This is a genomic window from Algoriphagus aquimarinus (assembly GCF_007997215.1).
Classification (GTDB): Bacteria; Bacteroidota; Bacteroidia; order Cytophagales; family Cyclobacteriaceae; genus Algoriphagus; species Algoriphagus aquimarinus_A.
This window is the reverse complement of the sequence record NZ_VORW01000015.1, coordinates 1-57,671: the sequence shown is the minus strand read 5'-3', so window position 1 is coordinate 57,671 and position 57,671 is coordinate 1. Positions and strand designations below refer to the sequence as shown.

Below are 57,671 nucleotides of genomic sequence, written 5' to 3'. Positions count from 1 at the left end.
ACAAGAGATTGATTAAAAAGTAAAATTCTAATTCTTAAACGCCAAAGCCTCTTCTTATTATAAGGAGAGGCTTTCTTGTGGAGCTAGCTTAAAAGTATTTTAAACCGATCTGTATAATTCAATTATAGATTAGCGTTTTTTTTTAATAAATTGAAGCTGAACAACACCCAAAATAAAATCATAAAATGAATAAAGAACCATCAAGAAGAAGCTTCATTAAAAAAACAGCAATTGCAGGCACCGCTGCCTTGGTACTCCCTACCATCATTCCAGCGTCAGCATTTGGAGCAAATGACAGAATTAATGCTGCTGTATTGGGAATCAATGGTAGAGGTAAAAGTCATATTCAAGGCTTTATGGCGCAAAAGGATGTAGAGATTACCACACTTTGCGATCCAGACATGAACCTTCTGACCCCTGCGCAAAAAGCTTTCAAAGAGAAATACGGCAAAGATGTAGCAATTGAGCAAGATCTAAGAAAGGTATTTGACAATAAGGATATAGATGTTGTAAGTCTTGCTACCCCAAATCACTGGCATGCTTTGGCTACCATTTGGGCTTGCCAGGCAGGCAAAGATGTCTATGTAGAGAAACCGGGATCTCATAATATCTCTGAAGGCCGCAAGATGATAGAAGCGGCAAATAAGTACGACCGTATCGTGCAGCATGGAGTTCAATTGAGAAGCTCTCCGGCAGTTCAGCAAGCGATAAAATTGATGCGGGAAGGCTACATTGGTAGAGTTTATATGGCACGTGGTCTTGTGTTTAGAATGCGTGGAGACATTGGCGACAAAGGTGTTTCTCCAGTTCCTGAAGGATTGGACTATGACTTATGGACTGGCCCTGCACCTAAAAGACCCTTTACACGTAACCTAGTGCATTATAACTGGCATTGGAACTGGGACTATGGCAATGGAGATGTTGGCAACCAAGGAATCCATGAAACGGATCTTTGTATGTGGGGACTGGATGTAGGTTTCCCGACAAAAATCACTTCTATGGGCGGTAAGTTCCTTTGGGATGACAGCAAGGAAGTGCCTGAGGTGCTTACTTCTATCTATAATTATCCAGAAGAAAATAAGATTATACAATTTGAAGTTCGCCCATGGTACACCAATTCAGAAGGCGGTGCTTCGGTAGGAAATATCTTCTATGGCGACAAGGGATATCTTGTTGTCGATGGATATGATAAATTCCAGACTTTCCTTGGTGAAAAGGGAACTCCAGGTATATCAGGAGATGATGGAGCAGCAGCTTCGTCGGGTATGGACAGAGGAGCAGGCGGTACAGATGGACACTTTGCCAACTTCATAGATGCAGTTCGAAAGCATGACAAGTCAATCTTGAACGGACCTGTGGAAACAGCACACCTCGCTTCAGGTTTGGCTCACTTGGGAAATATTTCATATAGACTGGGACGAGTTTTAGATTTTGATCCAAAATCCGAGACTTTTGTCAATGATCCTGAAGCAGATAAAATGTTAACCCGCGACTATAGACCAGGATTTGAAGTGCCAGATCAGGTTTAGAATAGAGAGTAATAGAAATTGGGGTTAAACAATAGCTCCAAAAATCTTAAGAGTAAAAGGCAGTGACCGTACTTGATGTAATCCTGTAGAATCAGGAGAATTCATAGTATGATCACTGCTTTAATTTTATAGGGATTAGCCGATCCGTAGATTTACTTCGAACCTAAAGTAGTTAGCGGTTGTTAGTTTTGCCTGTCCTAAAGTTTACCTTATAGGCGAATAGTTTCTGGGATAAATCAACCTGCCAATTTCCAACAAACATTCAAAGCCCACTTGACGAGACCTGCGAAAGTCTTAATTTGGCCTCAGCAGAGCGCTTATAACCAGTAATCAATACGCACATGGAGGGCCAAATCTAATGGGAGTTTCGAAAACATGAGTGCAAGAGTGTATTACAATTCATTCTGGCATTATTGAAGTAAATAAATTAATAAATAATCAGTCTATTATCGATGAAGATTACCAAGGATAACAAAATGCTAAACTTCGTTACAGAGGTTTTGGAAAATATGCCATCTGCCTGGCTGAATCTAACCACACATAGACTGGATATTTATGATGAGTCATTGGCCAAAACACAATTTTTAGAGGAGTTTGACATCTTATTCAATGACAGCGAAGCTTCTGAAGTAATTCCACTCAGAACATCACTTAGTGAATTGCCAACTGCTTATGATTATATCCGACTAGGGCATCCTTTATCCTGTGTGCTAGAATGGGTAATAGCGAACTTAAACCAAGTAAAAGCAGAAAATATAATCAGTTTTTCTTCCAGGACAGCTCCTGTTTTGGCCGTTCTAAGAAAGAACTTGTTTGCCAATAAGAATACTCAAATCAATTATTCCGGTGACTTACCAGCTTGTTTTGATGCAGAAGTACTCAGGAATGTTTATGGGTATAAGTTCGAATTAAATCATGTTGAAAAAGCTTCAACCGTATCCGAGTTTGACGGAAGTTCTATTTTTATATCAGAGAGCAAGGAAATTGGTCATTTTGACCTCACTCAAAACATAGACTTTTATATCAATCTTCCCCCTTCCCTTGGAAGTGTTTTACTCGTAAATGGTGAAGAGAATGAAAGTTATATCTCAGAAATCCAGCATGTAAGGAGAAGAGAGACTATCGCCATGACACCGGCTAATTGCCTTGAAGCTTTAAAGTCTCTAGTAGGGCAGTCTTCTGAATCCCCTCAGAAAAGTCCTGAAAGCAATGGAGATGTGAAGGCTAATAAAACTTTGGTCTTAGAGTCAATAGCGACAATTACAGGTTCAAATACAAAGGCACTTGTTGGCTCTAGCGGACTATCCATTCAATATGCGATTATGATGGGGCTTGTGCATGATGCACAAGAAAATCATAAAGGGAAGGCTATCAAATTTGTGGTTCCTCCGAATTGTTATGGTGGTACAAATGATCAAGCAAGACGGGTAGCTGCTTGCTTGGATAATGTAGAAGTGGTGGACTTACCTGTGGATGGAGGGAACGACATGAATCGAAGTATTGATATCATACTCGATAAAATTGCCGGAGAGGATGCTATCCCATACATCATCGCTGAAATCCCAACCAATCCTAGAGTGGAAGTGCCTGATCTTATACAATTGAAGGCAGTTTTGAGTAAAGTGCGTAAAACCAATAGTGGTGAAGTTGCGACAGATCCAGTATTTATTTTGGATCAAACCTTTTGTCCGAATGTCCTCTTTTTGGGAGAAGGACAAATACTCTCCACTGTTAGAACCATTTCATTTGCCAGCGGCTCGAAATTCCCAAGTGGCGGGCTATGTACCGCTGGGTACTGCGTAGGTAATACCAAAACAAAGGAGTTGATGGAGAAAATAGAACTACATCTAAACCTTTGTGACAATGAGGCTACAGCTCTGCAGTATGAAATATTAGCTAAACAATTGCCATCAATGAACCAGAGAATTATTGATGCTTACCAAAATACCCGTGAATTTGTGAACTTCATCCACGAAGTTTTGCCAGACGCGAAAATCAATTTTGTTTCAGAAGAATTGGCAAAACAAGGATTTACTCCTTCTGTGTTTTCATTGGATCTTCCAACTAAGGGGGATTCAGATGAAGAAAAGGAATCCTATAAAAGAGCATTGAATCATAAGTTGATCAACTTAATGATTACCCAAATCCCTAATGAGAGTAAGTATTGTGTGAGTTATGGGCAGTTGAAAGGCTGTTATTGGACTATACCTGCCACTTCTACTCAAGGAACAACTAAGGAAGGGGACAAGGATTACATAGCTAGGGTAGCACTTTCTGCTAACATGGATCTTGAACTTCATAAAAAAGTCTTTTTAGATTTTGTAGAATCTATTTAAGCAAATGGGGAGGCGATAAGAGCCTCCCTTTTTTTATGATCGAGTCGATTTTTAGAGTTCAATACATTCAAAATTTCCTTGCTGTGCGATATCGCTGTAAGCAAAAATTGGTGCTGTTTTTAGATCTTGTAAATAAGTTTATGCTCACTCTATCATCTAGATTACCAATTCTTTTTATTCTCTACGTCTATTAAGAGTAATGAATAGGTTATGCTATCGAATTTTTGTAAAAATAGTGTGCTATAGCGCACTATTTTGCATGAAAAGGTTTCTTTATAGTTAATATTTTTATTAAAGTGCATTTTACTGCTCTTTTGTGGCTTTTTTTAAAGTAATTCCTATTTTTGGTTTAAATAAAGTATTATGATGCACTTTCCAGAAATGATAAAATACTTAAAAGTTCGTAGAGAGATGTTGCAGGTTACCCAAGAAATGCTTGCAGAACTAGCTGGAGTAAGCCTAAGGACCCTAAAACAGTTTGAAAGTGGAAGAGGTAATCCCACATTGCAAACCCTAAGTAAATTAGCTGATGCGCTAGGTTTGGAACTTACGTTTAAAGTAAAAACGCTCAGCGTTAATAAATGAGACAAGCAAAGGTTATTTATAAAGACGAAGAGGCTGGATTGCTCACTCAATTAGAAGATGGTTCATTTGTGTTTAGGTACCATGATGCATGGATTAATGACACAAACAAACCTCCTGTAAGTCTTACATTTCCTAAAAATCAACAAGAATACCAATCGGAATTTTTGTTTCCATTTTTCTATAATATGCTTCCGGAAGGGGCCAATAAGCAACTTGTGTGTCATGCTTTGCGAATAGATAAAGCAGATCATTTTGGTATTTTACTTAATACAGCGACCCATGATACGATAGGTGCGGTTAGAGTGATTAAACTAGACAATGTATGAGCATGCCTGAAATCCATTTTTGCCCTGGAACATTAAAAGAAGGAAATCATACTTACTCCTCAACTGCCTTAAAACGTATTTTTTATGGGAAAAAGGTAAGTCATATACTTCCCTATGAATCACCATCCTCAAGCGAGGTCACAGATGAACTGTTTGATGAAAATCGGAAAAGAATGTCTATCTCGGGAGTCCAGGAGAAGTTTTCGGTACTGTTAGACAAAAACAAATTGCGATTAACCAATGAAGGTGAACAGGGGCAATACATCCTAAAACCGAAACCAAATGCCGGTAAAAACCCTGAGTATATGCCTGCTAACGAACATTTAACCATGCAAATAGCAAGGCAGGTTTTTAATTTAGAAACTGCTGAAAATGCACTCATATTTTTTAATAATGGAGAACCAGCTTATATCACCAAGCGATTTGATGTAAAAGATGACGGGACTAAAAGGGCACAGGAAGATTTTGCCTCATTAGCTCAAAGAACACCTCAGACTCATGGTGAAGATTATAAATACCTGGGGAGTTACTCTGAATTATTCGAATTGTTGAAGAAATATGTACCCGCCTATGATGTGGAAGCTCCTAAGCTACTTAAACTCATATTGTTCAATTACCTGTTTTCCAATGGAGATGCACATTTTAAAAACTTCTCATTGATACAAACTGAATTAGGTGATTTTAAAATGAGTCCGGCCTATGACCTACTGAACAGTCGCATTCATATTGGAGATAAAGACTTTGCGCTAGATGAGGGACTGCTACCTCTAGCTTTGGCAAAAGGAAAGGTGCATGAACAGTTTTATCTCTTGGCTGATTTGTCCAAGGTAAACCCTAAAATTAGTGACGGTGTTTTTTCCCAGTTGTCTTCCGGAAAAGATGAAGTGTTGCGTTTAATCGGCCAATCTTATTTGTCGGATAAATTGAAAAATAATTATGAACAGGCTTACCTGACTCGATTGAAGAAATTAAGTAGAGAATAATCCTGGGCTAAAGAGGATATACAACCCACTAAGTTCCCCGAAGTTAAAACGAAGAGTCAAACATAAAGTGAAAGGCTTCTCGTTAGCCAAGTTTTTGAGTTAAAAGAAACAACCTCGATGTTCAAATTACTCTACTGGCTTGTGAAATAGGCTATCCTAAAAGTCGAATTCTTTTGAGAAGGATTTGGATACAAAAAATGACGAAGTTGACATCGGACAGTGATGCAAACTCAGGCGCTTGAGAAGTTATATTTTTGGAATAGTAGACTTACCATCGTGTTAAAGTTATTGATTTTCGGGATTGATTTTACGTTTTCTTCTTTGGGATTCTCCCTGTAGTTCGATGCGATGTGCGTCTTGCACAATTCTGTCTAAAATAGCATTTGCCAGCGTGTGATCTCCTATGATTTCATACCATGTACTTACCGGTAACTAGCAGGTAATGATGGCTGATTGGCAAGGAAGAAAAAATACCGATATTTCTCTTTTCCACTTGGGTGAAATCGATTTTTAAAAAATTCACCTATTAACAGGATGTATTTCTCACTTTTCACCTTAGAATTATTTCCATAGCTCCCCACCCTAATAACATTATTTAACAAATTAGTTTGCTGCTTTTATTCAAATCATTACTATAATCGTACTAGTAAAATAGTCACTAGTACTAGTAATTAAGTATTTGCCAATTTTTTGTTGAATGGCACTACTTGATAGAAGGAATTTTTGATTTGTTTAAAAGATAACTATTCGAAGTGGAGAGAAGTGAAGGGGCATATACTATTAGAATTTGAGGCTTAAGAGTACTATTTAAAAAGGTCGAATAAGGGTTGCAACAAGTAAAAGTCGCTCATCTTCAACTTTTTTAGCTGGATTGAAAATCTATGCAAATAATCCTGAGCCTGCCATCTCACCCTACCAATTCAATCTGTTAAGATGAATTGGTAGTGATTAGTGGGGTAATTTTTAGTTAAGGAAATTATTGTTAAAAATATAAACTGAAAAAAAATGAAATTCCTCATTTCATACCTTCTTTTGGCTGCCATCACTTTTGCTTCGCATGCCCAATCCAAACTTACTATTCGGGGAGTGGTGAAAGACACCACGAATATACCGCTCGACTACACCTCAGTGCTACTTCTTAGCCCAAAAGACTCGGCCTTGGTGGCATACACGCTGACTAATAAAGACGGAGAGTATCAATTCAAAAACGTAGAAAAGCAACCGCTGCTCATCAAAGCTACCTATATGGGGTACCTCCCCATCCAGAAAGAACTGGTTCTTCCCGAAACAGGTGACTTGGAAGTCGATGAGATTCAGTTGATGCCCATCTTACAGGAACTCTATGAGGTGGTGGTGAAAGCCGCCAAAGCACCGTTGATGATGCGTGGAGACACGCTTGAGTACGATGCAAGCAAATTTAAAGTACCCCCTGGAGCGACCCTGGAAGAATTGCTCCGCAAGCTGCCCGGAATAGAAATCGACAAGGATGGAAATATAGTTGCACAAGGGCAACAAGTACAGAAAGTAACTGTGGATGGAAGGCGTTTTTTTGGAGGAAACACCAAAATGGCCACGCAAAACTTGAATGCAGAGTCAATAAGCAAGCTTCAGCTATACGATGACAAGTCAGAACAGTCCAAGCTCACAGGTGTGGAAGATGGAGTGAAGGAAAAAACCTTAAATGTTGAACTGAAGGAGGAAGCTAAAAAGGGAGGTTTTGGCAAGCTTTCAGCTGCAGGGGGTACAGACGGAAGATGGTCCTCAAATGCTTCTTTCAATAAATTTGACAAAGTCAATCAATTTTCGATCATCGGCTATGGCAATAATATCAACCAATCCGGTCTGAGCTGGGATGACCTACAGGAGTTTAAAGGGAGCAGTGCATTTCAATTTGGTGACACCGGCGACTTTGGTTTTAATGGAAGTGGTGGGATGAATTATATTTCCTTTTCAGGAGGGTCCAATGATGAATCTTTCGAAATCCCCTTCAACAATCTCAACTCTGGCTATTCCAACAACCAAGCCATCGGCATAAATTATAATTACCTGAAGGACAAGAAGGATTTCAGTAGCAATTACTTCTATAGCCGCAGTGATCAAACGATAGAGAGCTTCAATAGCAGAACAAACTTCCTGCAGGACAATACATCCTTCACTTCCACTGACCAAAGCTTACAAAATAACATGGCAGGTCACCATCGGGTAAACCTTCGTTTTCAAAACGAATTAGACAGCGCCAACACCATCACCATTAACGCAAAAGGAAGGATAAGTTCACTTACTACAGCCTTGGCCAGCCATCAGGAGCTGATTCGCAGTAGCACAGAGCAAAGCCAAATGGATAGGAACAACCAATCGGATAAATGGTCAGGGGCCTTTCAGGGCACTGCAATATATAGGCATAAATTCAAAAAAAACGGACGAAACTTTGCTGCCAGTCTCAGTGATACTTATAGTAAGGCAGACCAAAATGGTATACAAAAATCCGTTGTAGATCTCATGAACTCAACAGACCCAAATACCTATTTCCGAAACTTGGATCAATTGAACCAGGCACTGAATGGCTCTAACCAGATCAAGTCAAGCCTACTCTTTGTCGAACCCATCAAAAAAATATTTTTCTGGGAGACTTTCTACAATTTCAGCCAATCAAAAAGCGAAACAAACCGAAAAGTATTCGATGTGGAGGCAAGTGATACCCAAGAGCTAAATCCAGATCTTAGTAGGTTTTTTGATAACACAATCACCTACAACAGGTTCGGTTCCAGCATCCGATATGCTAACAAAGGCTCTAATTTAAGCGTGGGTTTAGCCGCCTCCAACTACCGATTGAACGGGCAGTTTTCAGTGGTAGAAGCTAGTGAGATATTAGGCCGAGTGGATAAGAACTACCTCAATTTCACTCCTAATGTGTCTTACTACAAAACAATGAAAGGCAACAAGCGTATCAACGCAAGCTATGCTATGGGCGTCACTCCGCCAAATATCGCAGACCTACAGCCATTCAAGGACATATCAAATCCATTGTATATACGGGAAGGAAATCCTGATCTACAGCCCGAAGTATCCCATTCTTTCAATACAGGATACGATATGTATGATCCTGCCACGTTTATAAATTTGCGGTTTTCATTCAATTCAACATTCTATCAGAATCAAGTCGTTCAAAACCAAACCATAGACCCAGAAACCTTTGTCACTACGTATAAGGCAGGAAATGTTTCCGGGGGACAGCGTTATTACCCATACCTAGGTTTTGGATTTCCTATCGTAAAAACCAAGGCTACCGCGTATTTTTCAGCAAATCCGTCCTATTCTAAAAGTCTCTCCCTAATCAACTCAATCGAGACAGAGACCAAAACTTATAGCAATAACTTTGGGGTGAATTTAAATCTGACCCCATTAGAATGGTTCAGCCTATATACCGGGTCATCCTTCCGACTTAGCAAAACCAAATACGAACAAAACCCCGCCCAAAACCAGGACATAATAAATTGGAGTGCATATAGTAATATGAACATCAAATTCCCAAAAGATTTTTACCTAGATGTGAAATTCAACTATAATCGATATGAAAACGAAAGTTTTGGATTTGATCAGAAAGTACCTATCCTCAATGCATTCGTCTATAAACTACTCGGCGAGGCTAAAAAATGGGAAGTCAGGCTTTCCGCTTACGACATCTTCAAGCAAAATCAAACCATCAGCCAGTTTGCGGGCCAAAACTATGTTTCCACTGGAAGGATTGAAACGCTATCAAGATATTTCCTACTCGGAGTGACCTACAATATGCGGGGAGTAGAAGTGAAAAAATATAGATAGCATAGTACGTTGTAAAGGGGGAAGTTCTATAGTCGCAAAGTCACCGAGAGGCAAGTCTATTACATGGGATATAGGCTGCTTCCCCCATTAACCGTTTCGGCATGATCAATAGTCGTCGTGATAGAATTAAAACATACATTTCAAGAAATACAAACCACCTAGTTTACCAATAAAAAAAGCCGTTGATTCCTCCCTATTCACCAAGGTGTATGTAGTTAAAAAGACAGGTTTCACTGTTGGTATATTTTGCAAATCCATTCCGCATATTCTGATTCAGCCAATTCTTAAATCATCAAAACAATGAAATTAAAATACCTAAAGACCCTTATCCTAATATTAATTTCCACAGGACTAAAAGCCCAAAATGTAGTGGGCGAGGTAGAATACCGATACCGCATTTTCTATGATAAAATCTATTCCAACCTGCCCCACATTACCCAACAGGAAAAGGACAGAATTCTACTCACTTGGAGTAATCCTGAAGGCTACAGCACCCGAATGAAACTTCAGTTTTGGCCAGAAAAAAGTCTCTACACTTTCGGTGAACCCTATGAAGTGCGTAGCTACTCTTGGCAAGTGGAAGACTATTTCATTGAAAATAATTTTGAAGACCAGACCTATCTGAAATACATGGATCAAATGGGCAAAACTTATATCGTTCGCGACAGCCTAAATACTCCAAAATGGAGGGTAATGAACGAAATACGGGATATTCTGGGACACATGTGTATGAAAGCTGTGTCCGAAGACAGTATTAAAGGCCAAAAGATCACTGCTTGGTTTGCCTCAGATATTCCCGTTCCTATGGGTCCAGAGGAACAATTCGGGCTTCCAGGTTTGATTTTGGCTTATGATATCAACGACGGGATGCTAATCGTGGAAGCCGAGAAAATCACTTTTGGAGAACCGGAAGAAATCATCACCCTGCCAAAAAAACTAAAAGGGAGAGAAGTGTCGGGCACTAAATATCAGGACATAGTCCGAGAGTTTATCCAATCTTCCATCGAAAGCAGGGGAGCTTGGATGTGGGAAATAAGATATTGAGAAGGTTGTAGAAAGTACAAAGGCGGAAAGTAAGAAGGTGGAAAATTGCCTGGAGATGTACAATCCACATGAAACTGTAAAAGTAAATCTGATTATCTGAAATGTTGCCAGTAACCACAATCCCTCTGCTCATTCAGCCAGAAGCCCCTTGCCCGAACTGCAGGCGGGGGTGACTGAAACGGCCTAAATGTCCCGATGGCTACCAGGAGAATCTACAACCTCTATTTAATGTATTAATTCTGAACTTATAGGGCACAAAAAAAGCCTTTGAAATTATTCAAAGGCTTTAATGTCGGGGTGGCAGGATTCGAACCTAAGCTTGTAAGTTACTGATATATAGTTGTTTATGTTTTCTATTTTTCTTTAGGTCACCGAATAAGGCATAATTATTTTTAAGTGATCTAATTGATTAATTTTTAGTAAGTTAATGATTTTATTTACGATTTGTGAGAAATAATGTCAAAAAAAGACGGGATCAATTTGATTTATTGGACTTCTCTAAACTGTTATATTTAGTTATATATTTTTCCACCCTTCTTATTCGGTTTTATTTTTGTCATCTAATTAAGATTGGTGTTCTGGGCTTATTTTATGTCTCGCCTGGTGGAGCTGGCGATACAGAAGTCGAACCATTTTGAGGATGATTTGGAGCTTTTGGGGAGGCTTTTCAATTACCTGTAAGTGATTAAATTTGGAATTATATAAATAAATTCCTGAGCTGTATACTACTTTTCAAGATCCTCAGAATCTATTTCCCCATAATTCTCTCCAGCGCATTCTTCAATTCACGTAATTCTTCCTCAGGTTCAGAGAAATTGCGGGGGGGGGGGGGATAGATGGATTCCGTTTTCGGATAATAATTTCAGTATATCCATCTCATAAATTTCTCCCATCAAAGCAAGATGTGCAACAGTTGGCTGGGATTTGTTACTTTCTATGTTAGAAAGTGTTTTTTGTGAAATGCCCAGAAGCTCGCCTACCTCATGTTGGCTTAGTCTTTTAGATTCTCTGGCTTTTTTCAATTGATGGCCTATTTTCATGCCTTAAAAGGTTAATTGGGTTAGTAAAAAGTTACTGAAAATTAGTAAATACGGTATAGTCTTTTAAAAACTTAATTCTCAAATTTATTGAATCATTTTAAACATCAAAATTTTAGTTGAAATTTTTATTGCTAGTCAATGGATAACTGTTTGGTCATTTGCAAGAGATTACTGGAAACGCTTAAGGTGCCTTATACTGGCAAATTCCTGAAAGAAAAAATCCTCACCCATCCCCAGTATCCGAGCTTACTGTCTATATCGGATACCCTAGAGGAATATGGGGTGGAATCTATAGCAGTCAAGCTTGGTCCAGATCGATTGGATGACTTCCCTCTGCCAGGTATAGTGCAGATATCGATGGTTAATGGCAGTTTCTTTAGTGCGATCACTGCTGTTTCTGAAAATTCAGTTTCCCTATTTGATGAAAAAGGAAAGCAAAAGGGCGTATCCCGGTTGGATTTTTTGAAGAGTTGGACAGGTGTGAGTTTACTGGTAGAAGCAAGGGAAGATGCAGCCGAACCGGAAATCAATCAAAAGATCCGGGATCAACAGATCATTAAAGGTGTGGCAATGATTGGGGTGGTCAGTTTTTTGGGTTGGCTGGGGCTTGGCCTAGTTGAGCATGAAGCTTCAGGATTGTTTCTATCCTATTTTATGCTCAAGTTACTGGGACTGTCAATATCAAGCATCTTGCTCTGGTATCAACACGACAAAGAAAACCCTGCCCTTCAGAAATTCTGCTCGGGAGGGAAAAGTGTGGATTGCAATTCTGTTCTGGATTCAAAGACTTTTCAGCTAGTGGATGGGCGGATCAATCCCAGTCTGATGGCATTCGCTTACTTCTTTGCAGGAATAGGACTGCTGGTAAGCTCAGATTTATCCTCCATGACATTCCTTGCCTGGATAAGTTTGGCGACCATTCCGGTGGTTCTATACTCCTTTTATTATCAGTCTATGGTTATTAAGAAGTGGTGCAGGTTCTGTTTGTTGATTCAAGGGGTATTGATATTGGAAGCCTTGACTATATTGGGAGGAGAATTTTGGGGAGGTGGCATATCTATTTCTGCGGTAAGTTTATTTGTGTTTCTGTTCACTGGAGTGATTTTGGGAGGAATTCTGATCAAACCGTTGCTTGGCTTTAAAGATGAAATCTTTAAAGCCAAAAGAGAGCTGGCCAAACTTAAAAGCAATAAGGAGCTGTTTGAAGCGGTACTATCCAGATCCAGGAAAATCCAGAATAAGCCAGAAGGCCTAGGGATTTTGCTAAAAGGGGAAAAATTGAAATACCAAGTCATCAAAGTCTGTAACCCTTATTGTGGGCCTTGCTCGGAGGTACATCCTATCTTGGAAAGTCTGTTTGACAGAGGAAATATTGACCTTCAGATTCTTTTCACCCCGGGGAGAGGCGATGAACAAAAAGAAAAAACGATAAGACATCTCTTAGCTGTGGACGGGAAAGGTAATTCTGGATATATCCGCGAAGCTTTGGATTTTTGGCATGGGGCCAAGAAAAAGGACTATGTACAATTTGCTACTCAATACCCGATAAACGGAGAATTGAATCTTCAGGAAGAAAAGGTAAAACTGATGGAAGATTGGTGTGAAAGAGAAAATATTGCCTATACCCCAACACTATTTATAGACGGCTATGAATTACCGAAGGAGTATAAGGTGGAAGATTTGAAATATTTATTAGACTAAACATTATTCAAATCTCTTCTATAAAAAAAATTCAATCGCGATGAATAGTCAGATCCTTTGGCTGACTTTAATGTCCGAAGAAACACAAAAAAACAAATACAAAAATGAAAAAGTTAAGTTTAGGAAAATTGAAGCTTGCTTCAGTGGAAGTGCTTCAAAGAAGTCAAATGGTCAACATTTATGGAGGTTCTGGATCTGTACCAGATTGTATTGATATGAAATGTGGTTCAGATTACCCAACTGCAGTATGCTGCGGAGGAACATCTTGTGATAGTATCACAAATGGATATTGTAAGCCTAATCCTATTGGATAAAAATTCATGAAGCCACAGTAATTGTGGCTTCATTTAATTCCTTCATAAGAAACCCTAATGAAATATTTTATTATTTTAATTTTACTATTATCTGCGTGTACGGCAAGAGAAATTGAAGTCGAAAATCCATCAGTGTCTTATTCGTTAGATACTGTGAGAATCAATTCTAAGAATGAAATTTTGGATCTGTGGGGATTTGCTTCATTTTCTGATTTAGATTTTGAAAAAAAATCAATTTTTTCTTATAATTCTTTTAACCATTCATTGGATCAAATAGATCTTGAAAAGTTAGAATTTATAAAAAGGATAGCATTTGAAAAAGAAGGCCCAAATGGAACTGGCGAAATTTTCACTGGATTCAATGTATTGAAAGATGATCGTATCTTTATCAAATCATATGAGAAATCAGCAATTTTTGATGATAATGGAATCTTAATTAAAAAAGTAGATTGGAGAAATTCAATAGATTCTATTGGGGAAAAATATGGAGATTATCCTAGGATACAAGTTATTGTAGAATCAGAAGATTTACTTGTTTTTGGTCTTTCATACGATTATAAAAATGTTGAAGTTAATCTTGATGTTTTGTCTATAAAAGAAAATAAAGTAGACAGATTAGACCTCAATTCAAAAAAATCATATGGCGATTTAAGCATTAGGAGTGATCAGTCCGGTACTATTATTGATCCTAGTGTAGAACTTACTCATCAAAATAATAAGATTATTATAAGTTATGAATTTTCAAATGAGATCATATATTATGATTATAAAGCTAAAGCCTTGAAATTTGTAGATTATAAGCCTACACTGACTCCCAAAAGTGTAAATCCCCCAAATATTAGTGTCGGTTCAATGGAACAAATAAAGAAAGAAATTAAACATTTCAAAGAACAAGTTAGGTATTATCGTCCAGTGTGGGATATTGAAAGTAAGCAGTATTTTCGTTTGTCGACGAAAACAATTTTTTCGGAGGAAAATAAAGAATTATCGAATGCTACTCATATTGAAACTCAAGAAATTAAGGTTTTTCTAACTGTTTTCGACTCTGAATTTAAGCTCCTTTCTGAGCTTGAAATAGAAGAATTTTCAGACTTTGATAATGATTATTTCACTAAAGATGGGAAGCTTTGGTTACTCCTTAATTTGGACGATGAAATGGGATTTGTCAGAATAAGTTTAAATAATGTTACTAGTAAGACAAATTAGGTTTCTTAAAAATTAAAAAATAATTTTTGCAACACAATTTCCCCTTCTATAAGCAACCCGACTCTAAAGACTGTGGGCCTACCTGTCTACGGATCATTTCGAAGCACTATGGCAGGCTGATCTCTCTGAAGGAAATCCGCAACCTTTCAGAGACTACGCGGTCAGGCAGCAATTTGCTCAAGCTGAGCGATGCGGCAGAGGCCATTGGGTTTAAAACCATTGGGGCTAAGTTGGATTTTAAGAGATTGGAGCAGACTCAAATGCCCCTGATTGTGCACTGGGACAAGAATCACTTTGTGGTAGTTTATAAGATCAAAACTGGTAAGGTCTATCTTTCAGATCCAGGGTATGGATTGGGAATAATGCTAATGAAGAAAGTAAGGAAGGAATTACCTTGCTTCTTGAGCCAACTCCTAAGTTTAAAAAATTAAAGTGGAAACATTCGGATAAGAGGTCGCTTGGGTTTCTCTTTCAATACCTTTTCAAGTATAAAAGTCTGATCACCCAGCTTGGCATTGGTTTGCTGGTGGGCAGTTTACTCCAGCTGATTTTTCCTTTCCTAACCCAAAGTATCGTTGATATCGGGATTCAAAACCAGGATATTGGGTTTATTTATCTAATCTTGATTGCTCAGGTAATGTTGTTTTTTGGACGAACGAGTGTAGAGGTGTTCCGAAGTTGGATTTTGCTCCACCTCAGTACCCGTGTAAATATTTCACTTGTTTCAGATTTTTTTATCAAGCTGATGAACTTGCCTATTTCATTTTTCGATACCCGGATGACAGGTGATATCATGCAGCGGATCGGAGATCATAGAAGGATAGAAAACCTGTTAACCGGTACGGCATTGAACACTTTTTTTTCTTTTTTTAACCTTTTTGTTTTCGGTGCAGTATTGATTTATTATAGCCCCATGATCTTCCTCATATTTATGGGAGGAAGTGTGGTTTATATCCTATGGATTCTCTACTTTCTAAAGCGAAGAAAAGAGCTTGATTACATGCGGTTTGCGCAGCTCAGCCAGGAGCAAAGTACAGTCATAGAGCTGATCAATGGCATGCAGGAGATCAAGTTACACAATGCTGAAACCCAAAAACGTTGGAAATGGGAGTTTGTACAGGCCAGTCTTTTCCAAGTATCAATTAAAACACTCGCACTGGAACAGACCCAGGGAGTAGGATCTTCGGTAATCAATGAGCTGAAAAACATATTTGTCACCTTTGCCTCAGCGATCCTGGTGATAGAAGGGCAGCTTACACTGGGGATGATGCTTTCTCTCCAGTATATCATCGGACAACTGAATGGTCCAATTATGGGGATAGTCACTTTTGCCCGTACCTATCAGGATGCCAAGATCAGTTTGGAGAGGCTAAACGAGATCCATGATAAGGAAGACGAGGAAAGGAGAGACGGGCAGCTGGTCTATAATATTGCACCCGGAGAGAATATAAAGGTGAACAATCTCAGCTTCCGATATATGGGAGCTGAGGAAAATGTTCTTAAAAAACTTAATCTGACTGTTCCTTCGAAAAAAATTACTGCAATAGTAGGAGCTAGTGGATGCGGGAAAACCACCCTAATGAAACTCCTGCTAAAATTTTACGAGCCAGAAAAAGGAGAAATACATTATGGAAGACATGACTTTAAATTCATATCACCCCGTAGTTGGAGAGACCATTGCGGAGTTGTAATGCAGGATGGATATGTGTTCAATGATACCATCGCTGCAAATATTGCAGTTGGGGAAGAAGTGGTTGATTTTGATCGACTGGTGATTGCTTCACAGACTGCCAATATTTATGACTTTATACAATCCCTTCCCCTAAGATTCAATACTAAAATCGGAAATGAGGGTGTTGGAATCAGTACCGGGCAAAAGCAACGTTTATTTATCGCCCGTGCAGTTTATAAAAATCCGGAGATTCTCTTTTTTGACGAAGCAACCTCTGCCTTAGATGCCAAAAATGAACGGATCGTTATGGAAAACCTGAACCGTTTTATGAAAGAGAAAACGGTATTCATCATCGCTCACCGGCTCAGTACGGTAAGAAATGCGGATCAGATCATTGTAATGGATGAGGGTAAGATTATGGAGACCGGAACCCATGAACAGTTGGTTTTCCAGAAAGGAGTGTATTACGATTTGGTGAAAAATCAATTGGAGTTGGAAAAAATTAAAAAAAACTAGGCATGCCTGAAAATCCCCACCCTATTGATAATCTACAGCTCAGATCCGAGGAGGTTCAGGAGATTATTACAACTCCTCCTGCCTGGCTGATCCGGTGGGGGATCACACTGGTATTTATTATTACCTGTGGGGTGATTTTTTTGTCCTTTTTTATCAAATATCCGGATTTTATTATGTCCAGGGTGATGGTTACCACGGTAGAACCAACGGAAAAGATGATAGCTAGAACTTCCGGACAGATAGATAGGCTTTGGGTGAACAACGGCGAAAAAGTGCAGGCAGGTCAGCCATTGGCCAGTATAAAAAGTACTTCTGAGTTGAACAGTGTACTGATGCTGAAAAAGTTGCTGGATGAGATTCCCTTTGGGAAAGACAATGGGTTTTTCTTTCCTATAGATTCTCTTTCAGATGTGGTCTTGGGAGAAATAGAACTTGCATTTGTGGAGTTTGAAAGATCCTACATGGAATTCAAGTTGCTTGAAACGCTTCAGCCATCCCTAGTTCAGTTGGAAGGGAACCGACAATCTATTCAGGAAATCCATGAACGGCTGAATAGCCAATTGGCCCAAAAGGAGATCCTGGAAAGAAAGGTTAGTCTGGTAGAGACAGATTTTAAACGAAACAAGATACTCTATGAAGGCGGCGTAATTGCAGCCAAAGACTTTGAGAGCCGGGAAATGGAATATCTCCAAGTGCAGGAACAGGTCAATGGAATGATTATTTCGATTTCCCAACTTCAAGAAGCTTTGGTGAATGCGGGACAAACGCTTAAAAGTACACAAGTGACCAAAGAGCAGGATGAATCCAGGGCACTAATTAATCTGATCCAGTCCTTTCATGGTTTGAAACGCGCTGTAAGAGAATGGGAGCGTAATTATGTGTTGGTTTCCTCTACCGATGGTGAGGTTAGCTTCCAGGGAGTATGGGGTGAGCATCAATTTGTCCAAGCAGGTGAGCATGTCTTTTCTATACTACCTGATCAAAGGTCAGAACTCTTGGGTAAAATGATTGTCTCTTCGCAAAATACGGGTAAAATCATAATGGGACAGCGGATATTGATCAAGTTGGATAATTTTCCTTTTCAGCAATTCGGAACCCTTAGAGGGGAAGTAGGAAGTATATCGGTTTCTCCTGATGAGGAAGGGAATTATTTGGTCTATAGTACTCTTCCTTATGGAACAAAAACTTCATATGGAAAGGAGATTCAGCTAAAGCAAGAACTATTGGGTACAGCGGAGATCATTACAGAAGACTTGAGTGTGGCTGAAAGGCTTTTTTTCAAGCTAAAATCGATAAACGAGTATTAATTAATTTATGGAGCGTTTAATATAAGAGCTATGGAACAGGCATTGGAAAGACTTCAGAAAATCAACAGGTATCTATTGGGAAATGTCAAAGAGGAACATGGGGTGGGGCTGCTGAATGGAAAGTTGGGTTTGAGTATTTACTTCTATCACTTGGCAAGGAAGAGCGAAGACCAAGAGTTTCTGAAGATAGCGGACAGTCTGTTAGGAGAGATTTTTGAAAAGTTAAGTGAAGCCAAACTTCCTACAGATTTTGAAAATGGCCTGGCCGGTATTGCATGGGGTATCAGTTATTTGGTCAATTTAGATTTTGTGGAAGCGGATCTTGATGATACTTTGGGCGAGCTGGATGATAGGATTTATAAGTATTTGGAAGATCAAAAAACCAATCTACCGGCAAATTTACAGAATGGGATCATCGGCTACCTTGTATATTGTTTTGACCGATTGGAAAGTTCATTGAAATCAGGCCATCAGTCAAATACCTATATTTTTCAAAAACTTTCTGCTGGACTCCTTAATCAACTGGGACAATTGATTGAGGAAGAAAAGTTACAAGACAGAGAGCCGCAACTATTCAACATCTTTTGGGATCTGCCCCTTGTACTGATCGTGTTGGCAAAGGCGAAAAGATTAGAGGTGAATTCCTATAAGGTGGATCGGATTCTTGATTTCCTGCTTCCAAACTTACTTTCTCTTTTTCCGTGTCTTCAAAGCAATAGATTGTTTCTGTTGCTGGGTATCGAATCAGTGTTAGAGGAGATCGATAATGCAGCTTTAAAGAAGCATGCTGAGTTTTTGAAAAACTCCATTGATATGGAAGTAATCTTCAACTCTGAGTCTAAAAATCTTAATATACAAGTTATTAATGGGGTTAGCGGTTTGAGGCTATTAGGGAAAAAAATTGGTGAGATTACCGGAGATAATTCTTTTCTTCCTTCAGATAAGCTGATTTTCGAGAAATTCAATGAGTCAGTATGCTGGGGAGAAGCTGATTTTTACAGCCCATTTAAGAAAAACATTGGGCTGGTTTCTGGATTGTCAGGAATTGGTTGGACTTTACTGGAGAGCCTGGAATTCGAAAAAAAATCTAATAGCTTAAAAGTTTGAGACTATGGATAGAATGAACTTAAGGGATTTTACATTTTTGGTTCCTCTACGGATTGACACGGTCAACCGTTTGGAGAATACATTGGTTACCATTGATTATATACTCTCTAATTTTGAAACTCAGGTAAGCATATTAGAGGCTTCGGGAAGAAATAGCGGATTGCTGAATAAGTTATTGCCTCAGAGGGTAAACTATTTATTCGTCGAAGATATGGATACGATCTTTCATCGGACCAGATACATCAATCAGTTGGTCAGGTCTGTTGATACTGAATATATCATTGTGTGGGATACGGATGTCCTCATTCCCGTTGACCAGCTTAATAAGTCCATCGAGCTATTGAGAAAAAGGGAAGTTGATTTTATCACACCTTTTAAGGATAAATTTTTGGACACTTCTGAGGTTCTGCGGGAGCTCTTTATCCAGTCCCGGGACATGGGCGTTCTGGAAATGCATCAGGGTAAGATGAAGGCATTGTATAATCCAAATCCCGTAGGTGGAGCTTTCCTGGCTCATAGGGAAACCTATATAGCTGCTGGAATGGAAAATGAAAAATTCTATGGATGGGGACGGGAAGATGGAGATCGGGTGAACCGTTGGAAGATATTGGGTCACAGACATCAACATATAGAAGGAGTATTGTATCACCTTACACATGAACGGGGAGTGAATAGTGCTTTCCATAGTCCAAATCAAGACAGTCGAAAAATGATTGAACTAAACAGATCTCTTGCTATGTCAAAGGAGGAATTGCAGGAAGAAGTTAATAATTGGAAGTGATTTTAAATTGGATTAATTAATTCTTATGATTCAGGAGAAGTGATATGAGCTATTGCACATTTAAATGAATCCAAGCTTCATCCCTTTATGTTTTAGGGTTTATCCGTATTTTAGTGGAAAACATAAATCCTATTTGGTATAAATCTAGAAATACTATCCTGCTAAGATCCTTTAAATGTTCAATTAAAAGTTCTCCAACTGAGATCTGTACTATTCACCTTCATAATTTGGTCATCTTTCCATTTCAACATCTTTGAGAGAAAACAATTCTCTTGCTTCTGATTTTTGAGGTCAAAAGTTATTGGTTTTTCTCAAAATTTACTTTAGTATGTAAGCTTTCTACAGAAGAAGAATCCATACCATTTATCAGAGTCACATTTACTTTACTTTTTCCCAATTAACAATGGGAAATCAGAAGTCTATAGGAAGTGTCAATACCATTTTGCATATATCCTTAATGAATAAAGTCATCACTTTTTTTTGTGCAAATTTAAATGCCCAGACAGTCTTTATTGTTGCTTTCTATATTCGAAAGTGTTTTTTGTGAAATGCCCAGAAGCTCGCCTACCTCATGTTGGCTTAGTCTTTTAGATTCTCTGGCTTTTTTCAATTGATGGCCTATTTTCATGCCTTAAAAGGTTAATTGGGTTAGTAAAAAGTTACTGAAAATTAGTAAATACGGTATAGTCTTTTAAAAACTTAATTCTCAAATTTATTAAATCATTTTAAACATCAAAATTTTAGTTGAAATTTTTATTGCTAGTCAATGGATAACTGTTTTGTCATTTGCAAGAGATTACTGGAAACACTTAAGGTGCCTTATACTGGCAAATACCTTAAAGAAAAAATTTTCACCCATCCCCAATATCCCAGCTTACTTGGCATATCAGACACCTTAGATGAGTATGGAGTGGAATCTATGGCAGTCAAGCTGGGCTCGGATCGGTTGGATGACTTTCCTCTGCCGGGAATAGTGCAGGTATCACTCACAAATGGCAGCTATTTTAATGTGATCACGGCTGTTTCTGAAAATTTAGTTTCCTTATTTGATGAAGAGGGAAAGCAAAGGGACGTATCCCGGCTGGATTTCTTAAAGAGTTGGACAGGGGTTAGTCTATTGGTAGAGGCTGGGGAAGATGCGGCAGAACCAGAAATCAACCAAAAGATTCGGGATCAGAGTATCATCCAAGGTATAGCAATAATTTGTGGAGTTGGCCTTTTGTTTTGGCTTGGACTTAGGGTAATTGAAAGTGGGATTTCAGGATTACACCTATTCTATTTTGTTCTTAAACTATTAGGATTGTCCATTTCGGCTGTCCTACTATGGTACCAGCAGGACAAGGAAAATCCTAACCTTCAAAAGTTCTGCTCGGGAGGGAAAAGTGCAGATTGCAATTCGGTACTGGATTCAAAAGCTTTCCAATGGTTTGATGGAAGACTCAACCCAAGTCTTCTTGCTTTTGCATATTATTTTGCTGGGGCTGTTTTGTTTACAGGCTTTGCTTTCTCGGCCATTTCACTCCTTGCCTGGCTAAGTGTAGTAACTATTCCTGTAGTGATTTACTCATTATATTATCAGGCAATGGTGATCAAGAAATGGTGCAGATTCTGTCTGATAATATTAGGAGTATTAATAATGGAGAGTATGATTGTATTTGGGGGATCATTTTGGTCTGGAGGGATTGATGTTAGTTTAGTTTTTCTATTTCTTTTTCTTTTTACAGGAATGATCTTGGGAGGTATTATGATCAAGCCGATACTTGGGCAGCAGGATGAAATCTACAAGTCCAAAAGAGAACTTGCCAAGCTCAAAAGCAATAAGGAGTTATTTGAATTGTTCCTTTTACGGTCCAAAAAGATTAAAAACGTTCCTCTGGGAATAGGGATATTACTAAATGGAAAGACAGCTAAACACCAAATCATCAAAGTATGCAATCCTTATTGCGGCCCATGTGCTCATATTCATCCGAAATTGGAAAGCCTTTTTGATAGAGGGAATATAGATCTTCAGATCATTTTTACATCAGGGAACGGGGATGAGCAAAAAGAAAAAACGATCCGCCATTTACTGGCTATAGAAAGTAAAGGGAATTCAAACTTTACCCGTCATGCATTGGACGACTGGTACGGAGCTGAGAAACAGGAATATGAGAGATTTGCGGCTAACTATCCAATGAATGGAGAGCTTAAGCTTCAGGACAAAAAGGTAAAGCTTATGGAGGATTGGTGTAACAATGAACAGATTTCCTACACTCCCACTTTGTTTATTAATGGATATGAGCTGCCGAAGGAGTATAGTGTGGAGGATTTAAAGTACTTACTTGATTAAAAAAAAATCCAGTATTTCAATATTGGTAGTTTTAAGAGATTCAATCGCGATGAATGGGCATATTCCCAGGTGCTCTGACTGGTCTGGGAAATGAAATCCAGTTTTTAACATTTAAATAAATGAAACTATGAAAAAGTTAAGCTTAGGAAAATTAAGATTGCTTTCTGATGAAGTACTAGACAGAAGTCAATTGGGTAGTATTTATGGTGGATCAGGTTGTGGATCAGATGAATCACCATATTGTTTGCAATGTGATCAATGGACATGGACCCATTCAATACCGGTTAACGATTGCTCTCGAGGTACTGCCAAATTTTATTGTGGGTCAGAAGAGGGGGATTTAGATAAATCAAGATGCGTTGCAGGTCCATGTAATACATAATAATATTAAGGTGCTAAGTTTTTAGCACCTTACTTTCTTTTGAATATCTTCAATATTTATCATTTAATTCAAATAATATACAAGTTTGGTGAGTTATTCTTAAACCTGAAAATTCTATTTTGATTATCGGTATATTTTGTAAAAGTTTGATAATCAATATCATTTGAATTGCACGAATTTTATTAGCCAATATCTACTTGTAAAATAAAAATATTTTAATGTAATTAAATAGCTCTATTTCTATTAGATAAAATTAATCTTAATATAAAACGAAATATGAATAATAAACTATTATTAAAATTTAATTTAAATCTTATTGTTTTTATAGGGTTGATCTTTTTAACAACTAATATATGTATTTCTCAAATTACTTTAAAGAAGATTGGAGAACTTAAAGTTAATTCATTAGATCCCGTGAAAATTATTGATTTTGATTCAAATTCCAAGAAATATTTGGGATATAAAAATTCGAGTGAATTAATTGTAATTATAATTGATAGTGAAGGAAATATTGTGTCCGAAAAAAATCTTAAAGGAGAGGGGCCTAGCCAATTCACTTCAGAAATTAGTTCGATGGGATTTTCAGACTCTGGTCAGATCTTAATCCAAACTCCTAATGAATTATTGACTTATGATTTAAACCTTGAATTTAAAGATAGAGTTAAGTATGGATCAACTAATCCGTTTACGATTTATAGTCCGACTAATATTTTATATTTTAAAAAAAATAGTGATGCATATTTTGTGACTCACCCAACGGGATTTAGTTGGTCGATTTCAATTAATGATTTTTCAAAAAGTAATTTGCTAGAAATTTATAATGTAGCCACAAAAAATAGTTTTGAGATTCTTAAAGTATCTGATAGATCAATTTTCAATAAATTGGACAACTCACTGGGTCAGTCATATTACCCAATTTTTTCATATGATAATTTTAATAAAAACATATTATTTACATCGTCTTTCGATAATGAAATTTCAGTTATTGATGTTGATAATTTTAAAATTAAATCAACTATTCAAGTTAATCATGGTTCATTTGATCTTTTGGATGACGCTAAAATTACCAGTAGTGATTTAGAGTCTGTAAATAGGAAGGGGATATATTCCACTAATTTGAGGTTGTTGAAAACAGAAGATTATGTAGTCCTTGAATATCTTACTGAAATCCCTGAACATATTTTTAGAGCAAAGCTTGAAGAGTCAAAATCTTACAAGCATTATATGGATGGAGAATATCATAAATTAATATTCTTTCATGAAGGAAATCAAATTTCTCGTGATATTTCTTTGCCTAAATTTGGAAAGCTCACTGCTGTGCTTCCGGGAAATAAGGTTTTATTCAGAATTGAGAATCCAGATATTGAAGAGGATTTTATTCTTTTTCATATATATCAAATTAATTAATTTGAATTTGTGTGCGTTCTTTTGATACTTTGGAACTATTAAATATTAGTAGAAATCAATATTCATTTTATATACTTCCCACTATATGAAATTTTCATTTTTTCATCTGAAAGTTTTGTTTATACATTTCAAGATGGTATTGAAGTATTTCTTGTATGAATTAAAGTATAATAATTTTGTAGTTTAATGTTGCCAAGGAGTTAATTCATATAAATAAAATTATCTTGGCTAATTAAGGTGAATCCATTATTCCCAATAAATTCTTGAAAACAACCTTTCCATTTTATAAACAACCTGATTCCAAAGATTGTGGACCAACTTGCCTTAGGATTATTGCCAAGCACTATGGCAAGCTTATATCCCTGCAAGAGATCAGGAGTCTTTCTGAAACTACCCGGTCTGGAAGTAATCTGCTAAAACTTAGTGATGCGGCTGAAGCAATTGGGCTTAAGACCATCGGTGCGAAATTGGATTTTAAAAAACTGGAACAGGCTCAGCTACCTTTGATAGTACACTGGGACAAGAACCACTTTGTGGTAGTTTATCTGATAAATAGGGGAAAGGTCTATCTTTCTGATCCGGCGTATGGATTGATACATCTTTCAAAAGAAGAGTTTATCTCGCGCTGGATTGGTAACAATGCTTCAGACGATAGTAAGGAAGGAATTACGTTGCTACTTGAACCAACCCCTCAATTCAAAAAACTGAAGTGGGAAGGTAAGGAAAAACGCTCACTGGGTTTCCTTTTCCAGTATCTGTTCAAATATAAAAGTCTCATCATACAACTGGCTATTGGTTTACTGGTAGGTAGTTTGCTTCAATTAATATTTCCATTTTTGACCCAGAGTATCGTTGATGTTGGGATTCAAAACCAGGATATAGGATTTATCTACCTGGTATTGATAGCACAGGTGATGTTGTTTTTTGGACGGACTAGTGTTGAAGTTTTTAGGAGTTGGATTCTGCTCCACCTCAGTACCCGAATCAATATTTCCCTGGTATCCGATTTTTTTATCAAGCTGATGAACCTACCAATCTCCTTCTTTGATACGCGGATGACAGGGGATATCATGCAGCGGATCGGAGACCATAGGAGGATAGAGAACTTGCTTACCGGTTCGGCGTTGAACACCTTCTTCTCTTTTTTTAACCTTTTTGTATTCGGTGCGGTATTGATTTATTATAGCCCTATGATCTTCTTAATATTTATGGGAGGAAGTGTAGTCTATATCCTTTGGATACTTTATTTCCTAAAAAGGAGAAAAGAGCTGGATTACATGCGGTTTGCCCAGCTCAGTCAAGAGCAAAGTACGGTGATCGAGCTGATCAATGGAATGCAGGAGATCAAGCTTCACAATGCCGAAACCCAAAAACGCTGGAAGTGGGAGTTTGTACAAGCCAGTCTTTTCAATGTTTCCATCAAGACACTCGTTTTGGAGCAGACCCAAGGGGTGGGATCTTCGGTGATCAATGAGCTGAAAAACATTTTTGTGACCTTTGCCTCTGCACTTTTGGTGATAGAGGGCCAGCTTACTTTAGGCATGATGCTGTCTCTCCAGTATATCATCGGCCAGTTGAATGGCCCGATTATGGGCATCGTGAGCTTTGTGCGCACCTATCAGGATGCAAAGATCAGCCTGGAACGACTCAACGAGATCCACGACAAGGAAGATGAGGAAAGCCAAGATAGGCAACTAGTCTATGAGATTATACCCGGAGAGGATTTAAGTGTTGATAAGCTCAGTTTCCGGTATTTGGGAGCTGATGAAAATGTTCTACAAGAAATCAGCCTGTGTATTCCATCGCAAAAAATCACAGCAGTGGTGGGGGCCAGTGGATGCGGGAAAACCACTTTAATGAAACTCCTCCTTAAATTTTACGAACCGACTAAGGGTGAAATCCGATATGGCAGACATGGCTTTAATTCCATCTCACCCCGGAGCTGGAGAGACCATTGTGGCGTCGTAATGCAGGAAGGCTATGTATTCAATGATACCATTGCCTCAAACATAGCAGTGGGAGAAGAAATAATTGACCTTGATCGACTGGTCATGGCTTCCCAGACTGCTAATATCTATGACTTTATCCAATCCCTTCCCCTTAGATTCAATACTAAAATTGGGAATGAGGGAGTAGGGATCAGTACTGGGCAAAAGCAACGTTTGTTTATTGCCCGTGCGGTGTATAAAAATCCGGAGATCCTGTTTTTTGACGAAGCAACCTCTGCTTTGGATGCAAAAAATGAACGGATTGTAATGGAAAATTTAAATAGGTTTTTGAAAGGGAAGACGGTTTTCATTATCGCTCACCGTCTCAGTACGGTAAAAAATGCAGACCAGATCATCGTGATGGATGAAGGTGAAATTAAGGAAACTGGAACCCATGAAGAATTGGTTTTACAAGCAGGAGTGTATTATAATCTGGTGAAAAATCAATTGGAACTGGAAAAAATAAGAGAAAACTAGGTATGCCAGAAAGTCCCCCAAGCATTGACAATCTACAGCTCAGATCCGAGGAGGTTCAGGAGATTATCACTACTCCTCCTGCCTGGCTGATCCGGTGGGGGATTACACTGGTATTTGTAATTACTTGTGGGGTTGTTTTTTTGTCCTTTTTCATCAAATATCCGGACTTTATTATGTCCCGGGTGATGGTAACCACGGTGGAATCAACTGAAAAAATTATAGCGAGAACTTCAGGACAGATTGATAAGCTTTGGGTAGGCAATGGCGAAAAAGTACAGGCCGGTCAGCCATTGGCTAGTATAAAAAGCACTTCTGATGTGCAAAGCGTATTGTTGTTGAAAAAGATGCTGAATGACATTCCCTTTGGGAAAGACAATGGATTTTTCTTTCCTATAGATTCTCTATCGGAGGTGGTCTTAGGAGAAATAGAACTAGCATTTGTAGAGTTTGAGCGAAGCTATATGGAATTCAGATTGCTTGAAACGCTTCAGCCATCCCAGGTTCAGCTCGAAGGGAACAAGCAATCCATCCGGGAAATCCATGAACGACTCACTATCCAATTGGCTCAAAAGGAAATTTTGGAGAGGAAGGTTAACTTGGTAGAGACGGATTTCAAACGAAACAAAATCCTCTATGAAGATGGGGTAATTGCTGCCAAAGACTTTGAGAGCAGGGAAATGGAGTATCTTCAAATACAGGAGCAGGTCAATGCAATGGCTATTACAATTTCCCAACTTCAAGAAGCTTTGGTTAATGCAGGGCAAACGCTTAAAAGTACACAAGTGTCCAAAGAACAGGATGAGTCCAGAGCCTTAATTAATCTTATCCAGTCCTATCATGGTTTGAAACGGACAGTAAAGGAGTGGGAGAATAATTATGTGCTGGTTTCCTCTATCGATGGAGAGGTTAGCTTCCAGGGAGTATGGGGAGAGCATCAATTTGTCCAGTCCGGAGAGCATGTCTTTTCCATACTACCTAATGAACGGACAGAGCTTCTGGGTAAAATGATTGTCTCTTCGCAAAATACAGGCAAAATCTCAATGGGACAGCGGGTATTGATCAAGCTGGATAATTTTCCTTTTCAGCAATTTGGAACCCTCAGAGGAGAAGTAGGGAGTATTTCGGTTTCTCCTGATGAAGAAGGGAATTATCTGGTTTATTGTTCTCTTCCAGTCGGTATGGAAACCTCCTACGGAAAGGATATACAGCTAAAGCAAGAACTACTAGGTACGGCGGAGATCATTACAGAAGACTTGAGTGTAGCTGAAAGGCTGTTTTTTAAGTTGAAATCGGTGACTGAGTATTAAAAAAATACATAAGTAATATGGAAAAAGCATTAAAAAAACTTCAAGAAATTAACGGTCTTCTATTGGAAAATGCCAAAGAGAAAAATGGATTGGGGTTGCTGCATGGAAAGCTGGGTTTGAGTATTTACTTCTATCACTTGGCAAGGAAGACTGAAAATCAGGATTTTCTGGAGATAGCGGACATTCTGGTGGGTGAGATTTTTGAAAAGCTAAGTGAAGCCAAACTTCCTACAGATTTCGAAAATGGTCTGGCCGGTATAGCTTATGGTATCAGTTATCTGGTTAATTCGGATTTTGTGGAAGCGGATCTTGACGATACCTTGAGCGAGCTGGACGATAGGATTTTTAAGTTTTTGGAAGATCAGAAAACCAACCTACCCACGAATTTTAGGAATGGGATCATCGGATACCTGTTTTATTGTCTTGACCGCCTGGAGAGTTCCTTGAAATCAAGCCATCAGTCAAATATCTATGTTTTTAGAAGGCTCGGTGCTGGCCTGCTTAACCAACTCGGACAATTGATAGAGGAGGAAAAAATACAGGACAGGGAACCGCAATTGTTTAACATATTTTGGGATCTCCCGCTTGTCCTCATCGTGCTGGGAAGGTCAAATAGGCTGCAGGTCAACCCGAAAAAGGCAGAACGGATTTTGGACTACTTGCTTCCAATCTTGCTTTCACTTTTTCCCAGCCTTCATAGCAATAGGTTGTATCTGCTGCTGGGAATCGAATCGGTGTTGAAGGAAGTTGATCATCCCGATTTAAGAAAGCATGGGTTGTTTTTAAAGGGATCCATCGATATGGGAAAGATTTTCAGCTCGGAGTGTAAAAATTTGAATATCCACATGTTTGATGGTGTTAGTGGCTTGAGGTTAATAGGGGAAAAACTGAGTGAAATCACTGGAGATAACTCCTTTCTTCCGTCAGATAAGCTGATTTTCGATAAAATCAATGAGTCAGTATGCTGGGGAGAGGTTGATTTTTACAGCCCTTTTAAGAAAAACATAGGGTTGGTTTCCGGATTGTCAGGAATTGGCTGGACTTTATTGGATAGTCTGGCCCATGTGTCGGATTTGGAAGTAGAAAGAAAATCTGATAGCATAAACGTGTGATACTATGGCAAAGATAAACTTACATGATTTTACTTTCCTGATTCCTCTACGGATTGATTCTGTCAACCGGTTGGAGAATACCTTGGTCACCATTGAGTATATACTTTCTAATTTTGAAACCCAAATAAGCGTATTGGAGGCTTCGAAAGGAAATACCGGGTTGCTGAATAGGTTGCTGCCCAAAAAGGTGAACTATGTCTTTATCGAAGATATGGATACTATCTTTCATAGGACCCGATACATCAATCAATTGGTTAAATCAGTTGATACCGATTACATCATTGTGTGGGATACGGATATCATCATTCCCGTTGAACAAATCATTAAATCGGTTGATTTGCTGAGAAAAAAGGAAGCTGATTTTGTTACTCCGTATAAGGATAAATTTCTGGATACTTCTGAAATATTGCGGGAGCTCTTTATCCTGTCAAGGGACATAGGTGTTCTGGAAATGCATCAGGGTAAGATGAAAGCTTTGTATAATCCAAATCCGGTTGGAGGAGCTTTCTTGGCCCATAGGCAAACCTATATAGAAGCTGGAATGGAAAATGAAAAATTCTATGGATGGGGTCGGGAAGATGGTGACCGTGTAAACCGTTGGAAGATATTGGGTCACAGACATCAGCATATTGAAGGAGTGCTTTATCACCTTACACACGAAAGGGGAGTGAACAGCACTTTTCATAGTCCCAATCAAGATAGTAGAAAGATTGTTGAAATTCACAGAGCTACAGCTATGTCCAAGGAAGAATTGGAAATGCATGTTAAAAATTGGAGGAACAAATGAAGGTGCTTTGGAATCTCAATAGTTACTTTTGATTGAGGCTTCCTTAAGGGTAGATATGTTAGTAGAAATTTACTGAAGATTAGTAAATAAGGTATAGGGATTTCATGGTGATTTGTAGAAATTCATGTGGTTGTGGTGAGTAATTATAATGCTTAAGTGTTGCTTTGGCAAGAAAAAAAGTATAATCCTATAAATAAATCAAGAAAAAATGAAAAAGTTAAAGTTGGGAAAATTGGAACTTACTTCAGAAGAAGTTCTGGACAGAAATGAGTTGACTAATATTTACGGAGGTTCAGGAAGTGGACCTTCCTCATATTGTATAAGTCTTTATGTAACAAGAAGTTGTAATGACCATTACGGATCCCAGGCAGGATTCAATTCTGGTTGGGCTACAGGTGATTGTGCCACTAGACCTGGTACTGGGGGGATGGGATATAATGGGCAAGAGTATTATGAGGCTGCGGAAGATGCAGGCTATAACATTTCAAGTTGTACAAATAGTGATTGGTTATAAAATTGGTAGATAATTATAAAAGAGAGGGTAGGGTTAGACATAATACTAATCTCCCTCTTAATTCAAGATTTTTTTTATTGATTTCATTGTTATTTTGTATTTGCTCTTTCAGCCTTTATGGCCAGTCAATTGGAAAAGGTGATTTTTCAGGTGTTATTATTGACAAAGAGAGTAGAGAGCCACTTGTTAACTCTCACATATTTATTAAGAACTATCCTGAGTTCAACTGGATCTCTAGTGAAGAAGGTAAGTTTTTTATAAGATTCCCGGAATATTTAATAAGTGATACACTAGTAGTCTCATTTTTGGGATACAAAAGTAAAGAAGTACCCTTACTTTCATTAAATACTTCTGTTTCGGTTATTGAACTGAATAAATTAATGATCTCATTGGACGAGGTAGTGGTAATGCCCGAAGGACTAGCGCTGGAAAATCTGATAAGTGATATTTTAAAAAACATAAAGAATAATTATCCTAGTCAACGGCATCAATTATCAGGTTTATATCGCAAAATTTCAACTGACTATAGTGAATTTACAGGCCTTATTGAAGCTGCTGTGACGATACAGGATGTGGGGTACTCCAAAGATATTTCTAATTCAAAAATCCATATAAACTCTATTAGGAAAGGGGATGAATTGGCGAAAGCGGATTCTGTATATTTGGATTATATTGAGAAGGTGAAAGCAAGAGTAGTTCACGAAACAGGTGTAAAGCCAATCTCCAATGATCTTGTTGATTTATACAGGCAAAATCCTGCCCGTGGAGCATTTTATGAGGATGCCCTTTTTACTGAAAGGGGTTTGCGAATGACCTTAATAGGAATTCCTGAAATGCCGGTTTACCATGAAATTGTAGGGGTTGAGGTAGTGGAAAGTGATACAGTTTATCATATAGCTTTTGGGAGCACTGACCCGCCAATAGGAACTTCGTATATGAAAGTAAACAGCAGGGACTTTGCCGTGCTGGAACTTCAACAAAAAGTATTTTTGAATGCTGATCGTACTGATTATGTTGAATTTTTCGTGAAATACCGAAAAGTCAAAGAAAAATATTATCCGGAGAAAATTGTATACAAGAAAATGCGTCTTATCAGCCGGGATGTCGGAGGACACTCCATGGATATCCACACCTATTGGTTTGATGAGGTCAATACTGGTAAGTTTAAAAAAATTCGGTTTAAAGATGCAATAAAAGCAGATGAAAATATAGGCTTTAAAGTAGATGAATACAATCAAGATTTTTGGATCAATAGTGAATTTATAAAAAAACATCCCCTTGATTCTGCTGTAATCCGAAGCTTGGAGCGGTATAGAAACTTACAAGAGCAATTTAAAAGCAATGGGAAAAAATAATTCGGAATCAAAGAATGCTCTAAGTAGGATTATCTGTCTTGGGATTTTGGTGATTAGTTTCTTTGGCTGTAAGCCTAAACAAGAAGACCAAGCACAGCTTGTATTGGTTTTGGAAGATTCTGTAGTTTACGATTATCTAAGTTCAAAAAAAGCATCCATCAATTTTTTGGGAGAAAATTCACTTCCCGATAAAATTGAATTTCCTTCAGATACTTCGTTCACCCATTTTACGGTAGCAGTTAATAATGATTGGTCCGAGCTGGTATATATAGAAAAGGATCAACCCGTTTACAATTATATTTTTCAAAAGGGGGATACCGTCTTGTTGAAGATTAGAGAAAGAAAACCTTGGATGCAGGTTGTTAACCGAACCACTAAAAAATATGATATCAACTGGGAAGCCAGTCGGAACCGAGATTTAATTAAACGGGAGGATACAAGCTTGGAGGATTTTTACTTTCTATGGAATTCTTCTTTCAATTCCTTGATTCCGGTGAATATGGAAAGTGAACTCCAAATAACTAAGGTGTCAGCAATGGCTGAACTGGACAGAGAGAAGTACTGGTTGGATTCTTTGGTCAATGATGGGTTACTTTCTAAACCTTACTCAAAGCTATTGGAAGAAAGAAATCGGTTTGAAAGCTATAAAATTGGTTTTTTTGATATTGAAAAAGGGTATTTTGATGCACTTAATGCCACCCAGGACTTTTTAAGCGATAGTACTTTTGAAAAGTATCACATTTATATAGTTGAATATGCTGAATTTCTTTTAGAGCAATTGATCAATCAGCATCCCAATAGAGCAGAAGAAATTATTGGTGAGGCCGCGAACAGCTATTTTTCGCAGCTTATGTTGTATAACCTCATAAAAATGCAAGTTCATGAGCTTTCATTTGCAGAGATTGATCAACTATTGACAATAAATTCTTCCAAGTTGCCAAATGAGTGGGAAAGGACATTGCGTGCACCAATCGCGAAGTTGCTTAACCAAGATCCAGATATGGAGCTACTTGGGCTGGGACAAAAAAGGTTGACAATTGACGAGCTTCTGGCAGAAGAAAGAGGAAAGTATCTATATGTGGATCTTTGGGCAGCTTGGTGCATCCCATGTATCCGATCATTTCCTGCGGCAAAGAAACTTCAATCTGATTATCAGGATAAAGGAATTCAAGTTATTTATCTTTCAGTGGACAAGAACAACAAGTTTTGGCAAGAGGTGGTCCGGAAATATGATATAGCAATTCCTGATAAGTCTTTTATAGTTATGAATATTGACGAGTCAGAATACCTTAAAGAACTAAATGTAAATTTGATTCCGCGTTATCTTTTGTTTGATACAGAGGGCAAATTGATTCATCCAAATGCACCAAGACCAGAATCAAGCGATATAAGAGTTTTGTTGGATAGTCTTAGTTCTTAAAAGGATAAACAGTTTATTCTTGTTTTTCAAGTTAGAAAACAGCATTATACATTCTTTCTAACCCTATAGTTAGTGTTTTTTATAGCGTTAAATATTCCCTCCCCATTCTGATTTCAGTGTGATCTTTTTATCTCTCGCTGCCACACTTTTGAGCTTCATCAAAAACGAATATCGTTATGAATCTCGACGCTCAGAATCTCAACTTTTCCAGAAATGTTCCGCCTACACTCGAGCAGGTACAGGCTTACTTTAACTCCCTCCAAGTTCCTGCTTCCGAAGCGGAAGTATTCTATTTCTATTATCAGGGAATGGACTGGTTTAATGAATCAGGTACCGCTATCCGTGACTGGATTATGGCTGCAGACGACTGGGTCTGGAATCTGGAAAACTGAGGCTTTTGCCCAGAGTATTAATTTCTTACCTCATCAACTCGACCTTCCACTGAGGGTAAGCTTGGCATTGCGTCTGGCAATGAGCAAGATGTAGGATTGTGCCACAATCCGATCTTGCCCACCGCTGCCGGAGTTGCGGTTTGGGATAAAATTTCTCCGAAGTCGAATTTTATAATCCTGTTCCCTTTATGAAAAAATCAGCTAAGGAAAAGCCCATATGGCTCACGGTAAGACTGACTGACGAGGAAAAGCAAAAGCTCAATTCATTACTTCAAAAAGCTGCCTATTGTCAGACGATAAGTGAACTGGTAAGGGACATGCTTTTCAAAAGAAAATTGACAGTTAATACGAGAAACGAATCCGTTGAAAAGACGCGTGTTGAATTGGGACTGCTCAGAAATGAACTGAATAAAATCGGGGTGAATATCAATCAGATTACGCACTATTTTCATATGCAGGCTGATCCAAAAGAACGTGTCTTTTTTGTGAAGGAAATGCTACCTCATTTTGAGCGTACAAAAGCAAAAATCGATGCGCTACATAGCTTGATTGAAGAGTTGAAAATTCTAAGCTAGTTGGTTGCGAAAATCATTACCGGAAAGACTATCGGAGGGGTGATTCGATACAATGAACAGAAGGTGAAAAACGGACAGGCAAAACTAGTTCAGATGGGAGGGTTTGCAGCTAAAAATCTTACAGTTAATGCAAAGATCCAGTCCTTTGAAAACTTTCAGAAGTTGAATCAAAGGACAAAAACGAACGCCGTCCATATTTCACTTAATTTATCTCCAAGGGATACAGTAGATGAGTTTACCTTTCAAAAGATTGCAGCTGATTACCTGATTGGGATTGGTTTTGGGGAACAGCCATATTTGCTTTATCAGCATTTTGATGCAGCGCATCCCCATGTGCATATAGTGACTACCAATATTTCAAGTTCAGGAAAGCGGATTGAAACGCATAACCTGGGTAGGATCCTTTCAGAACAGACCCGAAAGGAAATTGAGAAGCGATACCATCTTGTAAAAGCGGAAGAGCAGCAGAAACAAAAAGTTAATCTGCTTAAGCCTTTGGAGAAAGCAAGTTATGGAGCCCGGGAAACAAAAGCAGCTATTTCCAATATTGTGTCAGAGGTAATTAGAACCTATCGGTTCACTTCTTTACATGAACTGAATGCGGTTTTGGGCCAATTTAATGTAGGTGCCTGTCGGGGTGAACCGGAGAGTGAAATGTTTAAGAATATGGGGCTGGTCTATTCTGTTCTCGATCCAGAGGGAAAAAGGACAGGGGTGCCGATCAAAGCTAGTTCGATTTATAGTAGACCCACCTTGGCAAATCTTGAATTACAGTTTGTCCGAAACAAGGAAAGTCGTAAGCCATACAGGAATGATGTCCGTGAGGCTGTATTGGTTGCTTTGGGTTCAAGTAAATCCCCAGTAGAACTTACAATCAGACTCAGAAGTAAAGGCATTCGACCGGTATTTAGAATCAATGCTGAGGGTAGATTGTATGGGGTTACTTACGTGGATAATGTTAGCCGCAGCGTGTTTAATGGATCTGCTTTAGATAAATCTCTTTCTGCAAATGCCCTTTCAGCACAATTCTCTAAGGAAGCTCCCAATTTATCTACTGTTAGCCATACAGAAAGTAGTGGTTCCAAGGATGTGGGAGTGGAACTTCCGGATATTGGAATCTCAATTAACAGTCATCAAACAGAAGACCCAACCCCTTACGAATTAAGACAGAAGAAAAAGAGGAAACGAAAGAAGCGACACCTATAAACCAATGCCATGCAGACTGGGGAGAATATTGAAGGACTGAGAAAAATCATCGACCTCACCCGAAAGTTGAGTATAGGGTTGTTGTGCCTGCATTTCTATTATTATTGCTATTACTCGTTTGGTAATTGGGGCTTAACCCATGCCATTGCAGAGAAGCTATTGGTCAATCTACGGAATACAGGATTGTTCAATGAATTTTATGTGTCAAAGGTTTTTGCTCTGGGATTGTTACTGATTTCATTGATCGGGGCTAAAGGTAAAAAGGATGACAAACTCCAACTATCTCAGGTATTATGGCCACTGTTTATTGGATTTCTGGTTTATGGATTGAGTCATTTTACTTATAGACTGCTTTTGTCCGAGGATAGAGCAAGCATTGTTTACATATCCTTAACTAGTCTGGGTTACGCACTTATACTGATGGGAGGCTCCTTGCTAAGTAGGTTGTTAAAAAACCGTTTGAACCAGGAGGTTTTTAATTATTTAAATGAGACTTTCCCACAGGAGGAGCGGTATCTGGGGAATGAATACTCAATCAATCTCCCGGCTAAATACAAACTGAAAAATAAGATCCGTAACTCATGGATTAATATCATCAATCCATTCAGGGCTTTATTGGTAGCAGGTACACCAGGCTCGGGTAAAAGTTATTTTGTGATCCGCCATGTAATCACCCAGCATATCCGAAAGGGCTTTTCCATGTTTGTCTATGACTTTAAGTACGATGATCTATCACGCATAGCATACAATACGCTTCAGAATAATTTTTCAGGTTATCGTATAAAGCCTGAATTCTATACGATCAATTTTGATCGACTGTCACATACCCATCGCTGCAATCCTTTGGAACCAGATACGATGCTGGATATTACTGATGCCTCTGAAGCTGCCCGTACCATTATGTTAGGACTTAACCGAGAGTGGATACGCAAGCAGGGGGATTTTTTTGTAGAGAGTCCGATCAACTTTTTGACTGCCATCATCTGGTTTTTGAAGAAACATAGGCGGGGCAAATACTGCACACTTCCGCATGTGATTGAATTAATGCAGGTAGACTATGAAAAGCTTTTTACAGTGCTGCGTACCGAACCGGAAATAGAAGTGTTGATCAATCCCTTTGTTTCTGCGCTGGTCAAAAAAGCTTTTGACCAACTCGAGGGTCAGGTGGCCAGTGCCAAGATCACCATGGCTAGGCTGTCTTCTCCACAACTTTATTATGTGCTTTCTCACAGTGAATTTACTCTTGATCTGAATAATCCTGAGGCACCTAAAATTATCTGCATGGGAAACAACCCACAAAAGCAGCAGGTCTATGGGGCAGTCTTATCACTTTATATTTCCAGAATCGTTAAACTGGTCAATCAAAAAGGTAAACTGAAATCCAGTCTGGTGTTTGATGAGTTTCCAACAATCTATTTCAATGGCATCGACAACCTCATCGCGACTGCACGATCCAACAAGGTCGCCACTTGCTTAGGGGTGCAGGATTACAGCCAGTTAAAAAAGGATTACGGTAGGGAACAGGCAGAGGTCATCATGAATACGGTGGGAAATTTCATCAGTGGTCAGGTATTGGGGGATACGGCTAAGCAACTTTCCGAACGATTTGGGAGGATCATTCAGAGTCGGGAGAGTATTTCCATCAACAGTTCAGAAACTTCGCTGAGCAAATCAACTCAGCTGGACCAGGCTGTTCCTGCTTCTACTATCTCAGCACTTTCCTCCGGTGAATTTGTGGGAATGGTGGCGGATACACCAGACCAGAAGATTGATCTGAAAGCATTTCATGCGGAAATAATCAATGATCATTCAGCGCTTAAATTGGAGGAGGAAAGTTACAAGCCCATACCCAAAGTAAGGGATATCTCACAGGAGGATGTGGAGGAGAACTACCGGAGGATTAAGCGTGAGGTGGAAGAGATTATCCGAATGGAAATGGAAAGGGTATTGGATACACCCGAGTTGGGGCATTTGATTATTAGGGGGTAATTGATTTGACTAATTATTATTTTTTCCGATATTAAGGAGGCATTATAACTTCCTTAACGCATTTGGATATGACCATACCTACTTTTCAGGATATTATCCGGCTCAATGAATATGACTGGGATCGGGCTTATGCAGTGCTGAATTATCATCTTGATAAAGGGAATGTCAAAAAAGAAATTTTGCCTGGAGATCAGGTCATCTATCATAATCCGACCAGAGTAGAGGGAAACAGTTTGACCCATGACAAGATATTTCCACCACTACCTGTTACTAAAGTAGTGATGCGTCCGCGTAGGAACCGAATTAATCGTGATGATACATTAGGAGGGGAGTAAGTTGCTATGAGCTATAGCATAATGATTTTTAGATTTTACGCTTTATAAAAATTAATAGTTGAATCGATAACAAGTATTACAATGAAGAAGTCACTCACAATTTTATGTTTAGCGGCCATATTTTTTTCCTGCTCTTCAGGACCTGAGGAAGCTGTAAAGAATTTCACTTAAAACTTAACTAAAGGGAAGGTGGAAGAAGCTAAAAAGTATGCAACCGAGTCCACCTGTGCTATGCTGGATATGGCCAGTAGTATGGGTATTGTTCCGGTAGATCCTGATTTTAAATTTGAGATGCTAAATGATTCTATAGTAGGGAATAAAGCTTGGATTACCATTGCCAACCCCAATGGAAGATCTGAAGTGATGGAGGTTGTTAAAATAGACGGGGACTGGCTGGTGAATATGAAAGCTAAATTCTAGTTTATTTTGTGTAGTGATGTTGCTGCTTCTGGTGGGGGTATCTTATTTTAATTATTCATAACTAAACGGTTTCGATATGGGTTTTTTTGGGTATAATGTTATAAAGAAACGTAGGCAAGAAATGGAAGATTATATAAGTCAAAGACTGCCTGAATTGTCAATATTTAGTCTTTCTGAGATTAAACAGATATATCTTAATTCGGACGTTCCTATGGAAGATCTAATGGATGTTATAGAGATATTATATGAGTCTGAAATTAGCTTCTCTGAGAAAGTAACTCTCCTTAAGGAGAACCCCTATGGCATGGAGGTTTTGGTTTTGATAGCTACATTGGAGCGTTAATTCTGAGCTTAGTATATGCTCCGAAAGTTATTTGTTAAGCAATCCCTTCTGCACTAGAGAATGCTCCAGCCTTTCCTTCCAATCCGGCATGATGGTTTCTTGTAGTGCATAAAAAGCACGTGTATGATTATGGTGGACTAAATGACACAGTTCATGAATAATTACGTATTCAATGCTTCCTTTTGGAGCTTTGATTAATGTAGGATTTAAAATCACCTTTCCTTTCGGTGTGCAGCTTACCCAACGGATGATGGTAGCTGATATATGGTCTTCTTTGAATGAGGGTACTGCCAAGCTTATTAACTTTATCTCCTAGGTTATACCCTAGTTTATCTACTAGTACTAGGGTTTAAAACCCAGATACCTGTTTTTCGCGATCCTTCTCTTTTTAGGATTACCTCTTTTTTCATTTTACTCAATTGATAATCAATGCCTTTAATAGTAATTCCCAACACAACAGCAAGTTCTTCCCGGGTTAGAGATGGTGCCTCTTTGATGAGAATAATTATTTTTTCTCTAGCAACAGCAGATGAACTTTTCCCCGAACTTTTTACAGAGCGTTTTAAAACCTTGATAAATATACCTTCTGTTTTAAACTATGGTTCAGGTAGACCAGCATCCTTCATCTGATCTTTGAATCTGCCTACGCTGGATCCACTTATTCGATCTTACGTATGCGGACAAACAAACCGAAAATTAAAGGATTTCTACTATTACTTTTTGTGCCGAATCGGCAGATGAAAAGTAGAGTAGGAGCAAGCTGGTCAAAGCCGTGCAGGGGCTATCCCAACATTTGTCCGATATCTTGACAGCGGGTTTTTCCGAAGCCTATCAGTGGAATATGAGGCAGTTTTAACGTTTCAGGATTACGGGCAATTCTCTACGCACCGCGTAGAGAATTCATAATCAGCTACACAGTGGGTTCACAATCTTAGCTGGACAAATATCCTGTTGATTATGAAGATCGATGATCCTAAATAAAAGTATTACCTGAGTGAAGCATCTTTACAAAATTGGAGTATCGTGCTAGTGCAGATGCCTATCTCTCTATTACATGGGAAGTATGCATAACGAAATGGTCTAGTCCTTCGACACTGCGCCAACTTTGCGTCGACATTGATTCCACTTTTTATCACTGTGCTGGCGAAGAAAAGTGAACCGAAAGCCGAGCTAAACTGAAAGATGTTGAAGGTTTGCTTTTCCATATTCATACTTCTTCAGAAGAAAGTAGTCGGGTAGGAACCAGAATGACTACAGATTATTCCAACACTTGAGAAGCTATATGTAGTGCGGAAAACTTTTCTGTATCAAGTCCAATAAATCCCAAATCTTCATAAAATACCTTTTCTTAGGGTTGAACTTTTATATCTTTAATTCTTAATCCTTTTCGGATATTTTAAGTCTCATGCGGGCATAGGTTTTTTTAGCTTGCAGAAAATTTCTAATGAATCACCAAACTATCATTCATGAAGAAAGCAAAAGGCTATCTAATTGGAGGTTAGAGAATGTCCTGACTTCTGGACAGGTAAATAAGAACCAGAATTAACAAGTAGTAGAAAGTAAAATATGAACCAAACCGTACACAATAGATTAATTTCCTTCATCTGGTCCATTGCAGACGATTGCCTGAGAGACGTGTATGTCAGAGGTAAATACCGCGATGTCATTCTGCCAATGGTGGTGTTGCGCAGACTGGATGCCTTACTAGAGCCTACCAAAGATGCCGTGATGGAAGAGCTTGCCTTTCAGCGGGATGAAGCGGGTTTTACGGAATGGGACGAGTCTGGATTGAGAGATGCCAGTGGCTTTGTATTCTACAATACCAGTGAATGGACGCTGCAAAGATTATATGACACCGCAACCAACAGTCAGCAAATCTTACAAGCCAACTTCGAGGACTACCTCAATGGCTTTAGCCCAAACGTCGTAGATATCATTGTGAAGTTTAAGCTGAAAAGCCAAATCCGGCACATGGCTTCAAAAGACATTTTGTTGGACGTACTGGAAAAATTCACTTCTCCGCATATCAACCTTACGCCCTTTGAAAAGGAGGATCCTAACGGTAGAAAACTACCGCCTCTTTCCAATTTGGGAATGGGGTATGTGTTTGAAGAGCTGATTCGGAAATTCAACGAAGAGAACAATGAAGAAGCTGGGGAGCACTTTACACCTCGTGAGGTAATCGACCTCATGACCCACATAGTTTTTGATCCCATCAAAGACCAATTGCCTCCGGTGATGACCATTTACGATCCGGCCTGCGGTTCGGGAGGGATGCTGACCGAATCCCAAAACTTTATCAAGGATGAAGAAGGGGCTATCCGTGCGATGGGTGATGTGTATCTGTACGGTAAGGAAATCAATGATGAGACCTATGCGATTTGTAAGTCTGACATGATGATCAAGGGCAACAACCCCGAAAACATCCGTGTGGGTTCTACACTTTCCACCGATGAATTTTCTGGACATACCTTTGATTTTATGCTTTCCAATCCTCCTTATGGGAAGTCATGGGCCAGTGAAGTGAAAAATATTAAAGATGGTAGCGCTATCATTGATTCCCGTTTTTTAGTTAATCTCAAAGATTACAGGGGCAATACCGAGGAAGTAGATGCCACACCACGTAGTTCTGACGGCCAATTGCTCTTCCTGATGGAGATGGTCAATAAAATGAAACCTACGCGCCAAAGTCCTCTGGGTTCCCGCATTGCTTCAGTACATAATGGCTCTAGTTTGTTTACCGGTGATGCAGGAGGAGGGGAAAGCAATATCCGTAGGCATATCATTGAAAACGATTGGTTGGACTGCATCATTCAGTTACCCAACAACCTTTTTTACAATACGGGTATTACCACCTATATCTGGATATTGCATAACAATAAGGCAGAACATCGAAAAGGAAAAGTTATCCTTATTGACGCTTCTCAGCGTTTTGCCAAGCTGCGTAAAAACCTGGGCAATAAGAACTGCGAGCTCACAGCCAATCACATTGCAGAGATTCAAAAAGCCTATACCGACTTTGAAACTATTGAGCGACAAGGAGATGATGGAATCGCTGCCAAGGTTTTTGACAACTCCGATTTCGGCTATTATAAAGTAACCATTGACCGACCGGCAAGACTGAAAGCACAGTTTTCTGCCGAACGCATTGCAGACTTACGCTTTGATAAAACCCTCAAAGAACCGATGCAGTGGGCCTATGAAACCCATGGTGAAAAGGTGTATGCTGACTTAAAGTCCATTGAAAAAGAACTCTTGGATTGGTGTGAGAAAAACGACCTGGACTTAAACGCCAAAAAGCGTAAATCACTTACATCAGCTGCCATCTGGAAAAAGCAAAGAGACCTGTTGGAAACTGCGCAACAATTATTGGCAGCCATAGGCACGGAGGAATACAGTGATTACAATGTCTTCTCCAAAATGGTGGACGATGAACTACTTGCCCTGAGCAAGGTTGAAGGGAAGGCAGGCAAAAGCAAACTGACGGCCTCCGAGAAGAATGCCATTTTACAAGCGGTAAGCTGGTATGACGAGACAGCCGAAAAGGTCATAAAGAAATCGCAAAAGCTGAGTGGGGACAAGCTCGACCAACTCCTGCATCACTTGGACTGTACTGTAAATCAACTGCCGGATTATGGTTACTATCCAAGCGGAAGACCAAACGAATACATCATATACGAAAACCAAACTGATCTGCGTGACAGCGAAAGTGTGCCTTTGGCAGAAAGCATCCACGAGTATTTCTTACGGGAAGTAAAACCCCATGTGGATGAAGCATGGATAGATCTGGACAAAACCAAAATCGGCTACGAAATCAGCTTTAACAAGTACTTCTACCAGCACAAACCTTTGCGAAGCATTGAGGAAGTAAGTGCGGAAATTTTGGTATTAGAACAGGAAAATGAAGGGTTGATCATGGAAATTTTAGGATTGTAAGCCAATGGAAATACAAAGTAACCAAGAATATCAGGATTGGCTGAAAGCCTTAAAAGCGAAAGTGCATGTGGCTCGTGTAAAAGCTGCTTTGGCAGCCAACAAAGAGTTAATCCACTTTTATTTCGACCTGGGTAGAATGATCAGCGAGCAGCAGATGAAGGCGGCTTGGGGGGATAAGTTACTAGGGCAACTATCAAAAGATTTGGGTAGTGCATTTCCGGAAATGAAAGGATTTTCGGTAACCAACCTGAAATATTGCAGGCAGTTTTACCAGTTTTATCATTCAGAGATCAGTCAACAGACCGTTGACCAATTGCTGGTGCTGGATTTTGGTCAACACATTGTTGACCAATTGCCCTGGGGACATAACGTGCTCATCTTCACCAAATCAAAAAGTATAGCGGAAGCCATTTTCTATCAACAACAAACGCTTCACAACAATTGGAGTAGGGAAACTTTGGGGTTGCAGTTAAAAACAAACCTGTACGAGCGTAATGGTAAAATCATCAGCAACTTCGAACATACACTGCCCAAATCCACAGCTGATTTAGCTCAGCAAAGCCTGAAAGACCCTTATGTATTTGACTTTGTTGCCTTGGCCGAGACCTATAACGAACGAGACATAGAAACCCAATTGGTTCAACACATTTCCAAATTCCTGCTGGAGCTGGGCAAGGGCTTTGCCTACATAGGCAGGCAGCACCACTTACAGATTGCTGACAAAGACTACTACATAGACCTGCTTTTTTACCATGTAGTACTAAAAGCCTACGTAGTGATTGAACTTAAAAATACCGCCTTTATCCCCGAATATGCCGGTAAACTCAACTTTTATCTTTCGGCAGTAGATAGTTTGCTAAAAGGGGATGACGACAAACCCACGATTGGTATTTTGCTTTGCAGGGATAAAAACAACATTGAAGCTGAGTTTGCCCTGCGCGACATTAATAAGCCAATGGGTGTTAGTGAATTTCAACTGACAGAAGTGTTGCCGGAAAATTTAAAATCCAGCCTGCCTACTATTGAAGAAATAGAACAAACCCTAAAGCAGAACAGCAATGAATAAAACAACTTTTCAAAAACACTCTGCTTATAAAGATTCTGGAGTGGAATGGTTGGGAGAGATTCCGGAGCATTGGAAGCTTCATTCTGGGTTGAGGTTTATCTCAGAAAATAAGTCAAAGAATACAGGAATGGTTAGAAACACTGTTTTATCTTTGAGCTATGGGAAGATCAGAGTAAAGCAAGAAGAGGAACTAACTGGACTTGTTCCTGAATCATTTGAGACTTACCAACTTGTAAATAAAGGGGATCTAATATTTCGCCCAACAGATTTGCAGAATGATAAAGTCAGTTTGCGAAGTGCATACTCGGATTATAATGGCATTATTACAAATGCTTACTTAAATCTAAAATTCAGACAGATAGCTGATTCAAGGTTTTACCACTACTTTTTTAGAGCCATAGATAATAATAAAATAATTTATGGATTAGGTTCTGGATTAAGACAGAATATAAGTTACTTAGATTTTCGAAGGTTTATATTCCCTTTCCCACCCAAAGAAGAACAAACCGCCATAGCTGCCTTCCTAGACGATAAAACCACCAAAATAGACAAAGCCATTGCCCAAAAAGAGCAGCTTATAGCCCTGCTTAAAGAACGCAAGCAAATCATCATTCAAAATGCGGTAACCAAAGGGTTAGATCCACATGTAAGGCTCAAAGAGTCTGGGGTGGAATGGATTGGGCAGATTCCGGAGCATTGGGAGGTGACTCAAATTCGAAAAATTGCCTCTACAACAAGTGGAAGTACTCCACAAAGTGGAAATGTAAGTAAATACTATAATGGTCATATCCCTTGGGTAAGGACAACTGATTTAAACAACGGTGAATTATTCAGTACGCCAGTTAAAATAACAGATGCTGCAATTAGGGATACAGCATGTAAATTAATGCCCGAAAATACCGTATGCGTTGCAATGTACGGTGGACCAGGAACGATAGGAAAGCATTCTATTTTAAGATTATCAGGCACTATAAACCAAGCTTTGTGCGGTATATTACCTTCAAAAAGACTAAATCATGACTTCCTTTATTTTTATGTAAAATTTTATAGACCACATTGGATGTTTGTTGCCAAAGGTTCGCGTGTCGATCCCAATATAAGCCAAGACGAAGTGGGAAAAATGTTTATTCCTTTATTACCAGTAGCAGAACAGATATCAATAGTTCAACACATCAAAACCCAATCTACCAAAATCGATCAAGCCATTTCCTTACAACAAATCCAAATCGAAAAGCTTAAAGAATACAAAGCTACATTGATAGACAGTGCGGTGACGGGGAAGATAAAAGTGACATGATGTTTGATGAATCCTTACATAGCATCTCTGATTCAATCCTTGGCTCCTCTAAGTTTAAAAAATTTAAGGGGACTGGTGAGCTGGTGAAAGGTGAAATGACTGAGACAATCTCATTCGAATTGTTATGCTTTTCAACGGGGGCCTTAATTTGTTTTAGTACAGTAAAGTTCTTTTTTGGTCAATTTGAATGGGCTTATTTTACCGGAAAACTTGAGGATGGCCATTCTTGTACGGGGCAAATTGCAAATGACTTTCAGTCAACTAATAATGATGTCATGGCATTTTGTAATTCTTTAACAATCGGGGAAAAAAATTCAGTACAAAAAGTATCCTCAAAATTATCTGGAGTATACTTCCCCTTTTTAATAGATTTTGAATATAAAGGGATGAAAATCCAAATTAAACCTACCAAACATTCTAAATCGACAGCAAGAAGAACCCAAATCTTAATGGGAGCCATTTTAGAAGGTAATGAGGTGGTTATAGAAGGTAACGATATCGTATTAGATGTAGTTAATGATTTTTTAAGGAAGCTATGCATACTCATGAGGCCTTTGAGTTGTTCTCAGGTTTCCTATAGAGCCATTACCGTTAATGACTCCCACTTGGTTTACCTGGATAAATATATTTCAGGTGAATTTTTTGGCGGAGATTATAAAATGCTGGAAAGAAAAAGTGATTACTTACAATACTTTGAACAAGGGCTACAGAAATTGGATACGCTAAGTGAATTTGATTTAGAAAGTATTAATGATATTGGCAACACCTTAGCAATCTCTGCTTCTACTGGACTTTTAGAGTTAAAATTAACAAGTTTGATTGTTTCTTTAGAAAGGCTAGGGAGTGAAATTGCTAAAGAACAAGCCAATGATAAAAATGCATGGAAGGTTCTGAATGGTGAAATGAAAAGCTTAAAGCTGTCTTTGAAAAAAAACTTTAGCGAGTATCTTTTGAAAAACCCTACTGCTTTCAATGAATCTCAAAAGTCAAGTCTCCTTCAAAGTATTCAGAAAATAACGGCCTGGGATGAAATTTTTAAAAGAAAAATCAACAATCATTTTTTGCGAAACAATTGGGATGTTTCTCTCGACTTGACCGAATTAAAAACTATCAGAGATCAATTGATGCATAGCGGTAAATTACCCAATGAAATTTCTCCTGAATATGCTTATGACTTGTCTAAAAAGCTTGAATTGTATCTATTTATCCATGTTTTAGATATTTTAGAGATAGAAGCCTTGGTTCATACAAATTGGAGAGGTTGGCTAAAGTTTAATCATAAATCAAAATATAAACTAGGGGGGTAGTAATTTGGTATGGATTATTTAATCTCAAATTCAAGCATAAGTTAATGCCTAAAGAAACCATCTTCATATCAAGTGTTCAAAAGGAGTTTGCGGAAATCCGGCAAGCTTTAGCCGCCTATGTTAGGGAAGACGATTTGCTGAGGCTGTTTTTTGATGCCTTTTTGTTTGAGGAAGTAGCTGCGACAGGAGATAGCCCAGAAAAAGTATATCTCAAACAAGTCAACAATGCTGATATCTATTTGGGTATTTTGGGTGCAGATTATGGCTTTGAAGACAGTGAGGGTATTTCTCCTACCGAACGGGAATTTGATGCAGCCCAAGAATATAACAAAACTTGTTGGGTATTTATTATGGGGAATCATGGAGTTAAGCGCCACCCGAAGCAACTGACATTCATTGAAAAAGTTGGAGAAAAGGTCTCCAGAAAGCGTTTTGAGACTTTGGCCGATCTCAAAAGGGAAGTCTACCGTTCTGCCATTTTATATCTCAAGCAAACTGGGAAAATAGATACAGATGATTTTGACAGTGGTACCCTGAGCAAAGCCAGTCTGGATGATATTTCGGAAGAAGCTTTGGGGACATTTGTTCGTGAGGCAAGGGCCAAGCGTAATTTTCCGCTTAGAGAAACGGATCCAAAAGAAAAAATCCTTACCCACTTACGCTTGATAAGACAAGGGCAGCTGACCAACAGTGCCATCTTAACTTTCGGGAAAAATCCCCAGTTTTACTTTCCCGCTGCTACTGTCAAGTGTGCCCATTTTCACGGGTTTAAGGTCAGGAAACCTATTCCGGACTACAAGGAATTCGGAGGGACGGTTTTTCAAATGGCAGATGATGCCATCGACTTTGTGCTTTCCAAAATTAGCCTTTCCACAGGCGACAGAAGTAAAGCAAATTTGGTAGATACCACCTATGAAATTCCTCGTGCAGTAATAGCAGAGGGAATTATCAATGCCATTGCACATCGGGATTATTACAGCAAAGGCAGTATCCAGGTTTCTGTTTTTCAAGACCGGATAGAGATCTCCAATCCGGGTTCCTTACCCAGAGAACTGGATATTTCCCAGTTAAAGGAACCACATAGTTCCTATCCTTTTAACCCTACCTTGGCCAATTGCATGTTTTTGACAGGTGCCATCGAGCGCTTTGGTACTGGGATTCCGGAAATGTTTGCGCTTTCCGCTGAGAGAGGACTTAGAGCTCCGGATTTTGAGGATAATAAATCATTTTTGGTCACGGTTTGGCGTCCTTCTGCAAGTACCGCTCATGACACCGGGCAAGTTACCGGGCAAGTTACCGGGCAAGTTACCGGGCAAGTCACTGGGCAAGTCACTGGGCAAGTTCAATTCTTTAATAATTTAACAGAGCCTGAGCGCGTGATTCTAATTTTACAGGGTGAAATGATGCGTGAAGAATTGATGAATAGACTTGATTTAAAGCATCGTGACAATTTTATGGAGAAATACCTAAACCCTGCTATTGCACAAAAATGGGTAGAAAGAACCATTCCTGATAAACCAACAAGTTCTAAACAGAAATACAGATTGAGCAATGAAGGCATAGCATACCAAAAGAAATTACAAAATGAGCCCAAGTAAAACCAACGAAGCCGCACTTGAATCCGCCATAGAAAAGACCTTAACTGGAACCTCCATAGAGGAAATTCGTGAGATGGGCAATACAGTGCAGGAAGCTAGAGCTCTGTATGGTTCTGGTCAAGACTTTTACATCGGTGATTCCAAAGAGTTTAATGCCAAATACGCCTTAGACGAAGCTCGCTTCTGGCACTTTTTAGAAGAAACCCAAAACCAAGAACTCGAAAAACTGCAGCGCTCAGCTGACTGGAAACTTAAAATTCTGGAACGCTACGATCGTATGGTGAAGAAGTATGGTGTTCTCCGTGTCCTACGAAAAGGCTTGGAGGTGGAGGATGCTGTTTTTACTTTTCTCTTTCATGTTCCCAAAGCAGGGGATAGCCAAACGGTAAAAGACAATTTTGAGAAAAATGAGTTTAGCGTAACCCGACAGGTTCATTACAATCTCGACAATCTTCGCGAAGAAATTGACATGGTGGTGTTTGTTAATGGGATAGCCATCGCTACGCTGGAACTCAAAAACGCTTGGACAGGACAAACTGCCAAAGTTCACGGCATCAAACAGTACAAGTACGATAGAGACATTCGGCAGCCTTTGCTACAGTTTGGTCGCTGCATCGTGCATTTTGGGGTGGATACCGATGAAGTGTACATGTGTACCAAACTCACTGGAGGCAATTCCTTTTTCTTACCGTTTAACAAAGGCCATAACGAGGGAAAAGGAAATCCTCCCAATCCATTTGGACATAAATCCAGCTATCTCTGGGAAGAAGTATTTACCAGAAAAAGCTTGGCCAATATCATTCAGCATTTTGTCCGCTTTGATGGAAAAGCCACAGATGCCTTGAGCAAGCGAACCCTGTTTTTTCCGCGTTACCATCAGATGGATGTGGTGCGAAGGATACTCAGGCATGCAGCTCAAAACGGCACCAATCAAACCTATCTGATCCAGCATTCTGCAGGCTCAGGCAAGTCCAATTCCATTACCTGGGCAGCGTATCAGCTCATAGAAACCTATCCTGAACGGGAAGACTTGCCCGGTTCCAAAGGCAGGCAAACCCCTTTGTTTGATTCCATCATCGTAGTAACCGATAGAAGATTATTGGACAAGCAACTTCGGGAGAATATCAAGGAATTTTCAGAAGTCAAAAACATTGTTGCCCCAGCTTATTCATCCAGAGACTTAAAAGACAGTCTGGAGCAAGGTAAAAAGATCATCATCACCACCATTCAGAAATTCCCCTTCATCGTGGATGGTATTGCTGATCTCAGCGACAAGCGTTTTGCTGTAATCATAGATGAAGCACATAGTTCACAGAGCGGAACGGCTGGTGGTACAATGAACCAGGCAATGGGCGTAGGGCAAAATGAGGAAACTCAGGACTCCGCTCAAGACAGAGAGGAGGAAGATGCTCAGGACAAAATCTTAAAAGCCATGCAAGCCCGCAAGATGAAGGGCAATGCATCGTATTTGGCTTTTACGGCAACACCCAAAAACGCTACACTCGAACGCTTTGGTGCCAAACAGGAAGACGGTTCTTTTGAACCTTTCCATCTATACTCCATGAAACAGGCCATTGAAGAGGGTTTTATTCTGGATGTACTGGCAAACTATACGACTTACAAAAGCTACTATGAAATAAAAAAATCCATCGAAGACAATCCCAAATTCGAAACCTCCAAGGCACAGAAAAAGCTCCGTGCCTACGTAGAGCGGGATAAGCGTACCATTGCCACCAAGGCAGAGATAATGATGGAGCACTTTATCAGCAAAGTATATAATACCAAAAAGCTAAAAGGGAAAGCCAAGGGCATGGTGGTTACCCAAAATATTGAATCGGCCATTCGTTATTTTATGGCCATCAAACGCATTTTGGCAGACAAAGGAAACCCATTTAAAATAGCCGTTTCATTTTCCGGAAAGAAAATCGTAGATGGTGTGGAATACGCAGAAGCAGATTTAAATGGCTTTGTAGAAAAAGATACCCGGGATCAGTTCGATTCAGACGAGTATCGCCTGTTAGTCGTGGCCAATAAATACCTGACCGGTTTTGACCAGCCTAAGTTATGTACCATGTATGTGGATAAGAAACTACAGGGCGTTTTGGCTGTCCAGGCATTGAGCAGGTTGAATCGTGCTGCTGATAAACTGGGTAAGAAAACAGAAGACTTGTTTATCCTGGACTTCTTTAACCAGGTGGATGAGATCAAGACTTCCTTTGATCCATTCTATACTTCCACCTCACTGAGTGGCGCAACGGACATCAATGTGCTGCACGAGTTGAAGGGCAACTTGGATGTAGCTGCGGTGTATGAGTGGTCAGAGGTGGAGACCTTCGTGGAAAAATACTTTGCAGGAGTGGATGCACAGCAGCTCAGTCCGCTGGTAGATGTTGCCGCCGACCGTTTTAATCAGGAGCTGCAACTGGAAGATGAAGAAAAAGCGGACTTCAAAATCAAGGCCAAGCAGTTTGTGAAAATTTATGGTCAGATGGCTTCGATTATGGAGTATGAAGTGTTGGATTGGGAAAAGCTCTTCTGGTTTTTAAAATTCCTTGTTCCAAAATTGAATGTCAAAACCAAAGAAGATGAATTGATAGATGAATTGTTGGAATCAGTGGATTTGTCCACGTATGGATTGGAGCGTACCAAACTTAATTACAGCATTGACCTGGACGACTCCTCAACAGAATTGGATCCCCAAAATCCAAATCCAAGAGGTACCCATGGGGGAGAGGAAGAAAAGGATCAATTGGATGAAATCATCAAAACCTTCAATGAAAGATGGTTTCATGGCTGGGAGGCTACCCCGGAAGACCAGCGTGTAAAGTTTATCCAAGTGTCCAGAAAGCTGATCGAGCATCCGGATATTGAAGAAAAGTATTTTAATAATCCCGATAGCCATACGAGAGAACTGGCACTTCATCATATGCTTAAAGAAGTGTTGAATAAGCAGCGAAGACAGGAGCTAGAGCTATACAAGCTGACAGCCAAGGACGAATCATTTTATCAGGCATTTTTTGATACCATGAAGCGAATGATAGATAACCCTGGGATGACAAAGACCTAGGATGATTTATCAAGGTGTTTTCTCGCTTGAGAACCGTGTTTGTAATAGGACGGCTTTTGACTAGTTGATTGGATTTTTTTGGTCATTGAAAACTATCCCGACATTTTGTGTCTAAGTTGTTGCTTAGCAAGAGGTTCTACCATTTTTTAGGTTAGCTTCCCTACATGTTAAATCAAAACCACACAAACATGGAAACTAAAAACGGAATCAAACCGGGACCAAAGAGAATTGCAGATTCAACTGGAAAACCAGATAGGCGGCAACGGGATAATAAGGATACTCCGGGTAATACACAATCACTAAAGCCGCATAAGCATAAGACCGGAAAGTGAATAAAATTCTTAAACAATCAAACGTGTTTGAGTATTGATAGGAATATGATAACAGCTAACAAAGTATCTATCTGTTTAATAGTTAAGAGGTTTTCTGAACATAGAGCAAAAGCTAGAGCCTTTGATCTCCAATCTTTTGCCGTACAAATCTTTGTGGAAGGGGGGAAGGATGAGCGGTAAAATGGGGATCTGCAATATATGTGGTGATTATAAAGAATTAAGCAAGGAACACGTCCCTCCTAAAAGTGCATTTAATAAAGGTAGATGGACACAATATCTCTATACTGACGATCAATGGGCTGAGAATCCTCTTATTCTTCCCAGTACTAAGAGGATTTACCAAGGAGGCGTAACATTCTCAACAATATGTGGAAAATGTAATAATAATACAGGAGGGTGGTATGCAGGTTCATTCTCGGACTGGTGTCATTATAGCATGGACATTTTAAAAAGAGCTAAAGGGAAAACCTCTCTTTATATCCCAAATGAATTATACCCTCTAAAGATTTCTAAACAGATAATAACGATGTTTTTTGCAATAAATGATTCTGACTTCAGAAAGAGGCATCCAAAGTTGGTTAAGTTTGTTTTGGATAAAAGAAGTAATCCTTTGCCAGATGAATATAAAATTTGGGCCTATTTCAAAATAGATGAGAACTTAAGATACATCTCTGAATCATACATTGGTAATCTCAAAAAAGGTCCAAAACCAATAATGATCACAGAAATCGCATTTCCGCCATTTGGATTTTTACTTACAAGTCCAGTCGATAAAGAAGATATTGATCATAGATTGACCAATATAACTCATTTTAGTTATTTCAAATTTGAAGAAAAAAGACATTTTGATTTGCGGCTTCCAACATTACCTACTGTTATTAACATTGCAGGCGATTTTAGGTCAAAGTCAGAAATTGAAGAAGCTATTAGAAGTAGTAATGCATCAAGAGTTTGAGATGATTTATAAAAATAAGCAAATTTTTCTTAGTGTCTTTAAAACTAACCATAATATACCTTGAGCTTAAACATTCATGAACTTCAAATTATTTTTAGCAACAGAGAACTAGCTGCTATAATTTGGATATTTTTAAGTATCCTAGGCCTTCAATTTAATAGGAAAACTCGAATTTTATCTGGTAATGTGGTAAAAGCCTTCTTCGCTTCCCGTATTCTGTTTGTCATCTTTTTAGCACTTCTGTATTCCAGTCTTATTGTTTTTCTACTGCATCAACTTAATTTTTGGGATTTTTCACTTTTAAAAGACTCTATATATTGGTTTATAGGCTCGGCAGTTTTAATTATAATCAGTCTTACCAAAGCAAATAAAGAAAGAGACTTCTTCAAAAACCTTCTTCGTGAGAGTTTGAAATTAGTTTTGATCCTAGAGTTCGTTGTGAATCTTCATCAATTTGGATTGATGACTGAACTACTACTCCTACCCATTATTTTATTTCTTATGATGATCCAAGTAGTTGCTGGCAGGGAAGAGAAAACACAGAAAGTAAAGTCATTAATTGACTGGGTTTTGGTTATTTTCGGATTTGCCATGCTTGGAATTTCAATTCAACACATATTGGCTGATTTTAGAGGTTTTGCTACCATTCCAAACCTCGGATCCTTTCTTCTGCCTATCATCTTATCAATAAGCTTTATTCCGTTTGCTTACTGCGGTGCGTTTTACATGAACCTTGAGCTATTATTTATTCGGCTGAGTATCTTTGTTTCAAACAAGAAAAATCTAAGGTATGCTAAGTGGCAAACTTTCTTAAAGAGTAAACTTAGTTTAAAAAAACTAAAAGAGATTTCTCCGAGAATTAACTCCCTTTACCATGGATCGACGAGGGAGGATATTAGAAATATAATCACGTAACTCAGTTGCATTCCATCCATCGATCTCCCACAAGCCTACCAATTCTTTGGCTATTCAGCCTAAAATCTTGAAATTTCCTCCAATATTCATGAAAAATACCCTATACAGGGTATGTTTTCCTTCATTTTATTCCTTTTCTTGCTTAAGTCTTTTATTCTTGAAAGCTACCAGTTACCACAGCCGATAGCACTCTCCATGTGGAGTGGGAAGGGGTGAGGTAGAAAAGCCAACTTTTATCACCCTTTCTGGGCTTAAACCCGGAAAACCTCTCAATCCAGTGGAAGCACTAGCTTGAATAATACAACTCACAATCGCCTCCTCTTCAATGAGGAGGATATGGAAAATTCAATTCAGTCCGAATTATAATTTAGCTACTCCCAAAGGGAGAAGAATGGAGATAAAAAAATGTAAATCTAATTGCTGTTAACTTAATAGAATTTTTTGGTGCCATATAAAGAAGATTGGTAAAACTATCAAAGTAAATAAATTTTTTATAAAAAAATATGAGTGGTAACGCTGGAATAAGAGGATATATCATTCAAACAATAATTTCTGTTTTGGATGCTTTAGAAACTGATAATAATTGGCTTTCTGTAACCGTAGAGCCATTAAATGAATCAGAGAAGGTTGATATTCTGTGGAAATATCTTGATAACAAAGCAAAAGTTACCCAAGTAAAATCTTCTGAAAATATTATCGGACTTGCTGCTGCGAAAAGATGGTGTGAAGAGCTAGAAATTAATTCACCTGGAATAGAAGAATATGAATTGGTGTTGGTAGGTAATCCAGCAGCTAACTTGTTAAAGAAAAAAGAGATTGGAAAGGTAAAGATTGGCGAATTTAAATCACTAAACATTCAAACCCTTATTGATCAAGCCTCTACAAAAATTGACTTCTATTATGAAAAAAAAGGAAAGTCAAAAATATCTCCAAATGTTAGAGAGATAATAGTTCAGGTTTTAACTATTCATTTTGCAACAAGCTCAGTTGTCGGTACTGAAATAAAAAGAGCAGATTTTGATTCAAAATTGTTAGAATGGATAACCGCAATTGAAAACCAAATGGAAGAAAATCCTTTCATTTCTTTAGCACCACCTCTAGAGAATCAGAATATTCCTTTCAATCAAAGAATCGCAAAGAAGATCTTAGGGTTAATAGGCTGGAACCAATTCGGAGAGAATCATAAAGTTGAGGTTTTTAATGAATATACCTCTGAAAATGATGTTCACAAAGTAGAGTTTGTTGGAAGCCTGGAAAGTAAATTGAAAGATAATACAGGTGATTTTATAATGGTTTCTTCAATTCATGACCTTATATATCCAAACACATCAAAAGCAGAAATTGTAAAGTACATCCGGGATGCTGAATTGGTTTTAGGTGATTTCAAGCAAAAAAATTCCCTTCCACTTAAATTATATCAACACACTGAATATTACAGCGTACTGTTTTGGTTGACCACAGAATCCAGCGAAATTTCAAGCAATTTCATTCATCACGCAAAGGATAATTATAGGAGGAATTTATTAAATGAAAATCTGAATTATTTCCTTATTGATAATAACAAAGCGAATTTTATCATAAGTAGCATAGCAACAGCTAAAAACTATCGTGAGAATGTTCCTGTTAGATTCCTTTATCCAATTACAGAAGCAAACCAAAGTCCCAATAAAATTGGCCAGCGAGGCTTAAAACTACCCGTACAATATGTTAACTCATCAGTTATTCCTATTGCAAAAGAAGATAGGTCAACAATTAGCTTTTTACTATTTTGTTCAGATCCATTTTCTTCGGAATCATTAAAAAAACTCATTTGGCTAACTATTCGTCTGACTAGTGGTTTTGGTAATGAATATCGCTTGTATTTTTCTGATTATGACGAAGAAGTTCATGGGAATGATGCTAAGGAAGTTATTCGCTCTTTTAATGAAGAGCTTCTTGATGAGAAAATAAGAATATTTCGATACATAAATGCAGATGCTAATGCCTTAGATTCTCTTCCAAAAACACAAGTTATAACCAGAAGTAACGAGCAGTATGATGAGTCTATGCAAAAACCACTAGATTCTGATAAGCACATAAATGAAGCATTTCTTAATATTTTACCATATGGCGATTTGCTAAAACCATTCTTGAAAACAGAGGCAATTACTTCTAGTGATTTGATTTACTTCTTAGCGAAGAAAGGGATTTTTGTTAAAAGTTCGGATAAGGTTAAGCTCATCAGTCTGATTTCCACTCTTCTTTTTAGTCCAAATGAACTAGAAGATTTCAAGTCGTATATAAATATTAAGAATAGAAATGTCCATACTAATAACGAGTTTTATAACATTAAACAAAATCAAACTCTTGAATCTGTTTTTAAATCAATTAAGCCAAATCTTGATAACTTAACAGAAGGCTTAAATATTAAAATTGTCAACCATGATAAAATAAAGTTCATCCAAGACTCTGTTAATAAAGATGAATTCAAGATTTCATTGATTACAGAAATTAAAGACCCGACGAGCAGTTTAGCAGTAAATACCAATTGGGGGAAATCAGAAATCGTCGTGAGAAAACAAGATGATAAGCTTATAGTTGTTTCTGAAAATACCATTACGAGGGAAGATAAGTTAATAGCTAATAGAATCGTTAAAGAATTAGCAGGCGAGTTTTTAAGAGTTGATTTTATTGAAGAGAAGAAGATAAAAGTTATGTTTCAAAATTTCAAATCCAATTTAGAAAGAGTTAATTTTCTATTAGGCTTTAGCAATGTTGCATCATCTTCAATTCTAAAAGAACCCGATATCCAATCAATAAAATTTAAGTTTGATGAAAAGACACCTATCCCTGAACTGTACAAAGATAAAGCGGATAAGGATTTAGTAATTAACTACAGTGGGAAAGGTCTAAAAACATTGCAAGAATTGACGGAAGAAAATGCCAAGGGATCAATCTTTTTAGAGGAAATCTCCGTTTTTTATAAATTTGACTACCTTAATGTTAAGAATGGGTTTTATCGAGTAACCTATAGTTTTTCCAATGCATTAAAGAACAAGCAAGGATATGATGGGGTATTTAAATCAGAACCATATCTATCAACAAATCACCATCAAGTCAAATCTTTACAGAGCATTGAAGGTTTAAAAAAGCAACTATCAAAGGAAATTGAAAGATTAAAAATTGAGAAACTAAAACAATTTAATATCATAGAATGATAGATTTTACTAATGTTTATCTTGAGAAAATAGCTATTCATCAAGTCGGTAATAGACTTCGTGGTGAAGAATTAGGGATATTTTCTGGAGTTAGAGATATTGATGATCAAGAAACACTTAATTTTTTGTTGAAATATTTTCTGTCTCCTTTTAATGATAATGAGATTTACAATTTCACACACTCTTCTGAGCTTAACTTAAATGAGGTATACTCCTTTGTAAAAAGGATATTTGCAAATCCTGACACAATTTATGATAGATCAGTTGATATTGCTAAACACCTTTATGAAGTTTCTATTCATCCTAAAGTAAATTCAGGAGAATTATGTATTTGCTATTTTAAAAATTGTTCCTTTGAAGGTGTTTCCACAGATGCTTTAGGTATATTCAAATCAGAAGTTAAAGATGTTTTCTTGAAATTTTATTCCAATAAAAATATTTTTAGTGTAAATCATGAACGAGGAATTGATATAAAAAAACTTGACAAAGGCTGTTTAATTTTTAATATCGAACATTCCAATGGTTATAAAGTTTGTATAGTTGATTCAAATAAATCAAATGATACTCAATATTGGAAGGATAATTTTCTAAATATTAAAGCAGCATCCGATAATTATCACTTTACAAAAGATTTTCTATCAATTGCCAAAAACTTCGTTATTAATCAACTTGGCGTAGAGTTAGAGATTAATAAAGCCGATAAAATTGACTTTCTCAATCGTTCTGTAGATTATTTTAAAAGACGTGAGTCATTCGATAAAAATGAATTTGAAGAAGAGGTTTTTAGAGATAGTAATGTTATTGAGTCATTTCGTAAATTTGATCAAATCTACAGGCAGCAGAACGAAATTGGATTTTCTGACAAGTTTGAAATATCTCCTCAGGCTGTAAAGAAACAATCAAGGGTTTTTAAAAGGATTCTTAGGCTTGATAAGAATTTCGATATCTACATTCACGGAAATAGGGAACTTATAGAACAAGGTATTGACGAAAATGGGAGAAAATTTTATAAAATCTACTACGAAAATGAATTTTAGTCAACTAAGTCTTTATAATTGTAAATTGAAATAAATTCATTCAAATCTGAGAAAAGATATCCAGGTTTTGCCACCCTCTTCCCCTTCTCAGTAATCACAAATCTCTGCTCGGGGCTATTCTTCTGCTTACGATTTATAACGTGAAGTTAAAGATTCAATCTTTTGATTAAATTTTTATTGTATTAGTACATTTTTTTTTAGCAAAAACTGATTATTTATTTATTTTTTATCACTACTGTCCGAGAAACGGTTTAAAATTTAGGGGAAGCTTCGTTTGAGAAGCTTCCCCTTTTCTGTATTTTCAGTTTACCACAACCAATAAATACAGCAGATGAAAAATACACATTTCTTCGGACA

General features: G+C 38.3%; 47 protein-coding genes and 1 pseudogene (1 of these 48 running past the window's edge). 44 read left to right on the top strand and 4 right to left on the bottom strand.

Going from position 1 to position 57,671, the window contains the following annotated elements; translation table 11 throughout:
- The 6 genes from ESV85_RS16865 to ESV85_RS16840 form a co-directional block, all read left to right on the top strand.
- A protein-coding gene (locus ESV85_RS16865; protein WP_191322039.1) for an MBG domain-containing protein crosses the window boundary here: on the top strand, window positions 1-23 show its 3' portion. 6,334 nt of this gene lie to the left of the window's left edge; 23 of the gene's 6,357 nt are visible here — the last part of the coding sequence; its start codon lies off the left edge, out of view; the stop codon is at window positions 21-23.
- A gap of 162 nt (window positions 24-185) precedes the next feature.
- The gene (locus tag ESV85_RS16860) at window positions 186-1,529 is read left to right on the top strand and encodes a Gfo/Idh/MocA family protein (protein WP_146919649.1); all 1,344 of its coding nucleotides are present in this window, start codon (window positions 186-188) and stop codon (window positions 1,527-1,529) included.
- 452 nt (window positions 1,530-1,981) lie between these two features.
- Complete coding sequence (locus tag ESV85_RS16855) at window positions 1,982-3,865, top strand: PLP-dependent transferase (RefSeq protein ID WP_223276030.1); 1,884 nt, start codon at window positions 1,982-1,984, stop codon at window positions 3,863-3,865.
- 381 nt (window positions 3,866-4,246) lie between these two features.
- Window positions 4,247-4,450, top strand: a complete 204-nt coding sequence (locus ESV85_RS16850) for a helix-turn-helix domain-containing protein (RefSeq protein WP_223276029.1) — start codon at window positions 4,247-4,249, stop codon at window positions 4,448-4,450.
- A complete protein-coding gene (locus ESV85_RS16845; protein WP_146919647.1) occupies window positions 4,447-4,776 on the top strand; it encodes a HipA N-terminal domain-containing protein in 330 nt (109 codons plus the stop codon). Before ESV85_RS16850 ends, ESV85_RS16845 begins: the two co-directional genes overlap by 4 nt.
- Window positions 4,773-5,759 carry a type II toxin-antitoxin system HipA family toxin gene (locus ESV85_RS16840; protein ID WP_146919645.1) on the top strand — a complete coding sequence of 329 codons (987 nt, stop codon included), beginning with the start codon at window positions 4,773-4,775 and terminating at the stop codon, window positions 5,757-5,759. The genes ESV85_RS16845 and ESV85_RS16840 overlap by 4 nt, the downstream gene beginning before the upstream one ends.
- 285 nt (window positions 5,760-6,044) lie before the next feature.
- On the opposite strand, the pseudogene ESV85_RS16835 reads toward ESV85_RS16840, so the two are convergent.
- Window positions 6,045-6,176, bottom strand: a pseudogene (locus ESV85_RS16835) (ATP-binding protein); the annotation flags it as partial.
- 588 nt (window positions 6,177-6,764) lie between these two features.
- On the opposite strand from ESV85_RS16835, the gene ESV85_RS16830 reads away from it, so the two are divergent.
- Both ESV85_RS16830 and ESV85_RS16825 read left to right on the top strand, forming a co-directional pair.
- A complete protein-coding gene (locus tag ESV85_RS16830) occupies window positions 6,765-9,581 on the top strand; it encodes an outer membrane beta-barrel family protein (RefSeq protein WP_146919644.1) in 2,817 nt (938 codons plus the stop codon).
- A gap of 300 nt (window positions 9,582-9,881) precedes the next feature.
- Window positions 9,882-10,625 (top strand): GLPGLI family protein, encoded by a 744-nt coding sequence (locus ESV85_RS16825; RefSeq protein ID WP_146919642.1) that lies wholly within the window; start codon window positions 9,882-9,884, stop codon window positions 10,623-10,625.
- 806 nt (window positions 10,626-11,431) lie between these two features.
- On the opposite strand, the gene ESV85_RS16820 is transcribed toward ESV85_RS16825, so the two are convergent.
- Complete coding sequence (locus ESV85_RS16820) at window positions 11,432-11,665, bottom strand: helix-turn-helix domain-containing protein (protein WP_146919640.1); 234 nt, start codon at window positions 11,663-11,665, stop codon at window positions 11,432-11,434.
- Between the two features lie 138 nt (window positions 11,666-11,803).
- Between ESV85_RS16820 and ESV85_RS16815 the strand changes: the two genes are divergently transcribed.
- From ESV85_RS16815 to ESV85_RS16785, 8 genes are all read left to right on the top strand, one after another.
- Entirely contained in the window at window positions 11,804-13,366 is a 1,563-nt protein-coding gene (locus ESV85_RS16815; RefSeq protein WP_146919638.1) for a vitamin K epoxide reductase family protein, read from the top strand.
- 104 nt (window positions 13,367-13,470) lie between these two features.
- Complete coding sequence (locus ESV85_RS16810; protein WP_146919637.1) at window positions 13,471-13,680, top strand: hypothetical protein; 210 nt, start codon at window positions 13,471-13,473, stop codon at window positions 13,678-13,680.
- Between the two features lie 57 nt (window positions 13,681-13,737).
- Window positions 13,738-14,886, top strand: a complete 1,149-nt coding sequence (locus ESV85_RS16805) for a DUF4221 family protein (protein WP_146919635.1) — start codon at window positions 13,738-13,740, stop codon at window positions 14,884-14,886.
- A gap of 26 nt (window positions 14,887-14,912) precedes the next feature.
- The gene (locus tag ESV85_RS22720) at window positions 14,913-15,317 is read left to right on the top strand and encodes a cysteine peptidase family C39 domain-containing protein (RefSeq protein ID WP_317130801.1); all 405 of its coding nucleotides are present in this window, start codon (window positions 14,913-14,915) and stop codon (window positions 15,315-15,317) included.
- Entirely contained in the window at window positions 15,281-17,074 is a 1,794-nt protein-coding gene (locus ESV85_RS16800; protein WP_317130800.1) for a peptidase domain-containing ABC transporter, read from the top strand. Before ESV85_RS22720 ends, ESV85_RS16800 begins: the two co-directional genes overlap by 37 nt.
- A gap of 2 nt (window positions 17,075-17,076) precedes the next feature.
- The gene (locus tag ESV85_RS16795) at window positions 17,077-18,381 is read left to right on the top strand and encodes an HlyD family secretion protein (RefSeq protein WP_146919633.1); all 1,305 of its coding nucleotides are present in this window, start codon (window positions 17,077-17,079) and stop codon (window positions 18,379-18,381) included.
- Window positions 18,382-18,411: 30 nt separating this feature from the next.
- On the top strand, window positions 18,412-19,488 hold the full coding sequence (locus ESV85_RS16790) for a lanthionine synthetase LanC family protein (RefSeq protein ID WP_146919631.1): 1,077 nt from the start codon (window positions 18,412-18,414) through the stop codon (window positions 19,486-19,488).
- A 4-nt stretch (window positions 19,489-19,492) separates the two neighbouring features.
- Window positions 19,493-20,269, top strand: coding sequence for a galactosyltransferase-related protein (locus ESV85_RS16785; protein WP_146919629.1), 777 nt, complete (start codon window positions 19,493-19,495; stop codon window positions 20,267-20,269).
- A 490-nt stretch (window positions 20,270-20,759) separates the two neighbouring features.
- Here the strand turns inward: ESV85_RS16785 and ESV85_RS22780 are convergent, their stop codons facing one another.
- The gene (locus tag ESV85_RS22780) at window positions 20,760-20,897 is read right to left on the bottom strand and encodes a helix-turn-helix domain-containing protein (RefSeq protein ID WP_146919627.1); all 138 of its coding nucleotides are present in this window, start codon (window positions 20,895-20,897) and stop codon (window positions 20,760-20,762) included.
- A gap of 138 nt (window positions 20,898-21,035) precedes the next feature.
- On the opposite strand from ESV85_RS22780, the gene ESV85_RS16775 reads away from it, so the two are divergent.
- From ESV85_RS16775 to ESV85_RS22665, 16 genes are all read left to right on the top strand, one after another.
- The gene (locus ESV85_RS16775; protein ID WP_146919625.1) at window positions 21,036-22,598 is read left to right on the top strand and encodes a vitamin K epoxide reductase family protein; all 1,563 of its coding nucleotides are present in this window, start codon (window positions 21,036-21,038) and stop codon (window positions 22,596-22,598) included.
- Between the two features lie 658 nt (window positions 22,599-23,256).
- Window positions 23,257-24,387 carry a hypothetical protein gene (locus ESV85_RS16765; protein ID WP_146919622.1) on the top strand — a complete coding sequence of 377 codons (1,131 nt, stop codon included), beginning with the start codon at window positions 23,257-23,259 and terminating at the stop codon, window positions 24,385-24,387.
- Window positions 24,388-24,650: 263 nt separating this feature from the next.
- A complete protein-coding gene (locus ESV85_RS16760; protein ID WP_146919620.1) occupies window positions 24,651-26,852 on the top strand; it encodes a peptidase domain-containing ABC transporter in 2,202 nt (733 codons plus the stop codon).
- A 2-nt stretch (window positions 26,853-26,854) separates the two neighbouring features.
- The gene (locus ESV85_RS16755) at window positions 26,855-28,159 is read left to right on the top strand and encodes an HlyD family secretion protein (protein WP_146919618.1); all 1,305 of its coding nucleotides are present in this window, start codon (window positions 26,855-26,857) and stop codon (window positions 28,157-28,159) included.
- A 17-nt stretch (window positions 28,160-28,176) separates the two neighbouring features.
- Window positions 28,177-29,271 (top strand): lanthionine synthetase LanC family protein, encoded by a 1,095-nt coding sequence (locus ESV85_RS16750; protein ID WP_146919616.1) that lies wholly within the window; start codon window positions 28,177-28,179, stop codon window positions 29,269-29,271.
- 4 nt (window positions 29,272-29,275) lie between these two features.
- Window positions 29,276-30,058: a galactosyltransferase-related protein gene (locus ESV85_RS16745; RefSeq protein WP_146919614.1), complete on the top strand. Its 783-nt coding sequence runs from the start codon at window positions 29,276-29,278 to the stop codon at window positions 30,056-30,058.
- Window positions 30,059-30,266: 208 nt separating this feature from the next.
- Window positions 30,267-30,572 carry a hypothetical protein gene (locus ESV85_RS16740; protein ID WP_146919613.1) on the top strand — a complete coding sequence of 102 codons (306 nt, stop codon included), beginning with the start codon at window positions 30,267-30,269 and terminating at the stop codon, window positions 30,570-30,572.
- A gap of 2 nt (window positions 30,573-30,574) precedes the next feature.
- A complete protein-coding gene (locus tag ESV85_RS16735; RefSeq protein ID WP_191322038.1) occupies window positions 30,575-31,927 on the top strand; it encodes a carboxypeptidase-like regulatory domain-containing protein in 1,353 nt (450 codons plus the stop codon).
- Window positions 31,914-33,347: a TlpA family protein disulfide reductase gene (locus ESV85_RS16730; protein WP_146919609.1), complete on the top strand. Its 1,434-nt coding sequence runs from the start codon at window positions 31,914-31,916 to the stop codon at window positions 33,345-33,347. Before ESV85_RS16735 ends, ESV85_RS16730 begins: the two co-directional genes overlap by 14 nt.
- A 176-nt stretch (window positions 33,348-33,523) precedes the next feature.
- Window positions 33,524-33,739, top strand: coding sequence for a hypothetical protein (locus ESV85_RS16725; protein WP_146919608.1), 216 nt, complete (start codon window positions 33,524-33,526; stop codon window positions 33,737-33,739).
- 188 nt (window positions 33,740-33,927) lie between these two features.
- Window positions 33,928-34,314 (top strand): plasmid mobilization protein, encoded by a 387-nt coding sequence (locus tag ESV85_RS16720; RefSeq protein WP_146919606.1) that lies wholly within the window; start codon window positions 33,928-33,930, stop codon window positions 34,312-34,314.
- Window positions 34,315-35,520 (top strand): relaxase/mobilization nuclease domain-containing protein, encoded by a 1,206-nt coding sequence (locus ESV85_RS16715; RefSeq protein WP_146919604.1) that lies wholly within the window; start codon window positions 34,315-34,317, stop codon window positions 35,518-35,520.
- A 9-nt stretch (window positions 35,521-35,529) separates the two neighbouring features.
- Window positions 35,530-37,509: a conjugal transfer protein MobC gene (mobC, locus tag ESV85_RS16710; RefSeq protein ID WP_146919602.1), complete on the top strand. Its 1,980-nt coding sequence runs from the start codon at window positions 35,530-35,532 to the stop codon at window positions 37,507-37,509.
- A gap of 68 nt (window positions 37,510-37,577) precedes the next feature.
- On the top strand, window positions 37,578-37,844 hold the full coding sequence (locus tag ESV85_RS16705; RefSeq protein WP_146919600.1) for a hypothetical protein: 267 nt from the start codon (window positions 37,578-37,580) through the stop codon (window positions 37,842-37,844).
- 189 nt (window positions 37,845-38,033) lie between these two features.
- Window positions 38,034-38,264, top strand: a complete 231-nt coding sequence (locus tag ESV85_RS16700) for a hypothetical protein (protein WP_223276028.1) — start codon at window positions 38,034-38,036, stop codon at window positions 38,262-38,264.
- Between the two features lie 211 nt (window positions 38,265-38,475).
- Entirely contained in the window at window positions 38,476-38,607 is a 132-nt protein-coding gene (locus ESV85_RS22665) for a hypothetical protein (RefSeq protein WP_262713339.1), read from the top strand.
- A 27-nt stretch (window positions 38,608-38,634) separates the two neighbouring features.
- On the opposite strand, the gene ESV85_RS16695 is transcribed toward ESV85_RS22665, so the two are convergent.
- Entirely contained in the window at window positions 38,635-38,901 is a 267-nt protein-coding gene (locus tag ESV85_RS16695) for a M48 family metallopeptidase (protein WP_223276027.1), read from the bottom strand.
- Window positions 38,902-39,036: 135 nt separating this feature from the next.
- Between ESV85_RS16695 and ESV85_RS16690 the strand changes: the two genes are divergently transcribed.
- The 12 genes from ESV85_RS16690 to ESV85_RS16640 all read left to right on the top strand — a co-directional run bounded on the left by ESV85_RS16690 (window position 39,037) and on the right by ESV85_RS16640 (window position 57,314).
- Window positions 39,037-39,237 carry a hypothetical protein gene (locus tag ESV85_RS16690; RefSeq protein WP_146919598.1) on the top strand — a complete coding sequence of 67 codons (201 nt, stop codon included), beginning with the start codon at window positions 39,037-39,039 and terminating at the stop codon, window positions 39,235-39,237.
- Window positions 39,238-40,173: 936 nt separating this feature from the next.
- The gene (locus tag ESV85_RS16685) at window positions 40,174-42,543 is read left to right on the top strand and encodes a class I SAM-dependent DNA methyltransferase (RefSeq protein ID WP_146919596.1); all 2,370 of its coding nucleotides are present in this window, start codon (window positions 40,174-40,176) and stop codon (window positions 42,541-42,543) included.
- Between the two features lie 4 nt (window positions 42,544-42,547).
- Window positions 42,548-43,609, top strand: coding sequence for a YhcG family protein (locus ESV85_RS16680; protein WP_146919594.1), 1,062 nt, complete (start codon window positions 42,548-42,550; stop codon window positions 43,607-43,609).
- On the top strand, window positions 43,602-44,906 hold the full coding sequence (locus ESV85_RS16675; protein ID WP_146919592.1) for a restriction endonuclease subunit S: 1,305 nt from the start codon (window positions 43,602-43,604) through the stop codon (window positions 44,904-44,906). Before ESV85_RS16680 ends, ESV85_RS16675 begins: the two co-directional genes overlap by 8 nt.
- A complete protein-coding gene (locus ESV85_RS16670; RefSeq protein ID WP_146919590.1) occupies window positions 44,903-46,213 on the top strand; it encodes a hypothetical protein in 1,311 nt (436 codons plus the stop codon). The genes ESV85_RS16675 and ESV85_RS16670 overlap by 4 nt, the downstream gene beginning before the upstream one ends.
- Before the next feature lie 44 nt (window positions 46,214-46,257).
- Window positions 46,258-47,811 (top strand): Fic family protein, encoded by a 1,554-nt coding sequence (locus ESV85_RS16665; protein WP_146919588.1) that lies wholly within the window; start codon window positions 46,258-46,260, stop codon window positions 47,809-47,811.
- A complete protein-coding gene (locus ESV85_RS16660) occupies window positions 47,798-50,878 on the top strand; it encodes a type I restriction endonuclease subunit R (protein WP_146919586.1) in 3,081 nt (1,026 codons plus the stop codon). The genes ESV85_RS16665 and ESV85_RS16660 overlap by 14 nt, the downstream gene beginning before the upstream one ends.
- A gap of 188 nt (window positions 50,879-51,066) precedes the next feature.
- A complete protein-coding gene (locus tag ESV85_RS22345) occupies window positions 51,067-51,210 on the top strand; it encodes a hypothetical protein (RefSeq protein WP_191322037.1) in 144 nt (47 codons plus the stop codon).
- A 151-nt stretch (window positions 51,211-51,361) separates the two neighbouring features.
- Window positions 51,362-52,165: a hypothetical protein gene (locus tag ESV85_RS16655; protein ID WP_146919584.1), complete on the top strand. Its 804-nt coding sequence runs from the start codon at window positions 51,362-51,364 to the stop codon at window positions 52,163-52,165.
- Window positions 52,166-52,225: 60 nt separating this feature from the next.
- Window positions 52,226-53,080 carry a hypothetical protein gene (locus tag ESV85_RS16650; RefSeq protein WP_146919583.1) on the top strand — a complete coding sequence of 285 codons (855 nt, stop codon included), beginning with the start codon at window positions 52,226-52,228 and terminating at the stop codon, window positions 53,078-53,080.
- A 503-nt stretch (window positions 53,081-53,583) separates the two neighbouring features.
- Window positions 53,584-56,277 (top strand): hypothetical protein, encoded by a 2,694-nt coding sequence (locus ESV85_RS16645; protein ID WP_146919581.1) that lies wholly within the window; start codon window positions 53,584-53,586, stop codon window positions 56,275-56,277.
- Window positions 56,274-57,314: a nucleoid-associated protein gene (locus ESV85_RS16640; protein WP_146919579.1), complete on the top strand. Its 1,041-nt coding sequence runs from the start codon at window positions 56,274-56,276 to the stop codon at window positions 57,312-57,314. Before ESV85_RS16645 ends, ESV85_RS16640 begins: the two co-directional genes overlap by 4 nt.
- Window positions 57,315-57,671 lie beyond the last annotated feature (357 nt).

Coding starts and splice junctions, on each gene's coding strand:
- ESV85_RS16645 (WP_146919581.1), top strand. CDS start 53,584: ATGAGTGGTAACGCTGGAATAAGAGGATATATCATTCAAACAATAATT.
- ESV85_RS16790 (WP_146919631.1), top strand. CDS start 18,412: ATGGAACAGGCATTGGAAAGACTTCAGAAAATCAACAGGTATCTATTG.
- ESV85_RS16685 (WP_146919596.1), top strand. CDS start 40,174: ATGAACCAAACCGTACACAATAGATTAATTTCCTTCATCTGGTCCATT.
- ESV85_RS16640 (WP_146919579.1), top strand. CDS start 56,274: ATGATAGATTTTACTAATGTTTATCTTGAGAAAATAGCTATTCATCAA.
- ESV85_RS16810 (WP_146919637.1), top strand. CDS start 13,471: ATGAAAAAGTTAAGTTTAGGAAAATTGAAGCTTGCTTCAGTGGAAGTG.
- ESV85_RS16745 (WP_146919614.1), top strand. CDS start 29,276: ATGGCAAAGATAAACTTACATGATTTTACTTTCCTGATTCCTCTACGG.
- ESV85_RS22665 (WP_262713339.1), top strand. CDS start 38,476: ATGGAAGATCTAATGGATGTTATAGAGATATTATATGAGTCTGAAATT.
- ESV85_RS16665 (WP_146919588.1), top strand. CDS start 46,258: ATGCCTAAAGAAACCATCTTCATATCAAGTGTTCAAAAGGAGTTTGCG.
- ESV85_RS16670 (WP_146919590.1), top strand. CDS start 44,903: ATGATGTTTGATGAATCCTTACATAGCATCTCTGATTCAATCCTTGGC.
- ESV85_RS16815 (WP_146919638.1), top strand. CDS start 11,804: ATGGATAACTGTTTGGTCATTTGCAAGAGATTACTGGAAACGCTTAAG.
- ESV85_RS16820 (WP_146919640.1), bottom strand. CDS start 11,665: ATGAAAATAGGCCATCAATTGAAAAAAGCCAGAGAATCTAAAAGACTA.
- ESV85_RS16690 (WP_146919598.1), top strand. CDS start 39,037: ATGCCTTTAATAGTAATTCCCAACACAACAGCAAGTTCTTCCCGGGTT.
- mobC (WP_146919602.1), top strand. CDS start 35,530: ATGCAGACTGGGGAGAATATTGAAGGACTGAGAAAAATCATCGACCTC.
- ESV85_RS16680 (WP_146919594.1), top strand. CDS start 42,548: ATGGAAATACAAAGTAACCAAGAATATCAGGATTGGCTGAAAGCCTTA.
- ESV85_RS16755 (WP_146919618.1), top strand. CDS start 26,855: ATGCCAGAAAGTCCCCCAAGCATTGACAATCTACAGCTCAGATCCGAG.
- ESV85_RS16855 (WP_223276030.1), top strand. CDS start 1,982: ATGAAGATTACCAAGGATAACAAAATGCTAAACTTCGTTACAGAGGTT.
- ESV85_RS16720 (WP_146919606.1), top strand. CDS start 33,928: ATGAAAAAATCAGCTAAGGAAAAGCCCATATGGCTCACGGTAAGACTG.
- ESV85_RS16825 (WP_146919642.1), top strand. CDS start 9,882: ATGAAATTAAAATACCTAAAGACCCTTATCCTAATATTAATTTCCACA.
- ESV85_RS16860 (WP_146919649.1), top strand. CDS start 186: ATGAATAAAGAACCATCAAGAAGAAGCTTCATTAAAAAAACAGCAATT.
- ESV85_RS16750 (WP_146919616.1), top strand. CDS start 28,177: ATGGAAAAAGCATTAAAAAAACTTCAAGAAATTAACGGTCTTCTATTG.
- ESV85_RS16845 (WP_146919647.1), top strand. CDS start 4,447: ATGAGACAAGCAAAGGTTATTTATAAAGACGAAGAGGCTGGATTGCTC.
- ESV85_RS22780 (WP_146919627.1), bottom strand. CDS start 20,897: ATGAAAATAGGCCATCAATTGAAAAAAGCCAGAGAATCTAAAAGACTA.
- ESV85_RS16795 (WP_146919633.1), top strand. CDS start 17,077: ATGCCTGAAAATCCCCACCCTATTGATAATCTACAGCTCAGATCCGAG.
- ESV85_RS16805 (WP_146919635.1), top strand. CDS start 13,738: ATGAAATATTTTATTATTTTAATTTTACTATTATCTGCGTGTACGGCA.
- ESV85_RS16850 (WP_223276029.1), top strand. CDS start 4,247: ATGATAAAATACTTAAAAGTTCGTAGAGAGATGTTGCAGGTTACCCAA.
- ESV85_RS16765 (WP_146919622.1), top strand. CDS start 23,257: ATGAATAATAAACTATTATTAAAATTTAATTTAAATCTTATTGTTTTT.
- ESV85_RS16660 (WP_146919586.1), top strand. CDS start 47,798: ATGAGCCCAAGTAAAACCAACGAAGCCGCACTTGAATCCGCCATAGAA.
- ESV85_RS16775 (WP_146919625.1), top strand. CDS start 21,036: ATGGATAACTGTTTTGTCATTTGCAAGAGATTACTGGAAACACTTAAG.
- ESV85_RS16675 (WP_146919592.1), top strand. CDS start 43,602: ATGAATAAAACAACTTTTCAAAAACACTCTGCTTATAAAGATTCTGGA.
- ESV85_RS16725 (WP_146919608.1), top strand. CDS start 33,524: ATGAATCTCGACGCTCAGAATCTCAACTTTTCCAGAAATGTTCCGCCT.
- ESV85_RS22345 (WP_191322037.1), top strand. CDS start 51,067: ATGGAAACTAAAAACGGAATCAAACCGGGACCAAAGAGAATTGCAGAT.
- ESV85_RS16785 (WP_146919629.1), top strand. CDS start 19,493: ATGGATAGAATGAACTTAAGGGATTTTACATTTTTGGTTCCTCTACGG.
- ESV85_RS16840 (WP_146919645.1), top strand. CDS start 4,773: ATGAGCATGCCTGAAATCCATTTTTGCCCTGGAACATTAAAAGAAGGA.
- ESV85_RS16705 (WP_146919600.1), top strand. CDS start 37,578: ATGACCATACCTACTTTTCAGGATATTATCCGGCTCAATGAATATGAC.
- ESV85_RS16830 (WP_146919644.1), top strand. CDS start 6,765: ATGAAATTCCTCATTTCATACCTTCTTTTGGCTGCCATCACTTTTGCT.
- ESV85_RS16730 (WP_146919609.1), top strand. CDS start 31,914: ATGGGAAAAAATAATTCGGAATCAAAGAATGCTCTAAGTAGGATTATC.
- ESV85_RS16740 (WP_146919613.1), top strand. CDS start 30,267: ATGAAAAAGTTAAAGTTGGGAAAATTGGAACTTACTTCAGAAGAAGTT.